The following is a 56,388-nucleotide window of genomic DNA, read 5'->3' as shown; positions in this document are numbered from 1 at the left end:
GCGGCAGCGGTAGATAGACTGCTCCCATCTCGCGGGCCAGATTTTCGGCATCTGGACGCGGACGCGGCGACATATCCACTACCAGCGCCTTCAGTTCAGCGACACGGAAGGCACGGGCCGAAGCGAGCGCATCCTCTGTCGCCTGAGCGCGACCGCCGATGCCATCGCGATTCACGTTCGCGCGGCCATCGGTGAGCAGGATCACGACAGCCGTGCCCCCGCGACGGGTCACCCCGTCGGCGAGCGCAAGCGCGGCATCAATGCCCGAGGCCAGCGGAGTACCCCCCCCACCGGGCAGGCTGGCCAGTCCGCGCTTGGCACGCACCAGCGAGCGCGTCGGCGGTAGCAGGATCTCGGCACTTGGTCCTCGGAAGGCGATCATGGCGACCCGATCGCGACGCACATAGCAATCGGCCAGCAGCAGCTCGACCGCGCCCTTGGCCTCGGCGAGGCGATGCAGCGCCGCTGAGCCGGAGGCATCGACGACGAAGATGGTGGTGGTCTCCGAGCGCTGGCGATAGCGGGTGATGCGGAAGTCATCGCGCCGCACCTCGACCAGTACCTCAGCAGCGCCCCCCTTCTCGGCCCGCTCCTGACGCCGCAGCCGCTGCCAGGGTGCCGCCACCCGGAGTGTATCAATCAGGTTGAGGCGCGCCCCGGCACCAGGCTCGCCGCGACGGGTACCGGCTGGGCGCCCGCGCAGCGAGCCGCTCTGGATGGCGCCGGACTTGCCGCTAGACTTCGAGCGTTGACGCATCGCACCCATCTGCAACATCGCCAACAGATTCGGCGGGATCGCCGCCTGCGCGGCCTCCAGCACCTGCTCCTCAAGCGGCTTATCCAACTCCTGCTGCGGCGTCTGATCTTGATCCTTCTGCTCGTCCTGATTGTCTTCTGGGGGTGGTGGCGGCTCCTCTGCCTGCTGCTCCTCATCTGGCTGCTCGGGCATCGGGAGACGCGTCGCACGCGGTGCCAGCACCAGTCGGGCGGCAGCGCTCACATCGGCGGATTCGACGTGGTCGCGCCCGGCGAGCGCCGCCGAGGCACGGGCAACCCGAAAGGCAGCGAGCGATGAGCGCAGCGAGTCGACGCCGAGTGCGAGCGCGGTGCCACAGATAGCCTCGATCGCCTCGTCATCCATGCGCACGCCGGCCAGCCGCTGCCGGGCCGATGCGATCTGGCTCATGTCGATGTCAGAGGGGATCGCCTCGTTGTAGCGGATATCGCCCAGATCGAGCAGAAAGGCGAATCGATCCAACAGCGTATGCGGAACCTGTTCTTCTTCGTTGGCACCCTCGTCGAGGGCAACAACGCCGATCCGTGCCATGGTGCGCGCGGTGATGCCGTCGCGCTCGACTTGGATCTCGCCGTTATCCAGCGCCGCGCTCAGATAGGCAGCGGTCGAGCGGCTAACGCGCTCGGCCATCGCCAACTGCACCACTCCGCCATCGGCCTCGGCCAGCAGCCCACGCTCAGCCACCGGGCGCCCGGCGTGCAGGGTCGCGGCGAGATCGAGCCCGCCGAGCAGACGACCATCGGCCACATGGAGTGGGATGCGGCGAAAGGGAACCGCCGGCGGCAGCAGCTCACGCAGCAGCTCTGACCAGATCTCACGCACGGGCCCTGGTAATGCACGCACCGCGATACCGCCGCTGCCGGCCGGATCGACCGCGAATAGCGCCGCCGCAAGACAGGCATCATCCCAGCGCGTGCTGTGATCGGGCAGTGCCGTCGAATGCTCGTCGCTCATTGAACTGAACGCACTGAATCAAGGCAAGCCTTAGCAAGCACATCCAGTCCGCCTAGTGGGTCCGGCATGGATACGTAGAAGCGTACTGAAATCTCTGCGCTCATCTGCGTCATCTGGGGCTCAAATACTCTGTTACGGCTCAGGCCATGCGGGCCACGCGCGCCTTGAGACGCTGGCTGCAGGCTGCTCACTCCCCAAACAATTCCTCGATCGCGCGCTCAACGCGAGTGGTCGAGCCCGCGTCGTCGAGCACATTCCGACGCAGCCGATGGCGCAAGGCCGGGGGGGCGACCCGCTTCAGATGCTCGTCGGTGACAACATCGTCGCCCTCGAGTGCGGCGAAGGCGCGCGCCGCGCGAATCAGTGTTAGCTCGCCGCGCAGGCCGTCAGTGCCGAGCTTCATACAAAGCTCAGAGGCTCGCTCGAGCGCAGCATCCGGCACCTCGACATTCGGCAGACGCTCTTTGGCATTCATGATCTGGCGCCGCACCTTGCCATCCTTGCGCTTGTACTTCTCGATGAAGGCCGCCGGATCGCGCTCGAACTCGTCGCGCAGCCGCACCACCTGGACGCGCGATTTTAGATCCTGCGGGGTGCTGATCTCGACCGAGAGACCGAAGCGGTCGAGCAGCTGCGGGCGCAGCTCACCCTCTTCCGGGTTACCGCTGCCGACCAGCACGAACTTGGCCGGATGGCGCACACTCAGCCCCTCGCGCTCGACCACATTCTCGCCACTGGCCGCGACATCGAGCAGCGAATCGACCAGATGGTCCTCGAGCAGGTTGACTTCATCAATATAGAGGAAGCCGCGGTGCGCACGCGCCAACAAGCCCGGCTCGAAGGCCTTTTCACCGCGCGTCAGGGCCTTCTCTAAATCCAGCGCACCGATGACGCGGTCTTCGGTCGCTCCCAGCGGCAGATCGACCACCGGCACCTGTGCCTTGCGCACCTTGATCTTACCGCTCGCCTTGCGCTCGCGGCACTGTTCGCAGAGGCCTGATTCCGGCGCATCTGGATCACAATTATAGGTGCAGCGATCGACCACTCGCATCGAGGGCAGCAGCGCGGCCAGAGCGCGAATCGCCGTCGACTTGCCGGTGCCGCGATCGCCAAACGCGAGCACGCCGCCGATGCTCTGATCGGTTGCCGCGATCAGGATCGCGAGCTTCATCTCTTCTTGGGCGACAATGGCAGAAAAGGGAAAGGCAAGCGGCATAGTCGTGTGAACCTTGTCGGCGGGCCTTATCGGTGGCCCTTGCAGGAGGCTAGAATCGCAGCGCGCGCGACTGCCGCAAGACCCTAGCGTTGCGAGTTCTTTTCGGTCAAGGTCAACCGTCCATTTGCTTGCGCTGGCTCAGCGCAGCCGCGTCCGGAGACCATTGCAAAAGACGCTGAGGTGATCCGAGCCAGCTCCAGCCGAGTATTTCGCGTCCAGCGCGGTCGTCAAGGCGGGATGCCGTCGATCCTAAAAAGCGCATTTTAACCGCAGATGACGCAAATTAACGCAGAGATTTTAAGGCACTGACACGGCTGCTCATCACTGATTCACCTGTTAGCTGACCTTGCCAAATCTGTTAGAGCCTTGTTCTATAATATTTTATCTGCGTTATCTACGTTATCTGCGGTTTATCGGTTGATGGATAGTTTCCAGGGCGGTGACCTTGACCTGAGCACGCTGATTGAGCGCCGACGGGCACTGGGCGATGCCGATGCGCTTCGGATTGGCAACCAGCGTTACTCCTACGCTGAGCTGGCAACGCTCGTCGAGCAACGCGTGGCGATATTGATTAGCGCTGGCGTGGCGGCTGGCGAGCTGGTGCTCTGTCCGACCATGCCAGTGCTAGATTCAGTCCTGATGCAATGGGCGCTGGCTCGAGTTGGCGCAGCCATGCTGCCTGTGCGCACCGATCTGCCCCACTCGCGGCCTGAGTCGCTGATCGAGGCGAGCGGTGCTGAATGCTGGTGGCAGCCCGCCGATCCGGATGCCAATACGGATGCCAATAACCGACCAGCGGGCGCGCTGATCCGCAGCGGATCAGCGCATGTACCTGCAACGACTTCTTCCGCTGCAGCGACACATTCACCGCCAGCGCCAGCGCTCTTGATCGAGACCAGCGGCAGCAGCGCGGAGCCCAAGCTCGTGATGTTGAGCGCGGCGGCGATCATCGCCTCCTGCCGGGCGGTCAATGCGCGACTCGATCTCAAGCCCGGCGATCGCTGGCTCTGCGTACTGCCGCGCCAGCATGTGGGCGGGCTGGCGATCGGCTATCGCTGCGCACTCGCGGGCGCCGAGCTGGTGGTGCAGGTGGTGCAGTCGCGCTTCGAGGCGGAGCAGGTACAAACGGCGCTTTGGGATGCGCGCATCACCCACCTCTCGCTCGTCCCGGCGATGTTGGAGCGCCTGCTCGGCGTTGATCCAGCGCCACCGCCCTGGCTCAGGGTCGTGCTGCTCGGTGGACAGGGCCTCGACAGCAACCTGGCCCGGCGCGCCGTTGAACAGGGCTGGCCGCTCTACCTTGGCTATGGCATGACCGAGACCTTCTCCCAGGTCGCCGGTGGCTGGATAGGCGCCGATGGCTTGCCGCAGCGGGGCCTGATGCCACTCGACGGCGTCGAGCTCGACTGCCCGAGCTGCGATCCAATCCAGCACCAGGCGCCGAGCGATGCCGCGAACGTCGCACCACAGCAGGCGCCGAGCCAGGCCTCACAACAAGCCCAGCCGCTGCGCATCCGCGGCCCAATGCTGATGCTCGGCTACGCCAATCCGACACGCAGGCCCGGCGCTGGTCTCGACAACGGCTGGCTAGAGACCTCAGACCTCGCCTGCCGACTGCCAGGCGGCGGCATCCAGATTCTAGGGCGTGCCGATGATGTGGTGCTGATTGCCGGCATCAATGTGCTGCCCGCCGAGATCGAGCACGAGCTGGCCCAGCTCGATCAGATCACTGAGATCGCCATCATCGGCGTGCCTGATCCGACCTGGGGGCATCGACTGGTCGCACTCTATGTCGGCGAGCTTGAGCCGGCACAGCTCGAAGCCTGGTGCCGCGGCAACCTGCCCTCGCATCGTCGACCGCGGACGTTTGCGCGTCTTGAGTCTCTCCCCACACTCAGCTCAGGCAAGCCTGACCGGCGAGCGCTCATCGCCCGTGCCAAGGCCCTCGGCGAGCTCAAGGCTGAGGCAGCTCCCGCACATCGGGCATTCTCAGGCCATCGCGAAAATCACTGAGCACCTGATCGATGGCCGCTGCGCTCAGAAAACCGACATAGCGGTAGAAACATGACAGCATGATGGCATGATGGCATGATGGCATGCCTGCTGAAGCAGCCTTAGCACGGGTGCCGACGGTCGTATCATCATTGGAAAGGAAGTCCTGGCAGGGTTTGGTGGTCGGAATCGTTCTCAACGCATGGACAGCTTCGCTTCACCGCTGTCATAACGATACTGGGTGATCGACCCGTCCTGGATCTTCTCGACAGCGTCCTTGATCGCATACATCGGCACCAGAAACCACTCACGCGGTACCACCGGATTCCCAAACCGGTCCTTGATCTCGATATCGAGCCGTGCCGGAGCAAAGATGCGATGAATCAGATGCTCAAGCTTGGCGCGGTTGATGTTGTACAGTTGGTAAGTCGCGACAATCTCGACATCAGCCATCAGAAAGGTCGGATCAAGCTTCGCTCCGGCAATCCGCTTCTCCACCTCCATGCTGGTGACACCGATCTTGTGGATCAGCTCGCGGTTCTCGGCAATCTGCGGGAGATCGGACTGGCTTCGTAACACGTAGATGATGCCACTGGCCTGATCGCCGTCTTCGGTTTCCTGCCGAAACAGTGGTCCCGCATCCGGCTCCGTGATCCGCCGTCCGGCCTCATCCTTGGTGAGCGCACGTTGGAGCGAGCGCATCAACATGTTGCTCTCGGTGCCGTTGTCGAAGATCACCCGCAGTCGCGCATCCCGATCACCATAGTCCTGAGTAAAGACCTCTCCCATCTCGGCGACATAGGCTTTCTGACCGCCTAAGATAAAAAACCGGCCCGTTTCGATCTCAGCCTTCTTACCGAACGGTCTTGCGGTTCGAAGACCAACATCTAAATCCTGTTGTACCTGCTCAAACAGCGGTTTGAAGCGGGCAAAGTCGTCGCAAGGTTCACGGTTGGCAATCTCTTCAGCGACCTTCTTCTCCGCCGTCGATCGGACATGGCGTAGCTCCGTGATCGCCGGAGCTTCGTCATCGACACCGAGCTGAGCCAGTAAGGCGGCATCGTCCAACGCATCCGCCTGCGGACTCTCCGATTCACTGACCTGAGCCTTCAACAGCCCTTGATGATCGAGTGGTTCCAGTAAGGTCCGGCACTCTTCAAGGCTCATCAAACGCTCAAGCCGAACCGCATACAGCCGCTCGAAGATGTCTCGATCCTCCCCGTGCTGCGGAATGCGTCCCTGTTCCTCATAAAAGCGTTGAATATCCTCAAAGCCAGCGATGATGCGTTCTTCGCGTGGCGTATGGACGGTTTGCTGCTCGGGTTCGCTCTCAACACCGAGGGCATCCAGCAGTTCCCGATCGGATAACTCAGACACGTTCAGCCTCCTTGGTCTTGCGCTGCAGGAAGGCGACACCTTCCGCCATCCGGCGCTCCCAGGGGTCCGGTGAGTTCATCGAAGGTAAGCGACCGCGTTCCTGTTTGAACTTCAACGCCCGTTTCGTCAGATCGCGGGCCTCGTCCAGGGAGAGTGCGACCTTCTTCGCGGTGATGATCGCCTGAACGGTCTTCAGACTCTCCTCATTCATCACCTTGGCCAAGATGGCGTAGGCTTCCTGGAAGGGATTGATCTGGTCGATCAGATCGATATCGAGATTCCGCACATCGGTGACGTACTTGCGCACGCCCTGGATAAAGGCGGTATTCGGACTCTCCCCCGGCTGTTTCTCATCCGTGATCGCTTGACCGGCGGCAAGCTGCTTGGCCTGCTGTGTCAGGTTCAGGGCCGCGATGGCATGTTGGCGTACCGCTTCCCGATCCTGCTCCTCCAGCTCGGGATACTTGTTCTGAATGATCTTGCCCATGCGAACCTGCGTCAGTTCCTCCGGTACCAGTTCCTCATCAAACAGCCCGCGTTCGATCGTGGTCTTGTCCTGCACAAAGGCGGCAATCAGCTCGTTTAAGTCTTCCTGACAGACACGCTCGCCTTCCTTGCTGGTGGGCTTCGTCAACCCTTTGATCTCAATCTGGAACTGTCCGGTTTCCTCGTTGACGCCGACATTGGTCTTGGTCGGATCATAGCCGTCCTTGCCGTAGTCATAACCCTCTTCGGGACCACTGCTCGGTGTCTTTGGGACGAAGTTGAAGCGGGGAGCGAGCACTTGCTCCATCAGCAGACTGGCGGCAATCGCCTTCAGCGTATCGTTGACCGCTTCCGTCACGACTTGCGCGGATGCATCCGGTTCGGCAATCAGATTGGTGAAGCGGGCTCGGGTCTTACCGGGAGCGTCACGGGTGGCGCGTCCGATGATCTGCACCACTTCGGTGAGACTGGCCCGGTAACCCACCGTCAGGGCATGTTCACACCAGATCCAGTCAAAGCCCTCCTTCGCCATGCCGAGGGCAATAATGATGTCGACATGATCGCGGTTGTTCTTCTGGCGCGGGTCTTTGAGGGCGACAGCGACGCGATCCCGTTTGTTGGGGTCATCATCGACCAGATCAGCAATCCGCAACACCCGACCGTCAGGGGTCTTGATCAGCTGAAAGCCGGTGTCGGGATCAATGCCCTGCCAGTCCCCGAGTTCTTCAAGGATGTGCTCGACCTCGCGGATCTTGTCCTTGGTACTCTCACGGGAGTTGACGCTTGGAATGTGAACGATGGTCTTCTCGGTCGGGTTCAGTACCTTCAAAATGTCGTCGGCATAGGCGCCGCTATAGAAGTAGTAACCGATATCCAGCTGCTTCAGGTGCTCGTAGCCGTTGAGCTGCTCGTAGTAGGTGTAGGTGACGGTATCGAACTTCGCCTCATCCTCCGGCAACAACACCGCTTCGGCATCACCCCGGAAGTAAGAGCCGGTCATGGCGACGATGTGCACCCGGTCACGGGCGATGAACTGCGCCAGATGCGCTCCGAGTTTGTTATCCGGATTGGCTGAAACATGGTGAAATTCATCGACCGCAATCAACCGGTCATCAAAGGGTTCGATGCCGAACTGATCGACCGCGAAGCGAAAGGTGGCATGGGTGCAGACCAGTAGCTGATCGTCACTGTCCAGAAACGCCTTCACCGACTTAACCTTGCCGCCCTCCTCACCGGGGGCGTTACAAAGGTTCCACTTCGGCGGGATCTGCCAGTCGGCAAAGAACCCGAACGTGGACAGCGGTTCGTTGTTGAAGCTCGCACCGATGGTCTTCTCCGGAACGACGATAATCGCTTGCTTCAGACCTTGGTTAGCGAGTTTGTCGAGGGCGATGAACATCAGTGCCCGACTCTTTCCCGAGGCGGGGGGTGACTTGATCAGCAGGTACTGTTCGCCGCGTTTTTCGTAAGCCCGTTCCTGCATCGGGCGCATGCCCAGCTCGTTGGAGCGGGTGGAGCTTCCGTTGCGAGCATAGGATACAGAGACAGACGGGACGATCTTCGACTGTGCGGTCATCGTGACTCCAGGGTCTGATCAGCGCCAAAGATTGGTATCGACGAAGACCTTAGCGGGCATTCGCATCCTCTCGGCTTAGCGGTTGAAAATCATTTACGACTAGCGGGGTGTTGATCCATTGGGCAAACGAGCATTCAGCGAGGGGTTTGGGTTCATACTCATCATGCTGTCGGCGTTGGGCAAGAAAGCGGGCGAAGTCGAGTACTTCGGCCTGTTTCTCTTGTGGGAGTTGTTCTAAGGTTTCGATCAGTTCCGCATGGATCATGGTCTTGCTCTCAGTGACGATTATTAGGAACAATCCCTACTTTCAACTTGGACGGCTTAATCCGGGAACGATTCGACTGGGGTTGTCGTCAGGATCATGAGGCTGATTGACCTTGCGATTTGGTCGCGTGAGTTTTTGGCTTTTCAGCGCTTGTCATCTTGGTGTACATCTCGAACAGCTTTTCTAGTCTCTCGGTGTCGTTCTTGAAACGACGACCGATGTAGATACGCTCCAGCACTTCGTCGTTGCGATCATGGGCTGCTCGTAGGTCATCGGGCATCTTGTCTGGATCGTAGAGGTCTGCGATGGTGGCTGGGAAGTGGGCTTCTCGGGCGAGAAGAATATTCTCGGCACAGCGGGTAAGATCGTCTTTATTCTTTTGTGTGAGCGTGGGTACAGGGAAGGTGTTCCAACCGAGGGTGTTGGAGTAACGGAAATCCAGCTTAATTTTTCCGCATACTGTAGCCACCCAAACTAAATGCATCCTGGATGAGTAAATCGCAAAGTCCCTCATTGAGAAATCATAAACGGCTATTGCACTATCTCCAACAACCGTACCTCCATCAACAAAAACGGATGGCAAATAAGGGCGGTTTTCAGAACTGTGGCGGGGAATAAGAAGAGCGCGGCCATTACGATGTCGACGTTCGCCAAATGCATGTGGCGTAGAAGCTAACGCATTTGTTCCCGGTCGCTGGCTTGAAAGTCGGTGGGCACGGACAGCATCAACTCTTCGGCCTATTTGTGGAATTTCCTTGGCGTTCTCAGCCTCATCATCTGCGATCCAAAGACAATACCTCATCTCGCCTTGAATACTATCATGAGACCCTAAAAATTTTCGACAGTAAGCTTTGGCATTGGGGTGTTCAGATATTAGTCGTCGATACTCTTCAACCGACATTAGAAGTTCACCACCATCATTAGGCATTGAGCCGTTGCTCATAGGCGTTAGCTCGAACAAGAGCTTCCTTGAGCTTGCGACTACAGTGTCATAGCCTGGAACTAAGTATGGCCCGATAAAACTAATTTCTTTTACCTGATTTTTTTCAAAAAGTTTTTTTGGTGATCGAGACTTTGCTCCCACACCGATAACGGAAACAATGACTGCCGCCTTTTTGGATGCTAAATTATTCCAAAGAAACGAGGGTACAGCAAAGCGTATTTCGAGTTCATTACCGAGAATGGCTGGCCAAAAAAGAGCAACTTGTCGGCCCTGGCAAATACTATTTGTTGTAACGAAAGCAAACACACTATTACTGTATAAAATATAGTGGCGCGCCATGATAAACCACCCTGCGACGTAGTCAGCAGATTTAGTGGATTTAATTGCGCCGTTAAAGGCGTTTACTAGATCGTCTTTTTGCTCTTTAGATTGATCCTGACTCCCCAAATAAGGGGGATTACCACAAATATAAGTCTCCCCTCCCTCATTCTCAAAATCAATCTCTGCTTGATCGAGTGGCGTATTAAACAGATCATCCCCATGAAGCTTCACACCGGCCCCTGTCGGCGGACAGATACTCAACCAGTCGATCCGCAACGCATTTCCGCAGGTAATCCAGTTCATCGCCTCTAGGGGCAGGAATTCAGCCAGAGCAAGCTGTTGACCGCGATAGAGCACATCGCACTGATACTCGGCAATGATCAAGGCAAGACGGGCGATCTCGGCGGGAAAATCCCGAATCTCGATACCCCGAAAGTTGGTCAGCGGTATCTCTGACTTTCTGCCAACCTCCTCACGGCGGCGGTTGATCTCCGCTTCGATCGCACGTAGCTCCTTGTAGGCAATCACCAGAAAGTTACCCGAGCCACACGCGGGATCAAAGACGCGAATCTTGGCGATCCGGTTGCGCAAGTTGAGGAGCTTTCGAGGGTTATCTCCGGCCTCCTCTAGCTTCTCGCGCAGTTCGTCCAGAAACAGCGGATTCAGCACCTTGAGGATGTTGGGAACACTGGTGTAGTGCATGCCCAAGGCCCCGCGTTCTTCATCTTCGGCAACCGCCTGAATCATCGAACCGAAGATGTCCGGGTTGATCTTCTGCCAGTCGAGATGACCGATGTGGATCAGGTAGGTGCGGGCAATCTTGCTGAACCGGGGTACTTCAACGCTGTGTGAGAACAGACCACCGTTGACATAAGGAAGCGCATCGGCCCAACGCGGTACCTTCTCGGCCTGCCGCTGGGCTGCCGGAATGTTCATCGTCCGGAACAGCTCACTGATGATCTCATGCGTGTTGGATGAGTCCCGATCACTCATCCTCTCGATGATCTTGGTGAACAATCCCTTCTCGGCAAAGATATCGGTATCTTCCGCGAAGAAGCAGAAAATCAGCCGCGCCATGAAGTGATTGATCTCGACCCGACGCTCAGCGGTACCCCAGTCCGGATTGTCCTTGAGCAGTTCGACGTACAGACGGTTCAGGCGACCGGTGGCCTTGATGTCGAAGGCACTTTCACGAATCTGTTGAACAGTTGTGATACCGGCCAGTGGCAGGAAGAAGCCGAAGTGCTCGGCAAAGTCCGGATAGTTGCAGGCGATCGTCTCGCCAGCATTCAGATCCTCGGCCTGTAGCTCGATACCGTCTGTCGCCAGTACGAACTTGGCCTTGGCCTTGGTCGTCGCCGGACTCTCCTTCAGTGCCACCAAGGTCTCTGTGACGTCACCGACCGGACAGGTCTTGATGTGGATATTGCTGGTTTGCAGCACACCGCCGAGATCGGACTTGTTCGAGGCGCCTGACCGTAAGCGTTTGATCGTCGTTGCCTTGTTCCCGAAGGCTTCGAGAAAGGCGAAGGGAAACTCATCCGCATCAAAGGGCTGTTGGGCCAGTGTGGAAACGGCCTCTTCGATATCAACAGCGTTCATTCATCATCCTCGCAGCATCCCGACGCCATGCCATTTCGTTCACCGATGCGACGATTGTCCTTCAGCGGGTCATCAGGCGGAGAGGGCGCTGACGAGGGATGTCGGCAGCGCTTGGCTCTTGCCGGTGCGCGGGTCGATGGCGACGTGGATGCTAAGTGCCGTTGCCACCTCATGCGTGCCAATGAAAAACGCATAGGCCAAGCTGAAACGTCGCTCGCCAAGCTCCTTCAGCTCAATGACGACATCGACCTGATCGCCATGCCGCAGCGGTCGCCGAAAATCGGCCTCGACATGCACCAACGGCAGGCCAATCTGGCGCCCACGAATCAGGCCATCGACGGGCCAGCCGATCCTGGCCATCATCGCCTCATAGGCATCATGGGCATGGCGGAACAGATGCGCGAAGAACAGCACGCCGGCCGCATCGGTGTCGTGGAGCGCAACGCGGAAGTGATGCTCGATCATGGGTACCGGTCCTGTTTTGCCAAGTTGCCTAGCGCCGTCTCACTCGTGTTGGCCTCCGTGGATGCGCCTTGAACTGCTGCGGCCTCTTAGTCGTTGCCCGAGGCCGGCAGCTCGGCCTCATAGGCGGCCCAGGCGACGTGCGATTCGCTGAGCTGGACGCGCATCGCGGTCAGCCCCTTGGCCGATTCACCGAGATCGCCGGCGCTGATGCGGGCGGCGAAGCGCTCGAAGATCGCGCGGGCGAGAAATTCGGTGGTCGTATTCTGGCCCTTGAACGCGGGGTGCTCATCGAGATTTTGGTAGTCGAGCGCGCCGAGCACCTCGCGCAGGACCATCGAGGCCTTGCCGATATCGACCACCAGCCCATCCGCATCCAGCTCCGTGCGGCGGAGCTCGCAGTCGACTACATAGGTGGCGCCATGCAGTTGTTGCGCGGGGCCGAAGATCTCGCCGCGAAAGCTGTGGGCGATCATGATGTGGTCGCGAACGCAGAGGCTATACATAATGGGCCAGCCGGTTGATCTGAGGTGTGAATACGCAGTGCCAGAAGAACATGACCGGGCACCTGGAGTGAACAGTTTCGGGGGCAATCATGGTCTGCTGGGCGCCAGCGGATGGCAGATTGGCCGGGCATTGGCTTTAGGGATAACGGATACGGTGCATCAGGGTTGCGCCTGGGGCTTTGGCCAGCCTGGCCATCACCCGCGGCAGGTCGGCAAAGGCATCTTCGCCGGTGATTAACAGATCCAGCACGGGGTCGGTCAGCAGCGACAGGGCGAGCTGCAGGCGCCGCCGATGATTCCAGCGCGCGCGTTGTTCCAGCGGCAGGCTGCCAACCTGTGAGGAGCGCAGGGTTAGTCGGCGCTGATGGAAGGCCTCGCCCAAGGGCAGGCTGACCTGCTGGCTGCCAAACCAGCTCAGCTCCAGAACGGTCGCCTCAGCACCGGCAAGCCTGAGCGCCGTGATCAAGCCGTCGGCGGTACCACTGGCATGCATCACCAGGTCCGCATCCGGTCGGGCTGCTGCGGGATCACTAAACCTTACCCCCAAGGCCGCCGCCGTCTCGGCGCGCTGCGGATAGATGTCGACGAGCTCCACCTCGCAGCCCGGTATCCTGCTCGCAAGCCAAGCACAGAGGCAGCCAACCGCCCCGCCACCCACCACCGCAATCCGATCGCCGAGACGCGGCTGCGCGTCCCAGAGCCCATTGAGCGCCGTCTCCATCTGCGCGGCGAGGATCGCCCGCTCCGCTGGCAGCCCTGCCGGCAATGGATGCACCGCGATGGCCGGCACGCGATAGCGATCTTGATGCGGGTATAAACAAAAGACCCGTTGGCCGATCAGTTCGGCATCCTTGGCAGTCTCGGTGGCCTCGACGCGGCCGACACTGATATAGCCGTACTTGACCGGCGCCGGAAACTGGCCGACCTGGAACGGGGCGCGCATGCGCTGGTACTCGCTCTCTGGGATCTCACCGCGAAACACCAGTCCTTCAGTGCCACGGCTGATGCCGCTAAAGAGCGTGCACACCTCGACCTCGCCTGCTCCAAGCCGCGCGAGTGTCTCGCTTCGCAGTGCCCCCTGCCCCGGCTGAACGAGCCAGAACGCTTGCGCTTCATCAGTCATGGTCATGCCTTGGCATCCCTCCTCTTAGGCTACGGCTGAAAACGGCATATCAATGGCTCTGTGTGGCTCTAGATGAGCGCCTCTGGTGCAATGCTGCCAAAGATTCGATACCGCCCGAAAGTGCCCAAGCTCCAATATCCCAAGCTCCAATATCGATAATGGCGTGGGTCATCAGCATGTATCGAGACCTCAACAGCGTTGCACTAGGTATTCACCCGCACCGCGTAGACATCCCCTGAATTCGCTGCTTCTGGCAACCCCTTGATCCAGCCGCCGATCTCTTCGGCACTCAGCCATTGGGCATGTATCAGCGACGCGCTTGCACCTAATGCGGCGTTATAGCGATAGCGACCGAGCCGCTCGCATTCCTCGAGCGCCTGCAGCGCAACCTGGCGCTGAATGGTCGTCAACTCGAATGAAAGCGCCGCCAAGGGACAACTCAGCCCTTGCAGGACGCTGGCCTCGTAACCCTCAACGTCGATCTTGCAGAATCGTGGCTCTCCGTAACGCGCGATCAGCGCATCCAGCGTCGTCACGGGCACTTTGACCCTGCCCTCCCAGCGCTGGCCTTGCCATGCCTGCCCGCCTTGGGCTGCGCTAATGAAGATGCGCGAGAGCGAGCTGACGCTTGGGTTGGCAAGATTGAGATACATCTCAGCCTCAGCCCTGTCGGCACCCACTGCAAGCTGTTCAAGCACTACTTGCCGGTCACGGCCATGCAGTATCCGCAATGCCCGCGCTAGCGAAGGCTGTGGCTCGACAGCGACCACTCGCGCCTCCAGCCGACGCAGGCTCGCGATACAATCACCAACGTGAGCGCCAATATCGAAGACGAGATCCCCTGGTCGCACGAACTGGTCCAGTAACCGATCGCGCCAGGCACCATCCGCGCTGCGGTAACGCTGGGCCAAAGAGCGGACAACCCCCCACTCACGTCGTATTGCGTTCCTTACCCTGGACACAAGCGGCTCATCTTCCGGGGTGGCATTGGGCGATCAGCGTTCGCTCTAAGTCTTCGTTCCATCGATATCCTTGTTACTGTTTGGCCGGTGCAGCGTTGTATGAAGCTTCGCTACTACATCTTACTACTGCTGCTCGCTTTCGGGCTGGTGCCCTTGATCATCGCTGTGCTGATCAACCTGCCGCTGGTGATCGATCGTACCGCGATGTTCTACCAGAAGGCTTATCTACAGAATCTGCGTGCGGATTTTCGCGATCTCGACCAACATCTCGCCAGCCGCCACGAGATGATCCGGCTCCTAGCCAAGCTGCCTGAGCCCGGCATCATCCTCGGCGAGGCGAGCGATGAAGAGGCCATCGACCTGGCGCGGGCGCGCTATACCGGCTGGATCAACCAGATGCTCAGCGACCAAGCCGACTTGATCGAGATCCTCTTCGTCGATGGCGATGGCAATGAGCGCTTTTGGCTCGCGCGCGACGCATCGACCCGCGAATGGCGACCGACCGAGTACCCACCCGACCCACCGAGCCGAGGCTTCACCAGTGCCGGTCTGAAGCTGAAATCTGGCGAGGTGATCGTCAGCCGGATTCGGGTCAACTCGTTCGCAGCCAGTGAAGATCCTCGGCAACTGATGACGCTCCAGCTTGCAAGCCCGGTCGGTCAGCATGCCGAGGACAAGACCAAACCACCCGGCCTGCTCATGATGACCATCGATGTCGGTGGGTTGGCCAATTTTTACAACGAAACCCTCTGGGTCACCAACGACGGGCGCTATCTACGTCCAGGCGAGCCGTTCAGCGAAGAAGCCCTGGCATTCGCCGATTTTCCCGGCCTAAAAGCAATCTTCGATGAAGAAAAACTTGCCCTTTGGAAAGAGGATTTCGGACCACCAATGCTCTGGGTGCCAATGTTCCTGACCGAGAATGCCCAGCCACTCTGGGTCGGGCGCCCGGTCGATCCCTCGCCTATCGCCAATTTTCGCAACGCCTTGGTCGGGCGGGTGCTGAGTATCGTACTCGTGCTGATCTTGGTGGTGCTGATCATCGCACGCTGGCTAGCATCGCGTGCCGAACGCTTCGGCAAGCAGTTGACCAGCGGCGTTCGCGGCATTCTGCGCGAAGAGCAGACCCCTCGATTCCGCTGGCAGGGTCCCAGCGAAGTACGAGAGCTTGGCGAGCAGCTCAATGCCCTTGCGCAGAGTCATGCCGAGCATCTCAGCGCGGAGCGCCAGCATATGCGACAGCTGGAGCAATCGAATCGATACAAGTCGGAGTTTCTGGCGAACGTCAGCCACGAGCTACGCACCCCCTTGAACTCGATCTTGTTGCTCTCCAAGCTGCTCGCGGCGCAAGAATCCGGGCTCGACGACGACCAAAGGCGCCAGGCCAAGGTGATCAACGAGGCCGGACGTGACCTGCTCGCGATGATCGATAATGTCCTCGACATCTCGCGGATCGAAGCTGGCGCGGTGACCGTTCATCTCGAATGGGTCCTCACCAGACCGATGATCGATGAGCTGGTTGTGATGCTGGCACCGATCTTCGCCGAAAAAGGCATCAAACTGTGCGTCGAGCTCAGTGCCGCAGCGCCTGACCATGTCTACAGCGATCAAGCCAAGATTCGCCAAATCCTGAAGAACTTCCTCTCCAACGCGGCAAAGTTCACCGAAGCCGGACAGGTGACGATCGCCGTGCGGCCCGGAGAGGGGTGCTATCCCCTCGCGATCTCAGTAACCGATACCGGTATCGGCATTCCTGTCGGCAAGGAGGAGATCATCTTTGAAGCCTTCAGACAGGCCGACGGCTCCACACGCCGCCGCTATGGGGGCACGGGGCTCGGGCTATCCATCAGCAAGGAGCTCGCACAGCTACTCGGTGGCCAGATCACCGTCACCAGCACACCAGGGCTTGGGTCCAGCTTCACGCTTCATTTGCCCCTTGTACGCGATCCAAGCAGTCTGCATGCGGTCGAGGTGATCGAGGCGGAGGCATCACCGCCCAACACCGCGGCGGCCAAAATACAGCAATCCTCATCCAGCAGATCCAGTGCCGGTGTCGATGCGCTCGGCATCCTAGAGCAAGATGCAGGCGCCAAGCCCCCCTCTGCTGCGGCTGACACCGATTACTGCAACCAATGGGTCTTGCTGGTCGAGCGCGATGTGCAGAGCCTGCTCGCTGTCACTGAAGCGCTTGAGGCACTCGGTCTCCAGGTGCAGACGGCTGCGGATGAGGAAGAAGCGCTTGAAACCCTTTCCGAAGAGCACGACTGCTCCCTGCTGCTGCTTGCGGCCTATCTTAAAGCTGACGACGCCTGTGCTACGATCGCACGAATACGGCAAAGGGTTAGGCTGACCGAGCTGCCGATCGCTGTGCTCGGCGATTTGGATACCACCGCGCAGGGACGCTGTCTCGAGGCAGGAGCGTGCTGTTTCCTGAACAAGCCGATCGACCCAACTGCCTTGGCGCATCTCATCCAGGCCTCATTACGCCCAAATGCGCTTGAGGCTACCGAGGAGACGGCATGATGGGCGGATTCGACTACAAATTGCTGATCGTCGACGATCACGCACCCAACCTCTTCACGTTGCGCAAGCTGATCGAAAAGCATCTGCAAGCGACTGTCCTCGAAGCCTCCTCTGGTCGCGAGGCGATTGATTTGACGCTCAGCCATCATGACATCGATCTGATCATTCTCGATGTGCAGATGCCGGAGATGGACGGCTTTCAAACCGCATCACTGCTCAAGCGCCGCCGACGCTCGCGTGACATCCCGATCATCTTTCTCACCGCCGCCTTCAAGGCCGAGGAATTCCAACAGCGCGGGTTTGCGATTGGCGCTGTCGACTACTTGCTCAAGCCCATCGATGACAACCTACTGATCAACAAGATCAGCACCTACTTCAGACTGATCGAGAAGGAGCGCTCGCTCAACCAGAAACTCGAGCTCAAGGTCGCCGAGCGCACCGCCGAGCTCGCCGAGGCACGGCAGTATCTGGCCAACATCATCACCCACATGGGTGAGGCCCTGCTCGTGCTCACCCCCGAGGGCGAGATCAAGATCACCAACCCAGCCGCCTGCCGGATGCTCGGCTACAGCGAGTCAGATCTGCTGGGACTCTCCATCGGCGACGTCTTCGAGGAAGAGGGCGACGAGGAGGCCGGTGCCTTCATGGGCACCTGGCTCGAGGCCTTGATTCGCACCGGCGCGCTAGCCAAGATCGATGCGCGCTTCATCGCCAGCAACGGCCGTCGCGTCCCCATCTTGTTCTCGCGCACCGCAATAAAAGATACTGATGGAGCAATAACGGATATCATCTGCATCGCGAAGGACATGAGCGGCTATGTCCGCATCGATAACGACAACGTCAGGGAAGCGCTGACGACCACCCATCTTGACAGGACGACGGAGGCTGACCATGACCGATGACCTGCCAGCCGAACATTCTGACCTCGAAGATACCACCCTGACCGCCATGGCCTTGAAAGCGATGGCGCATCCGCTGCGCTGGAAGATCCTCTGTTCGCTCGGCCAGAACGAACTCTCGGTCGGGGAGATCGTCGAGCGCACGGGGACCTCGCAGAGCAACATCTCCCAGCACCTTGAGCAGTTGCGTAACAAGAACATTGTCATCGCGCGCAAAGAGGCCAACCGCATCTTCTATCGCATCCGCAACGACCAACTGTTGGAGCTGATCGGTATCATGCGCGATGTGCTCTGCCCAGCGAACCTCGACGATCGCTATCCACGTTGAAGACGCGCACGGGGGTGTGAGGGTGAAGAGCGAAGGATGAAAGTGAAGATGAAGATGAAGATGAAAGGTGAACATTGAAGGGTGACGCGAGGAGGAGACCGACGCTGATGTTAGACGAGAACAACTGGTTTACCGAGGTTGCTGAGGCTGCTGGGAGCGCCTTTTCGCTGCGCGTGAAGTGCCGACTGCATCATGAGGAGAGCCCATTTCAGACCATCGAGGTCTATGAGACCGAAACCTTCGGCAACCTGATGGTGATCGACGGCTTCACGATGCTCTCGACGCGCGAGAACTTCCTCTACCATGAGATGCTCTCACACCCGGTACTCTTCACCCATCCCGCGCCGAGGCGGGTAGCCATCATCGGCGGCGGCGACTGTGGCACCCTGCGTGAGGTCCTACGCCACTCTGAGATCGAGTCGGCGGTTCAAATCGACATTGATGAGCGCGTAACTCGTGTCGCCGAACAGTTCTTCCCTGAGCTCACCGAGTCCAACGCCGACCCGCGTGCAACCTTGTTGTTCGAGGACGGGATTCGCTGGATGCGGGAGGCGCCCGAGCATTCGCTGGATGTGATCATTATCGATAGCACCGACCCGGTCGGTCCCGCCGAGGGATTATTCACCACGGCCTTCTATCGTGATTGCCACCGCGCGCTAGCGCCCGGTGGGCTGCTGGTGCAGCAGAGTGAATCGCCCCTCTACCACATGGAGATCATCCGTGGTATCTACGCGGACACTCAGGCCGCTGGCTTCCAAGATCATGCCACCCTGTTCTTTCCTCAGGCGATTTATCCATCGGGCTGGTGGAGCGCCACACTGGTGAGTCGAGATCAGCCCGTTCCCGACTTCCGCGCCACGGCGGCCTCCAAGCTGCCGTTCCCAACGCAGTATTACACCGCTGAGATCCATCGCGCCGCGCTGGCACAGCCGGCCTTCTTCAAACGGGCGCTCGCAAGCACCCAAGGCGAATAGCCTGCTTGCTACTTATCTGTCCCGGCCCATGAGCTAGACTCCTGGCTTCTGATCGATCAAGCGCCTCCTGTTGCGACCTCTCTCCGACACCCAGACACCAAAACGGGGCCCGAAGGCCCCGCTGCAAGGCAGATACGCGGTTAGCGCAATCCGTCAGATTCCAGCGCCACCGCGGGAGCCAACGAATTCAGGATAGGCCTCGAGGCCGCACTCGCCGACATCGACACCTTCGTACTCTTCCTCTTCGCTCACGCGGATACCCATCACCAGCTTGATCAAGAGCCAGACGATGATGGAGGTCGTAAAGACCCAAGCGAAGATCGATGCCAGGCCAATCAACTGCGGCAAGATACCGACATCGCCATTGGTAATCGGCACCGCTAGGAGGCCCCACATGCCGACCACGCCGTGGACAGAGATGGCGCCAACCGGATCATCGATCCGCAGCTTGTCCAAGGCGATGATCGAGAACACCACGATGACACCACCAACACCGCCAATCAGGGTTGCCGCCAGCGGTGTCGGCGTCAGTGGCTCTGCGGTAATCGCAACCAGACCAGCCAGCGCACCGTTGAGTGCCATGGTCAGATCCGCCTTACCGAAGATCAGCCGCGCGGTAATCAGCGCAAAGACGAGTCCTCCAGCCGCCGCCATATTGGTGTTGACGAAGACTGCGGCGACCGCATTAGCGTCCGCAATATTGGAGACGACAAGCTGGGAGCCGCCGTTGAAGCCGAACCAGCCGAGCCAGAGGATGAAGGTGCCAAGCGTGGCGAGTGGAAGATTGGCGCCAGGGATGGCGTTGATCGAGCCATCTTTTCCATACTTGCCCTTACGAGCACCGAGCAACAGTACCCCAGCCAGGGCTGCGGAGGCACCGCAGAGGTGGACGATACCGGAACCGGCAAAGTCACTAAAACCAAGGCCGTCAAGCCAGCCGCCGCCCCACTTCCAGTAGCCCTGAACCGGGTAGATGAAACCGGTCAAGATAATGGCAAAGAGCAAGAAGGCCCAAAGCTTCATGCGCTCAGCAACAGCACCCGAGACGATCGACATCGCGGTGGCGACGAAGACGACCTGGAAGAAAAAGTCGGCCATTGCTGAATAGTAGGTCTCGCCATCACTGGCCAGCACGTCCGCGACTTCATTGTCGCCGCCAAACATGAAGGTCCAGTTGATGTCCGGGATGATGCCGTTGCCACCGTTCGGGTACATGATGCCGTAACCGATGATCATGTACATAATGCAGGCGATCGCGAACAGCGAGACGTTCTTGGTCAGGATCTCGGCAGTGTTCTTGGCGCGCACCAGACCGGCTTCGAGCATCGAGAAGCCAGCGGCCATCCACATGACCAAGGCGCCCGAAACCAGGAAGTAGAACGTATCTAGCGCATAGGCAAGTTGTATAGTCGGTTCTTCCACTGTTGGATTCCTCCGTTGCCGAGTTAGAGTGCGTCCGGGCCGGTCTCACCGGTACGGATACGGATGACTTGATCGACATCGCTGACGAAGATCTTGCCATCGCCAATCTTGCCGGTTCGAGCGGCGTTACTGATCGCCTCAATCACTTGGTCGACCAGGCTGTCGTCGATGGCGATCTCGACCTTGATCTTGGGCAGGAAGTCAACGACGTACTCGGCGCCGCGATAGAGCTCGGTATGGCCTTTTTGACGGCCGAATCCCTTGACCTCGATGACCGTGATGCCCGAGACGCCGATATCGGCCAGCGCCTCGCGCACGTCATCGAGCTTGAAGGGTTTGATGATGGCAGCAACCAGCTTCATGAATGTGCTCCGTTGGATGGGTGGCGGCTGGCCCGCTGTCGGCCAGCCGCGTTAGACGATCGCAGATCGGCCATGGCCGTTAAGCGCTTGTGCACTGAAGCTCAAGCAAATGGCGAGCCAATCGATCAGAATTCCTTGTTCCAGCCAACCCAGAACTTCGGATCGGTGTCGTAGCCCACATCCTGCTTGCCGTTGTTCTGGTCCCAATTCAGACTGAAGGTGCCAAAATCTCCAGCATCGCGAGAGATCGAAGCACCAAAATTCCAGTAGTTAGCAGTCTCGGTCAGCTCAAACGTATTACCGGCAGCGTCCGTATAGTAGCCAACGGGAATGTCGTCATGGCGGAACTGGTAGTAACCGGCGCGCAAGCTGAAGCCGAAATCGTAAGGCAGCGCAAAATCGGCGCCACCGAAGTAATACAGGTCACCATCGTCAAATAAACCGTCGTCGTTCTCACCGTAGACGGTATAGGCAATGCCGAGTGTGAACCACTTAAAGGTGCCGCTGAGCGTCAGTTCGGCGAAATCCGAGTCGCGCCCATCAGGATAGGCGTAGTAGATCGCACCGATGTCGTAGCTGAAATCATCATTCACGGCGCCACCGAAGCCGGTGTAGAGATCCAGCTCGTAGTTTGGATCAGAGGTCCCCCAATCGATATTGGATACCCAGGTGCCCGCGTAGAAGCCGCTCTCGTGACCGACATCCAAACCGCCCTGCACGGCCGCTTGATCACCGGTCTGGGTGACACCACGCCAAACGTAGTTGGAAACAGCGCCAATGTTCGCGCTGAACGACCAAGGAGCCTGAGCGGCAGCCGGCGCGGAGACAAGAAGCGAAGCGGATAGCAGGGCGCCAGAAGCAGCCATCATTCCCAAGCGCTGTGTGTTCATGGTCAAGTTACCTCAGTTCATGTCGTAGACGGGCGAGACGACCGCCCTGCGTGGTGATCGTGCCGATCGCAAAATCACAGTCTGGCAGCACCATGCAGCTTGTATGCCACAATGCTTATGTGCCCAAAAGACAACGCATTTGATCAGCATGTCGCAGAATTACAACCGATTTGACGCACTTTCTGAGTGCATCGAGCCCGGTCGCCGCAGGAGCGCACGCACCATTTTAGGGCGTGCATAGTCTGAACTGAGGGCGCGCCACGGTTCAGACGGTAGTCAGGCCTTCGCCCTATAATGCTCTGCATGACTCCCTCACAATGCAGGTGATCCCCATGCTTGACCCAAAACAGATTGACGACCTCGCCCGCCGCTTAGCTGAACATGCACCGAAGGGATTTCAGGTGTTGCAGGAAGACCTCGGCCGCAGCTTTCGTGCAACGCTCGAAGCGGGGCTGGCGCGGCTCGATTTGGTGACACGCGAGGAATTTGATGTCCAGGCTGCCGTGCTCGCACGCTCGCGGGCCAAACTGGCGGCGCTGGAGCAACGTGTCGCCGCGCTTGAGGCACCTGCTGCTGCCCCGGCGGGCGACCCCGATGGGCCGAGTGCCTAGACGCCACAGCCGTCGATAGCGCCCCCTTGGCTCTCTCTATCCTTCACAGCCGTGCCCGGGTCGGTATCCAGGCGCCGGCAGTCACCGTCGAGGTCCATGCCGGCGTTGGCTTGCCGTCGCTATCGATCGTTGGCCTGCCCGAGCTGGCGGTGCGCGAGAGTAAGGATCGGGTGCGCGGTGCATTGGCCAACAGCCGATTCGACTTTCCAGCCGGCAGAGTCACCATCAACCTCGCGCCTGCGGATCTTCCGAAAGAGGGCGGACGCTTCGATCTTCCAATCGCACTCGGTATCCTGGGTGCCTCTGGACAGATTGCGGCAGAACCCTTGGCGCGCCACGAATTCCTAGGCGAGCTGGCATTAAGTGGTGAGCTGCGTCCAATCGACGCCGTTCTACCCGCCGCACTGGCGGCACGCGCTGCCGGCCGCGCGCTGATCCTGCCCCGCCTCAATGCCGCGGAAGCGGCATTGGTGAGCGGCCTCGAGATCTTCCCCGCCGACTGCTTGCTCGATGTGTGCGAGCATCTCAACGGGCGCAAAGCGCTGAGCGTCCATCAGCAGGTCGAGCGCTCTGCAACACCAGCCTTGGCACTTGACCTGGCCGAGGTGCGGGGTCAGCCGCAGGCGAAGCGCGCCTTGGAGATCGCCGCTACTGGTGCACACAGTCTGTTGCTGCTCGGCCCACCAGGCACCGGTAAATCGATGCTGGCGTCGCGGCTGCCGGGGATTTTGCCCGGCCTCACCGAAGCAGAAGCGGTTGAAGTCGCGGCGGTGCACTCAGTCAGCCGCCATGCATCCACGACCCCACTGGCCTGGCGACAGCGCCCATTCCGCTCGCCGCATCACACCGCTTCCGCCATCGCCTTGGTCGGCGGCGGCGCGAATCCGCGTCCGGGCGAGATCTCGCTGGCGCACCATGGGGTGCTATTTCTGGATGAGCTGCCGGAATTCGATCGGCGTGTACTCGAGGTGCTGCGCGAACCGCTCGAGTCAGGCCAGATCCTGATCTCGCGCGCGGCCCGCAGCGCTGAACTTCCCGCCCGATTCCAATTGATCGCGGCGATGAATCCCTGCCCCTGTGGCTACCTTGGCGATCCAAGCGGCCGCTGTCGTTGTACCCACGAGCAGGTCAGCCGCTACCGTGCACGCCTATCCGGGCCCCTCCTTGACCGGATCGACCTGCATGTTGAAGTTCCGAGGTTACCCGCCGAGCAATTACAACGGACGGAACCCACAGCAGTGGAATCCAGCGCAACCGTGAAGCTGCGGGTCGAGGCCGCCCGCTCGCTCGCCATCACCCGTGCAGGGAAACCGAACAGTGCGCTGCAGCCAGGGGAGATCGAGCGCGATTGCCGGCTTAGCAAAGAGGGACGCCGGCTCATGGAGCAGGCCATGCAGCAGCTCGCCCTCTCCGCACGCGCCTACCATCGCATCCTCAAGGTCGCGCGCACCATCGCCGATCTTGCCCAGCGTGAACAGATCGGGATCGCCGATCTAGGTGAGGCCATCGGCTACCGCAAACTAGACCGGGAGTCCCCGCAGGCGCTCAATCTGCCACCGGCAAGGTCTCAACGAGGGGCCTGATCATGCTCGAACTGCGTGGTCTCAGCCTACGCCGCGGCACCAAGCTGTTGCTTGAAGATGCTGATCTGCGTGTCCATCCAGGGCAAAAGTTGGGTCTCGTCGGCGCGAACGGCTGCGGCAAGTCAAGCCTGCTCGCCCTGCTTCGGCAGGAGCTTGCAGCCGATGCAGGTTGTGTCTCGATCCCCGGAGGCTGGGAGGTCGCACATGTGGCACAGCACACCCCATCCGGAACCCGTGAGGCGATCGAGTTCGTCATCGATGGGGACAGAGAGCTTAGACAGCTGCAGACGGACCTCGCCGAAGCCGAGGCCGCTGAGGATGGCCTGCGCCAAGGCGAGCTGCTCGGACAGCTGGAGTCGGTCGGCGCCTGGGAGGCTGAAAGCCGCGCAGCACAGTTGATGCATGGACTCGGATTCGCGGTCGGCGAAGAGCGCCGGCCGCTCGATGCCTGGTCCGGGGGCTGGCGCATGCGCCTAGCACTGGCTCGGGCACTCATGTGCCGTTCTGATCTGCTGCTGCTCGACGAGCCAACCAACCACCTCGACCTCGATGCGGTGATCTGGCTCGAAGGCTGGCTGCGTGCTTACAGTGGGACGCTGGTCTTGATCTCGCACGATCGCGATGTGCTCGATGCCGTGGCCACCAGTATCTGCCATCTCGAACGGCAAAAGCTCTGGACCTACAGCGGCGGCTACTCGGCGTTCGAGCGCCAACGTGCTGAGCAGTTGGCTCAGCAACAAGCCGCATTCGTGCGCCAGCAGCGCGAAGTGGCCCATGTGCGCTCCTTCATCGACCGCTTCCGCGCCAAGGCGACCAAGGCCCGGCAGGCGCAGAGCCGATTAAAGGCGCTCGAGCGTCTTGAGCTGATTGCCCCAGCGCATGTGGATACCCCGTTCCGATTCCGCTTTCGCAATGCGGAGACACAACCCAATCCTCTGCTGCGGCTGGAGGAGGTCGCTGTCGGTTATGGTGCCGCTGCACCTATCCTCAATGCCGTGACCCTGTCGCTTCAACCTGGTGACCGCATTGCCCTACTTGGCCCAAACGGCGCTGGCAAATCGACCTTGATCAAGGCCCTCGCCGGTGAGCATCCGGTGCTCAAGGGCAGCCGCACCGAGGCCCAAGGTCTGCGCATCGGCTACTTCGCCCAGCACCAGATGGACCAGCTAGACCCGGAGGCCTCGCCGCTGCGGCATCTCGCCCGGCTCGACCCAGCAGCAGCGGAGCAGCAGCTGCGTGATTTCCTCGGCGGCTTCGGCTTCAGCGGTGATCAAGCCACTGACCCTGTCGCACCCTTCTCTGGCGGAGAGAAGGCACGGCTAGCTCTGGCACTGGTCGTCTATCAACGACCTCACCTGCTGTTGCTAGACGAACCGACCAACCACCTTGACCTCGACATGCGACATGCGCTGAGCGAGGCCCTGCAAGACTATGAAGGCGCCCTGGTCTTGGTCTCGCATGACCGGCACCTGCTTCGCATCACCTGCGATCACCTGCTGCTCGTAGATGAGGGTAGTGTCAGCCTCTTTGATGGCGACCTCGACGACTACCCGAGTTGGATCAGCCAGCGCGCCGCACAACGTCGGCAGGCGACTAACGCCAGCTTCATCAGCAACAGCGACAACCAGTCATCGACAACAGCCCTTGGGATCGCCTCGAAGAAGCAGCTGCGTCGACGCGAAGCCGAGGAGCGAGCAAAGCTGCAACCCTTGCGCCACGAGCTTAAGCGACTCGAGCAGCGCCTCGAGACCCTCAGCGAGCAAGCGCAGCAGCTTGAGCAGCAGTTGGCAGAGCCAGCCCTTTATGAAGCGGACGCCAAGCCTAGGTTGTTGACTCTGTTGGATGAGAAGCGTCGCGTCGATGTCCAACTGGCCGCTGTCGAACAAGCATGGCTCGAGCGCGGAGAAGCGCTCGAGCAGCTCCAGGCTCAGCCATCCTGATGTCCGCTGCAGGTCCGCTACCAATACCCAAGGCGATGCCACAGCCTCGGCGGCTCCGCATCCCTCCTCCCTTGCGCGGGCTATTGCTCGGCCTTGGCATTGCGCTCAGCCTCTATCTGGTTTCACCCTATTTCACCCTGTGGCGACTGAACCTCACCAGCGTCAACGGACCCACCTCGGCACTCAGCGCCTTAGTCGATCTCGATGCGGTGCGCCATCAGATCCAATGGCGACTCAACAAGGATCACCATAGCACCATCGGCGAGGTCTCCGACGACTTCATCGAGTGGATACAGCACAGCCTCAAAAGTAACGGGTCGGAGGCATTAACGGGCGCGGTCACGCTCCCTTGGCTGCGCCAACTCCTGCTCAGTCACGCCATCGATCGCAAGGGCTTCTGGCCCGCGCTCAGCTATGCGTGCTTCGTCTCGCCGACCCGCTTCCGGGTACAAATTGGTCATCCACCAGAATCCCCAGGCCCAGCACAGGCGACACAGCCTGTCCCCTTGCACTTGCAGCTCGGGCGAACCTGGCTCAGTTGGCGCGTGATCGCCGTCTACTACTGAGCAGCCGTTGTCGTACACTGCCCTGACTGACCGATCGACCCCGACCCCTTTGAAAAGAATACCGCGGACGCCTGTTAAGTCGTTCTCAGCAAGCCACAACGCGCGTTATCTTAGGGTCTTTCACCTTCCCCAGCACCGCGTCGCTCACCCCTCTAGCGCAGGATTTCCATCATGTCTCCATTCAAAGACCTGACCGATAGCACACCTAACGAACGTCTGTTCAAGCTCGAGCCGCTCGGCATGGACGCTGAGAGTATTGGCCACGACTTCCAGCATTATTACGCCCACACCTTGGGCCGCGACCGCGATTGCCGCTCTGCCTACTACCCATACAAGGCCTTGGCGGTGACCCTGAGAGATCGGCTCATGGAGCGCTGGAAGCGCACCCGCCACGCTCATGACCAGGCGAATTGCAAGCGCACCTACTATCTCTCGCTCGAGTTCTTGATGGGGCGCTCACTGAGCAATGCCCTGCTCAATCTCGGCATCACCGATGAAGCACGCCAAGCGCTCTACGAGATGGGCCTGGTCTACGAGGAGATCGAATCCGCCGAGATGGACGCCGGCCTTGGCAACGGCGGCTTAGGACGCCTCGCGGCCTGTTTTCTGGATAGCTGCGCAACGCTGCAACTGCCGGTGAAAGGTTATGGACTCAGATACGACTTCGGGATGTTTCGGCAGTTGATCGACAACGGCCGTCAGCTCGAGGAGCCCGACCACTGGCTGCGAGACGGCAATCCCTGGGAGCTGGAACGCCCCGAGTACACTCAGCGCATCCCCTTTGGCGGCCATACCGAGACCCATCAAGACGATCAAGGTCGCATGGTACAGCGCTGGGTGAACACGCACGACGTACTCGCCGTGCCTTATGACATTCCGATCCCTGGCTACCAGAACGACACCATCAACACGCTGCGTCTTTGGTCCGCCGCTGCAACCGACGCCTTTGACCTGGGTGAATTCAACGCCGGCAGCTACCCGGAATCGGTCGCTGCCAAGAACGATGCCGAGCACATCACCATGGTGCTCTACCCGAACGACGCCAGTGAGAATGGCAAGGAGCTACGGCTGCGCCAGCAATACTTCCTCGCCTGCGCCAGCATCAAGGACGTGATCCGCGAATGGCAGCGGCTGCACGGCGAGGACTTCAGCGAGTTCGCGGACAAGAACTGCTTCCAGCTCAACGATACCCATCCGGCGGTTTCGGTGCCAGAGCTGATGCGCCAGCTCATGGACCTCCATCACATGGAATGGGATCAGGCCTGGGAGATCACCACCCGCACCATGGCCTACACCAACCATACGCTACTGCCAGAGGCCCTGGAGCGCTGGCCAGTGCGCCTGTTCCAGCAACTGCTGCCGCGCATCCTCGAGATCATCTACGAGATCAACGCCCGTTTCCTGTCCGAGGTCGCCTCACGCTGGCCGGGCGATATGGATCGACAGCGTCGTATGTCGTTGATTGAAGAGAGCGATGACCCACAAGTGCGCATGGCCTTCCTCGCCATCGTCGGCAGCTTCTCGGTCAACGGTGTCGCCGCGCTGCATTCCGAGCTGCTCAAACAGGGGCTGTTTCGCGACTGGTTCGAGCTCTGGCCGACAAAATTCAACAATAAGACCAATGGGGTCACCCCTCGCCGCTGGCTCGCGATGTGCAATCCAGGGCTACGCGAGCTCCTCAATGAGACCATCGGCAAGGACTGGGTCCGTGATCTCTCGCTGCTCGAAAAGCTCGCTCCCAAGGCTGAGGACGCGGACTTTCGTGAGCGTTTCGACAAGATCAAACGCGACAATAAGGTCCGGCTTGCGGAGATGGTCAGCTCAACCTGCCGGATCGAGTTTCCGGTCGAGTTCATGTTCGACGTCCAGGTCAAGCGCATCCACGAGTACAAGCGCCAACTGCTCAACATCCTGCACGTCATCCACCTGTATAACCGCATCAAACATGGTGACGGCAACATTGGCGCGCCACGCTGTGTCTTAATCGGCGGCAAGGCGGCGCCCGGTTACGAGATCGCAAAGCTGATCATCAAGCTGATCAACAACGTCGCCAAGGTCGTCAATGCCGACCGCCAGGTCACCGAGCAGCTGCGCGTTGCCTTCATCCCGGACTATCGCGTCTCAGTGATGGAGGTCTTGGCACCCGGAACCGACCTCTCGGAGCAGATCTCGACCGCGGGCAAGGAGGCATCCGGGACTGGCAACATGAAATTCATGATGAACGGTGCTGTCACCATCGGCACCCTCGATGGCGCCAACATCGAGATCCGCGAGCGGGTCGGCGATGAGCACTTTTTCCTCTTTGGGCTCACCGCCGAAGAGGTCGCCCACACCCGTGCCCACTATGACCCCAATGGCATCATTGCCCATGACGATGCCCTGCGCGAGGTGATGGCCCTGCTGGAATGCGGCCACTTCAACCAATTCGAGCCTGGCATCTTCGACCCGATCATCCAGGGCATTCGCAACCCCGATGATCCCTGGCTCACGGCGGCCGACTTCGACAGCTATCGACAGGCGCAGCAACAGGCCGCAGAGGCCTACATGGATCGCCCGCGCTGGCTGCGGATGAGCATCCTGAACACTGCGCACAGCGGTCATTTTTCCTCCGATCGCACCATCGCCCAGTACAACGAGGAGGTCTGGAAACTGACCCCGATCGCGCCAACGGCGCATGGCCAAAGGTGATCGGCGTGACGATCATCACCAGGTCCAGCCCGCTCATACTGCTGAATCCGCAGCCAATAGCAAGAGCGCACTGGCACCGACCTGCGGACCGTTGCCTTGGTCGAAACCCTGGAACGGCTCATCTCGGTCTTATGGTCGCTCGACCTGATCACCGGACAACACTGACCCAAGAGCCCAGATTCCACCAGATGTTCGTATCCGTGGGTCAGGGCGAATGTCTACAGACTTAGCGCAACGTCGGGGTTGGTGTTGACCTTAACCGAGCCAAGCCTCAGCCCAGTCATTGGCCATCCCTAGCGAGCAAGGAAGCTCGCAACCCTCAGTGCAGCTGTGCTTATTTTCGACGGACGTACCCTGATGCCGTGATGGACTGCGCAAGACTCCAGCAGGTATGTCAAGGCATTCCGCTCATTGAGCAACCTGCTTATGGTCGATCGATCAGCCAAAAAACCAGGTTGCTTATTATTGATGATTTAAATATCTCATTCGTGGTAGTAATAAGCTCCGTGCATAACCAAGGATACTGACCAAAAAACCTTTATATTGAGTAAGTTATACACATCATAAGGCTGTGATCTAACGCCTAGATAGTCGTTGATGAGCTGTGGATAAAAGAGCCTCTAGAATTGATCGACAGGTTGTCCACAGGTAGGGCCTCCTGCTTCTGAACAGGATGTACGGGATGCTGCTGAACCCCGTTTTAGCTGTGCAGGTTCAAATTTTGTTGGTGTTGGATCTGGCAGGAACCGCTAGCGTCGGCGATATTTCAAAGCATCCCAGACGCGTTGTTCGCCAAGGTCCAGTCCGCGTTCAGACCCGGTGAATACGGACTCGGTGAGCGGGTTCGGTGAAGTGGCGGCAGGGGATGCGAGCCAGGAGAGTGTGTCGCGACCTGGAGACGCGGACAGAGGGTGCAGCTATTCACCCGCTTCTGGAGCTAGCCGGAAGTAACAGAACAGGGTGACGGCTTGCTGAGTCAACTGCTCGTACTCTTCGCCGAGTGATCTCGCCCGGTCGAAGAATTCCCGTTGAAATACGCTGATGGAGAGGTCTTCCCAGCCGCTTTGAAAGAGACTGTCGTCCGCCGCAGAAGCGATCTGGAGTGCCTGTGTTCGTTTGCCGCGAACAAGTCCCATGAAACCGCCGATAGAGGCGTCGACAGTCAGGGATGTGCCGTCGAACCGACCCGAGGAGGCAAGGTGCCTTTTCATCAGGGAGCGGAATCGCTCTAGTCGGAGATATTGGGACATTGTTGTTACAGCCCCTTATTGTAGCCCCTTGTTGCAGACTGTCGAGTAGTGTTATAGATTTTTATCTTACACCTACTGAATTATTAGCCCAAACTCATAAGGATTGATAAACAGGCCGATGACTGGGCGACGCCGTTTCTGACCCTGCTGATGCCCTCCAAGCAAGCCGACACGCAGGTGGACGAAATCACCGATTGGCCCGGCGAGCTGATCTGCGCTGAAGTCCGCTATGACCAAGGCGGGGGATGGGGAGAAGGGTGGCGACGGCATCGCCTGCTGGTTCATCGACACCGATTACGACGACGAAAGCTTCTTCGTCCGCCACGCCTACTTCCTCGGCGCCAACGACCCTTACAAGGCGCTCAAGACCACCCTCAAATAAGTTGGTGCCCGGAGCCGGACTCGAACCGGCACGGCTTGCGCCGAGGGATTTTAAGTCCCTTGTGTCTACCAATTTCACCATCCGGGCGTCTGACTGTTGTGCTGCGATCGCCGCTACGGCTTTGATGGGGGGCGGCCTAGGTGCATTATGCCGTTTTAGTACCCTATCGGCGAGTCCGACGACAGGTGGTCGCTTGTTGTGCCTGGTTGGGAACCTGATTAGGAACCTGGTTGGGCAACATAGCGCTGGTCACGGGTTTTGAGCAAGGCCGCCGGTGGCCCCATATCCCTAGCTTGGCTAAGACACTGAGCGAACAACGGAGAATCGCGCTATGCGCAGCCCTTTTTTACAGCGCCTCCCCGATCTGCCGGAGGTGCTGCCTGTGTTTCCGCTGAGCGGCGCCGTCGTGCTGCCGGGCGTGCAGTTGCCCCTCAACATCTTCGAACCGCGCTATCTATCGATGGTCCAAGCTGCCTTGGCGAGCGATCATCTCATCGGTATGGTGCAGCCTCGTGGTCAGACCTCAGATGAGTCGTTCGCGATCCATCGTGTTGGCTGCGCTGGGCGCATCACCTCCTATAGCGAGACCAGCGACGGGAGGATCATACTGGTCTTGACCGGGCTGTGCCGGTTCAAGGTCATCGAAGAATTGCCGATGCAAGAGGGTTTTCGGCGTGTCAGGCCGGATTGGCAAGCGTTCGCGCTCGACCTTGAGGATGATGAGGCCCATCTCGCTGAGCGGGAGCAGTTCATGGGCTCGCTAAGAGCCTTCTGTGATCAGCGCAGCGTCGAGATCCCCTGGGATGACATCAGCGGCCTGGCCGATGCGGACTTGGTCAATCTCCTCTGCGCCCACCTCCCACTGGATGCCGAGGATAAACAGGCGCTGCTGGAGACGGTGCCGCTGGGTGAGCGGGCGACCTTGATGCGCGGGCTGATGGATATGTCGGCCCATGCCTCTCGGCTGGGTACCGAGCATCGCCATTAGGTGGTCGCGATCTGCGCGGCCCTTGAAATTCGCCCAGACAAAGGGCACTAGCAGGGCATCAGCATTCTCGACATGAGGAATCGACAGATGGCAGTCACATTAACCGACGCGGCCGCGAGCCACGTCAACAAGATGCTTCAACAACGCGGCCATGGCGTTGGGCTTCGGATCGGTACCAAGAAGAGCGGTTGTACCGGCTTTGCCTACGTTGTGGACTACGCTGACGATTGCGGCGATCGTGACCATATCTTCGAAAGTTACGGGGTAAAGGTCGTTGTCGACGAGGCCAGCCTGCCACGCCTTGATGGCATGGAGGTGGATTTCGTTAAATCGAGCCTGCTCAACGAGGGCTTCGAGTTTCGCAATCCCAATATCAAGGATGCGTGTGGCTGCGGTGAGTCGTTCAGCGTTTGATCCTAACCAGCGGAAAACAGGTTCATGGCCGACGAATCCATTCAAGAGATCATCGACACCTTTGACTTGCTGGGCGACTGGGATCAGCGCTATCAGTACTTGGTCGAGATTGGTGAGCGGCTCCCGGTCATGGACCCTGCCGACAAAACGGATGCCAACCGGGTGATGGAGTGCATGAGTACCGTGCACGTGGTTGCCAAGCCTGAATCGGGTGTGATCCAGTTCGGCGGCGATTGCGACACCGCGATCATCAAGGGGGTAGTTGCACTGCTGGTTGGGCTCTTCTCAGGGAAGACGGCTTCTGAGATCGCGTCGCTTGATGTCGATGCCCTCTTTGAGGGACTGCAGCTGGAGGAGCATTTGAGTCCGAATCGGCATGTCGGCGTCTATGCGATCGTCAATAAGATGAAGGGCCAAGCTGCGCGCCATCCGCTTTGATCCCCCACTTTGATCTTAGAGATCGCTCCACATCCGCACGAGGTTGGCATAGCTGCGGTCGACGAGGGCGGTATGGACCGATTCAGGCGCCTCTTTCAGTAAGACCTCACGCGCCTGATTCAGCTCGTATAGTAACTCGCGTTGCGCGGGATCGCGGATATAGCTCTGAATCCAGGTCAGCGCAACGAGACGCTCACCGCGCGTCACCTCTGCAACCTGGTGCAGACTTGAAGAGGGGTAGATCACAGCATCGCCGGCAGGAAGCTTGACGCGCCGATCGCCAAAGGGGGTGCGCATCACCAAGTCACCGCCCTCGTAGCGATCGGGCTCATTGAGGAAGAGCGTCATCGAGACATCGCTACGGAAGCGTGGTCCGGTACTGCCCATGATGGGATCATCGACATGATCGCCATAGGTCATACCTGGGCGATAGCGAGCGAAGATCGGGTCCGCAACCCGATGCGGCAGGGCACCGAAGCGAAAACGCTCGTTGTGACCGAGGCTCGCCATGAGGATGCGCACCAGTAACTGCATGCGTTCAGGTTCTTGGCGCATCTCCTCGTTGTGCTTGACCCTGGAAGCGGCGAAGCCCGCACTCAGCTTGCCATCAACGAATTCGGCATCAGCGAGCAGTTCGTGGATCTTCTGAATCTGGGCGGAATTTAAGAGACTGGGAATGGTGAGCAGCATAATAATGAAGATAGAATCCGTCGCACCACAGCGACCATGCAGAGAAGTTGGAGGGCCGCATGATCCTCAAGGCCATCATTGATGAGCAAGTTTACACCCTGAACGTCCCTGACCCGGTACTGGAGCGGGGCAGTGACTTCTTCGATCAGCTCGACCGAGACATGGACCAAGGCTGGCAGATGAGCCGTGAATGGGTGGAGGCCCCCGATCGGCTGCAGCGTTGCCAGATCATTGCTGACAAGCTTCTGACCGCTCTCGAGAAAGAGAACGAAAAGTTGGGCATGCTGATGGCCGGCTATATTCTGAGCAGGCTGCCTGAAGTGGAGACTGTCGAGCTCGATATCCAAGGCGAGGTTCAGAACAACCAGTTCCGATTTCGGGAATCGGCAACCCCAAGCGATACAAGCGATCAGAAACCCGCCGTGGACGAACCGGCAAGCGTCACTGCGGGAGCAGATGCCGCAATGGCTGCAGCCGCGACGTCAGGCCTTGCCGGCGGTCTGAGCAAGATGCAGGCGATGGCTCAAGCGGGCCAAGATGTGACCCAAGTCTTCAAGGTCGGCAAGGCCTATCGGTTCTCAGTCCTCGATCCTGCCAGCGGAAGCTGGCAGGATTCACCGATGATGGCCACCGAGGCCGAGGCCGAGCGGTTGCGTCAGCAGGCCTTTAAGGCTCGCTACGAGGCCTTGCAGAGACCCTGAGCCAAGGGCGTGTGCATGGATGCCCTGATCGAACTGGGTTGGCAGGGCTGGCTCAGCCTTGGGTTGGTCGGTTGCTCCTTCGTCTTCTTCCTCCGTACTCGCATCGCACCGGATGTAATTACCTCAGGCGCCCTGACCCTGCTATTGGTCAGCGGCGTGTTGACTCCAACCGAAGCCCTCGCCGGTTTCGCCAACCCGGGCATGCTGACGGTGGCCGTGCTTTACATGGTGGTCTCTGGGCTCAAGGAGACGGGGGCGGTTGGTTGGATCGGGCAAAGCCTGCTCGGCCGCCCGCAAGACGAGCAGGATGCGCGGCTCAGGCTCATGCTGCCGACGGCCGGGCTCAGCGCCTTCCTCAACAATACCGCGGTGGTCGCGATCTTCATCCCAGCCGTTGCCGATTGGGCAAAGCGGCATCGCTTGTCGCTCTCTGGGCTCCTGATCCCGCTTAGCTTTGCCAGCATCGTTGGCGGTACCTGTACCCTCATCGGCACCAGCACCAATCTCGTCGTCAATGGACTCTACAGTCAGCAGGTCGATGGCCCAGGATTCGGACTGTTCGATCTGGCGTGGATTGGCCTGCCCTTGGTGTGCGTGACCTTGGTGTTCATCCTCGTGACGGCACGCTGGCTGCTGCCCGAGCGCGCGACGGCCACTGAGCGTTTTGAAGATGTACGCCGCTATACCACGGAGATGCTGGTCAGCACCGAGAGCCCGCTGGCCGGCAAGAGCATCGAGGCCGCCGGGCTGCGCCAACTGCCGGGACTCTTTCTCGTCGAGATCGAACGCCGCGGGCAGCTCATGCCGGCGGTCTCGCCGCAGGTGCAGCTCGCAGTCGGAGATCGACTCGTGTTTGCAGGCATCCTTGACGCGGTCGTCGAGCTGCACCGCATCCGCGGCCTAGTGCCAGCGACCAATCAGGTCTACAAGCTTGGGGGTCCGCGCCAAGATCGCTGTTTCGTCGAGGCTGTGCTCTCGAACAAATGTCCGCTGGTGGGTATGAGTGTGCGCAAGGGTCGGTTCCGTGGCTACTACAATGCCGTGATTCTGGCACTCTCGCGCAACGGCGAGCGCGTACACCGAAAGATTGGCGACATCATCCTTGAGGCCGGCGACACCCTGCTGCTCGAGACGCGCCCTGATTTCGTGCTGCAGCAACGCAACTCCAAAGATTTTCTGGTCGTAAGCCAATTTGGCGATGAACATCCGCTCTGTCACGATCGCGCGCCGGTCGCGATTGCCATCGTCGTGGCCATGGTTGCGGTCGTTGCCGTCGAACTGCTTAGCATGCTGGAGTCCGCATTGCTCGCGGCTGGCGCGATGATCCTGACCCGCTGTACACCAGACCGCGTGGCACGGCGTGCACCCGACTGGCAGGTGCTGATCCTGATTGCGACCTCCTTTGGCATCGGTGCCGCGTTGGAAAAGACCGGGGCCGCTGCCCTGCTGGCAGGGTCTCTGATCGAGCTTGCCGGCGGCATCCCATGGCTTGCCCTTGGGCTGCTGTTTCTTGCTGCCGCCTTGCTGACGGCGATGGCGACCAACAACGTCGCGGCGGTGCTGCTATTCCCGGTTGTTATCGATAGCGCGCGCCTGATGGAGGTCAGTGTCCTTCCCTTTTTGGTGACGCTGATGGTCGGGGCCTCGGCCAGCTTCTCGACCCCGATCGGCTACCAGACCAACCTGATGATCTTTAACGTCGGAGGCTATCGTTTTGCCGATTTCATGCGCATCGGCATCCCGCTGACGGCACTGATCGGTGTGGTGACGGTCGGCCTGGTCCCCTTCATCTGGCCGTTTTGATCATCCGTGGAGCGCTTGTGTCCATTCATGTTGACACTTTTTTCATTTTTTTGTGTCAAGTGGACTACACACACCCTGAAAAGGGTTTACACTTAAGCGGAAGCTTGTCACTTCCGATGGTTCCGCGTCGCGATACGATGCTGTCGGGTCATAGCGCGGCGTCTAGTTGAGGTCTGCCCTGTACCTTGACGGTTGTGACCGTCGGTCCCCTTCACCACAGGTCCAGTTGGAGGACTCGTCGTGTCCGAAGCCACCGCCGTTTCCAGTCCCGCGCCCGCCAAGCCAAAGGTTAAGCGCAAACGTTATCAATCTCCCCTGCTGCTCGCCCTGTTGCCGCAGATCGTCCTCTTCGTGAGCGCGGTTGTGCTGTTTTGGCTTAGCCAGAACGACATGGCCGGCACGATCGAGTATTGGGAATATTTCATCCCGGTCATCGCCTTGATCTCCCTGGTTTCAGGTTGGAGCCAATCCTATCTATCGAACGAGGTCCGCGCCTGGTACCTGATCAAGCAAGTGGTGCACTGGGGCGCCCTCTTCGCCCTGCTCTACGTGGCCAATACCCAGGGCTTGCGCGCCGGAATGGATGCCCAGCAGTACACCACCGTCGTGATCTACTTGATTGCCTTCGCGACGCTTCTCGCCGCGATCCATCTCGACTTCAAGCTGTTCTTCTTCAGCCTGTTCCTCGTCTTCTGTGCCTATCTGTTGGCCGTGCCGGCCGACAATGCCATGCTGCTGTACATTGGTGACACCTTTGGCATCGATGGTGCTCAGAGCAAGACGCTCTCGATCAGCATTGGTGTCGCCGTCGTTGGCTTTATTGCCAGCACCTTTGTGCTGCTTTCGATGCGGGGGGCTCTGCTGACTAAGCGCATCGGCGCCAAGCGCAAAGAGGGCTAAATCCTGTCTGTGCACGGCTCCGGGGTGGTTGTCCTGGCGCCGTGTAGACGCTCTCTCTCGCGATAGACTCGGCGCCTATCCGTCGTTCATGGAACGGCGCATCGACTAGGAACGCGCTGATGACCTCTAGATCCTATCGACTCAGTCCAGCAACGCCTCGCCATCGCCGCCTCGCGAGCACCCTGGTGGCAGGACTGCTCTCGCTGGTGATCCTCGATACGGGCGTCGCTGCCGAAACCCCTTGGTCTCAAATCAAGACCACTGCTGCAGGCCGCGCTGAGTCCATTGGTGGGCCATCAAACGGTTGCGTTCGCGGGGCCTTGCTGTTGCCGCCTAGTGGAGAGGGTTTCGTGAGTATCCGCCGGCATCGCAACCGCTATTACGGTCACCCTAAGACCATCGCGCTGGTCGAGGAGCTCGGTGCAGCCGTCGCGAAGTACAGCGGAGGTCGATTGATGATGGTCGGCGACCTGGCTCAGCCGCGTGGTGGCCGCATGGCCTCTTCGCATGTCAGCCATCAGAACGGGCTCGATGTCGATATCTGGCTGACACTGGCGGATTCACCCCGCCAGGCCTGGCAAGAGACCCCCGAAGCCAAGGACCCGCCGAGCATGCTGGGGCGGCATGGCTTGCAGCCCAACGCGCGTTGGGGCGCGGATCAGTTGTTCTTGATCAAACGCGCCGCGGAACATCCAGACGTTGACCGTATCCTTGTGAACCCAGGCATTAAGCGTGCGCTTTGCCGCAGTGAGGGCGATGCGCCCTGGCTACGCAAGCTCCGTCCCTGGTGGGGGCACGATGCGCACATGCATGTGCGGCTGGCCTGTCCAACAGACAGCCCGAACTGCAAACAGCAGTCACCAATCCCCATGGGTAGTGGCTGCGGCTCGGAATTAGCCTGGTGGTTCAGTCAGGAAGCACGCTCGCCAAACCGAGGATCATCGTCTAAGCCGAAGCCTAAACCCAAGCCTCCGGCGGCATGCGAGGTTGTCCTTCGCGCCCCTTGAGCGACGAAGCGAGGGTTTAGACGTCAGTCGCTAACGCGCGGCGGAGACTGGACTCCATGTCGACCTCGGTCACCGGTAGCGGCAGGGTGGCAAAGAGCGGGAATCGCGCGATCAGGCTGTCCAGCTTGTGACGATGTTCGGGTTGATAGATCGCGATGACCCGGACCTGTGGATGCCGCTGTAGTCGGGCCATCAGGGTCTCGAGATTGCTAGTACGGTCGCGAAAATCGGATTGGAAGTTGTATTCGGCAACGATGACGTCGGGTATCTGGCGTTTCAGTGCCGCTTGTGCCTTGCGCTGCGAGCTAACGAGCTCAACGTCAAAACCCAGCTGACGATAGAGCGGGCTGAAGTTCGGGTAGCCACCCAGCTCAAGGATGGCAAGAAGGCGTGGCGATTGGCTCAGCGCTGCGTTCGACATCTGTGGCTAGTCCCATCCTTAGGCGAAGACCACCCAGGTGGTGGCGATATATTTAAGTCCGGCTTGCAGTTCGGCCGCACGATGCTCGTGGGTCCAGAACGGCGGAAACAGCACGAGCTTGCCGCGCTCTGGTCGGACACTCAACTGTTGGAAGCGGAAATCAGTCTCGCCGCCCGGGCCAGGCACATCATTCAGATACCAGAGTGCGACCAACTGGCGCTGGCTGAGCTCATGGCTACCGCCATCGATATGCCAGTGATAATACTCACCGGCCCGATAGCGCTGGACCTGATAGCCGATATCCTTGAAAGGCCCCTTGAAATAGGGAAAGGCCTCGCGAAGCTCGAGCATGGCGGCGCCGAGTGAGCGAAAGAACATCCGATCAACGTCTTTCCAGTCTGCTTTGTTACTGACGACTAGATCAGTCGTCTTCTTGACCGAGGCATCTTCCTCGCGCAGTTGGCCAACGCGGCCGGCATATTGCTGTGCCGGGTTGGCTTCAAAACGCGAGATGACCTCATCGCAAAAGGCCGGCGGTAAGGCCGCGCTGCGCTCAAAGATAAAGCTACCAGGGCTGAGCTCGCGCAGTGAACGCAGTGCCGCGGCGCCAACCTCGGTTGGCAGCGGCCCTGTGAACGGCGTCTGACTGCTCATGGCCGATCATCCACCAGCTTGCCCTCTTTCTCGACCGGCATCAGGTCAGCGCGACTGACGCCAAGCCAAACGGCTGCGGCGGTCGCGATATAGATGGTTGAGTAGGTACCCACCAGAACGCCGATGATCAAGGCCAGTGAAAAGCCAGCGATAGCGGCGCCCCCGAAGACATAGAGGGCCACCAACACCAGCAAGGTGGTCCCTGATGTGATGATGGTGCGCGATAGAGTCTGATTGACCGACCGGTTGCTGATCTCGATCACGGTCCCCTTGCGCATTTTGCGGAAATTTTCGCGAATGCGATCGAAGATGACGATGGTATCGTTGAGCGAGTAGCCAATGACCGCGAGCACCGCCGCGAGCACCGTCAGATCGAAGGGGATGGAGAAGATCGAGAACATGCCGATCGTAAAGAGGACATCATGCATGAGCGCGGATACGGCGCCCACCGCGAAACGCCACTCGAATCGAAGCGCCACATAGACCAAGATGCCGATCAGCGCGAACAGGACCGCCAAGCCGCCCTGCTCTCGCAGCTCTTCGCCGACTTGCGGCCCGACGAATTCGACTCGACGCAACTCGATCGCCGTTTCGGTCTCTGCGCTCAGGAGGCGAAATAGACGATCACTGAGCTCAGAGCTGGCCTCCTCGCCTGCTTGCGGCGCGATCCGGATCAGGATGTCCCGATTCGAGCCGAAGTACTGGACGGTCGCCTCCTCGATGCCCTGCTCGGTCAGCGTGGTGGTGATGTCGGCCACCTCAACCGGTTGCTCGTAACCAAGCTCGATCACCGTACCGCCAGTGAAGTCGAGGCCAAAGTTGAAGCCGCGGAATAGGATCGAGAGTAGACAGACCATCATCAAAGCCCCAGAGACGATCGCCGCGATACGTCGCTTACCGAGGAAGTCGATGTTGGAGTCTTTAAGGATCTGGGCATGCGCCATGAGGAGTGCTCCGGTTTAGATGGCCAGTTAGATCGCGAGTTGCTTGACGCGGCGGCCACCGTAGATCAGATTGATCAAGGCCCGAGACCCGAGAATGGCGGTGAACATCGAGGTCAGGATGCCGATGAATAGGGTTACCGCGAAGCCCTTGACCGGCCCGGTGCCGAAGCTGAACAGCACGATGGCCGCAATCAAGGTGGTCACATTGGCATCGACGATGGTCGAGAGTGCCTTGTCATAGCCGGCATGGATGCTCGCCTGGGGCGTACTGCCGTTGCGAATCTCCTCGCGGATACGCTCAAAGATCAGGACGTTGGCGTCGACCGCCATGCCCACCGTCAGCACGATCCCGGCAATACCCGGCATGGTCAAGGTTGCCTGCAGCAATGACAGCACGGCGATGATCAGCACCAGATTGACGATCAACACCAGGTTGGCAACCAGGCCAAAGACGCGATAGTAGAGCGCCATGAAAATCACGATTAGTGCAAGGCCGATCAGCACTGAGCGAAAGCCTTGGTCGATATTGTCCTGACCAAGGCTGGGGCCGATGGTGCGTTCCTCGACGATCTCAATCGGTGCCGCTAGCGCGCCAGCGCGCAGCAACAAGGCGAGGGTGTGGGCTTCTTCGGAACTATCGAGGCCGGTGGTCTGGAAGCGTCGACCGAACGGCTCGAGGATATTGGCGACACTGATCACCTCCTCGCTTCGCAGGCGTTCCTTCACCGGCTCTCCGTCAAGGATGCGGGTGACGGTTCGGGATTCGATGAAGACCACGGCCATCGGCTTGCCGACATTCTCGGTGGTCACCCGACGCATCTGACGCGCGCCTTGGCCGTCCAGGCTCACACTCACCATTGGCGAGCCGCTCTGCTGATCGAAGCCAGCCGCAGCACTGGTGATTTGGTCGCCGGTGACGATGACGCGACGCTTCAGCAGGATCGGCTGGCCATTACGCTCATAGTAGAGTGCGGCGCCGACGGGAACCCGGCCATCCAAGGCATCCTGAACAGGATGCTCGGTATCGACCAGACGATATTCGAGGGTTGCGGTCGCCCCCAGCAGATCCTTGAGTCGAGCCGGGTCTTGGGCGCCGGGAAGCTGGACGATGATGCGGCGTTCGCCCTGGCGCTGAATGATCGGCTCGGCGACGCCGAGCGCATTGACGCGATTGCGCAGCGTAGTGATGTTTTGCTCGAGCGCAAAGCCCTTGATCTCTTCTTGCTTCGCCGGCGGGAGAACGCCGTAGAGGTAAAAATCCCCACCTTGGCTGCCTGAAGTGACCTCGAGATCCTGAAACTCGCGTCGAATCCGCTTGGCGGCCTCATCACGGGTCGCTTCTTCCCGAAAGCGGACCTCGATGCGGCCGTCTTCGTGCCCGACGGTCAGATAGCGGATGCGATCGTTGCGCAACTGCGTGCGGATCTCACCGGTATAGCGCTCCAGCGCCTGCGTGACCGCTGCATCCATGTCAACATCGATCAACACATGGATACCACCTCGTAAATCCAATCCCAAGAACATCGGTTGCAGCCCGAGCGCCTCGACCCAGCCCGGCAGGTCTGGGGATTGCGTCAGCGCATGCTGGTAGCGGTCGCCCAGGGTGCGGTCGAGTATCGCCTGGCCACGCAGCTGGTCGCTCGGTCGCTCGAAGCGAATGAGGGCTCGACCACCTTCGCGTGCATCGATCGCCTTGACCGGCACGCCGGCATTCTCCATCGCCGCTGCGATTTGGGCGCGAGTTGCTTCGCTGACATCCCCCTTTTCAGCCTTGACCTCGATTGCTGGGTCCTGCGGAAACAGGTTGGGCAACGCCAAGACGAAGCCGAAAAGGATGACGGCCAGGATCAGCAAATTCTTCCAGAGTGGATACTGATTCATGTGGAAGTGTCTTCCAGTGGCGGAATGTTGCGGCGAACATTTGCAGCGAGCTGGGCGCCGAGCCTGCAGCGCAGGCCCGCGCGTGCGAAGGGCGGACGCCCCTTAGAGAGGCCGATCAAGAGTGGCCCCTCAGCGAGCCGATGTGCTCAAAGATCTTTCAATGATCCCTTCGGCAGCACAGCTTCGACTGCTTGGCGGCGGACCTTAATAACGACGTTATCAGCCACCTCGACCTGGGCAAAGTTATCGCCGAGCTCGGTAATCCGCCCGGCCACACCGCCCATGGTGATGACCTCATCGCCCTTACCTAGCCCTTCTACAAGGCGTTTATGCTCCTTTTGGCGTTTGATCTGCGGCCGGATCATCAAGAAATACAAAATGATGATCAGACCGATCGGGAACAGCAGCCCGAGCAAGGGGTCGCCAGCAGGAGCGCCTTCGGCCTGGGCCAAGGCGTCAGAGATGAAAAAGCTCATCGGGGGGTTCCTCATAGGAGGCGCAGCATGCGCGATTCAGCGGTGAACTAGCCGGGTATTATGGCATATCCTCATCGACAGAGAACCGGGCCGCGAAGGCGTCAAAACGCCCTTCGGCGATTGCCTCTCGCAGTGCGCGCATCAAGTCTTGATAGAAGGCGAGGTTGTGGATGCTGTTGAGCCTGGCGCCTAGGATTTCGTTACAGCGCTCGAGATGATGCAGATAGGCGCGGCTGTAATGCTGGCAGGTGTAGCAGCCACAGCCTGGATCGAGCGGCCTGTCGTCGCTTTTATAACGCGCGTTGCGAATTCGCAATACACCACCCCGCACGAACAGATGCCCATTGCGTGCGTTGCGCGTTGGCATCACACAGTCAAAGAGATCGATCCCCCGCGCGACCGCCTCGACAATATCCTTTGGCTTGCCAACGCCCATCAGATAGTGCGGATAGGCCGCTGGCAGTGCTGTTGCCAGATGATCGAGCACTGTTAACCGCTCCTCCCGCGGCTCGCCGACCGAGAGTCCACCGATCGCATAACCATCGAAGCCGATTCCTTCTAGCCCGGCGAGCGAGGCCGAGCGAAGCAGGGGTGACATACCGCCTTGGATGATGCCGAACAAGGCCGCTGGATTATCCGCATGGGCTTGCTTGGAGCGTGCCGCCCAGCGCAGCGAGCGCTCCATCGAGCGGCGCACCTCGTCATCGCTCGCCGGGTAAGGCGTGCACTCGTCGAAGATCATGACGATGTCGGCGCCGAGCGCCCGCTGCACCGCCATCGACTCCTCCGGTCCTAGGAAGACCGGGCTGCCGTCAACCGGCGAGCGGAAATGCACGCCTTGCTCACTGATCTTGCGCAGCTCGCCGAGGCTAAAGACCTGAAAGCCACCGGAGTCGGTCAAGATTGGCCCGTCCCAGTGCATGAACCGATGCAGGCCTCCAATCTGTTCGATGATCCCGGTGCCGGGTCGCAGCATCAGATGGAAGGTGTTGCCAAGGATGATCTCGGCACCGATCTTGCGCAATTCCTCGGGGGTCATCCCTTTGACGGTGCCATAGGTGCCGACCGGCATGAAGGCGGGGGTCTCGATGCTGCCGCGAGGTAGGCTCAGGCGACCGCGTCGGGCCAGGCCGTCATTGGCTAGGAGCTGGAAATTCAGATTCATGGTCGGGCCTCGGGCTTGGCTGCGCTGAGGCCGAGCCAGGCTTCGAGCCCGTGGAGATCCACGACCTCGCACAACGGCGGCTCAAGCTCGCTCGGCCAAGGCCTGCCCGATCGATTGATCCAAACGGTCGCCAGACCGAAGGCCCGTGCGGCTTGCACATCCAGCATTGGATCATCACCGATATGTAGGGTCTGCGCCGGTGTCGCTTCAGCCCACCCCATCGCCAGCGCGAAGATCGCCGGGTCCGGCTTGGCGGCGCCCGCTTCGGCAGCGGTCAGACAACGATCGAAGATTCCGCGCAGCGGTGTGTGCTGGACCTCAGCGTTACCGTTGGTCACCGCGACTAATCGGCAATGCTGACGCAAGCGCGTCAGCACTGGGATGACATCCGCATAGGGCTCGACGCGGTTCCGCGCCTGGCGAAAAGCGGCCATTGCGCCCTGCGCCCATTCGCTGGCCTGGTGCTCGGAATAGTCCATCTCCATCAACAGGCCTCGCAAGGCCGCATCCCGCAGTGCGGTGACATCATGCGCTAGGTCAGGTCGCGCGCGCATCAGCTCCCGACGATGTGCGCGCAGGCTTTCAACAGTATGAGACTCGGCGAGCCGCGGTACCTGCGTGGCAAGCCAGGCATAGTGGGCTGCCTCAGCCGCCTGAATGACAGGTGCGCAGGGCCAGAGGGTGTCATCGAGGTCGATGGTGATCAGGCGGAGGTGCTGCCATGCGGACATATCAATCAGGTTTGGGGTCTCTTGTTGGGGGGATGCGCTTGATGCTGCTGGCGCGCGAACGTCTTGGGCCTGAGCCGATCCGCCCAAACCTCGAATGGGTCCCACCGCACGCCTTTTTTGGTGCTGCATGATCCCGCAATCATACCGACCGAGGCCATCCTCATGTTCCTGTTCCGCAAGAAAACCGAGCTCCCCACTGCCCAGGAAGCCCTCCCCGGACGCCAGACCCCGATGTTGGTCACCCACCGACACATCGTGCTTGATCATCCACTGCAGCCGCCGTTTCCTGAGGGAATGCAGCAGGTGCTGTTCGGCATGGGCTGCTTTTGGGGGGCCGAGAAGGCGTTCTGGAGCCTGCCCGGCGTCTACACGACTGCTGTCGGCTACGCTGGAGGCTTGACCCCAAATCCGACCTATGAAGAGGTCTGCTCCGGTTATACCGGCCATAACGAGGTGGTCTTGGTGGTCTATGATCCTGCGAAGATCGACTTCGAGCAGCTGCTGCTCACCTTTTGGGAAGGTCATGATCCAACCCAGGGCATGCGCCAAGGTCATGATGTCGGTACTCAGTACCGTTCTGGCATCTACGGCGTCGACTCCAAGCAGTTGGAGGCTGCCCGCAACAGCCTGAGCCAGTATCAACGAGCGTTAGAACAGGCTGGAAAGCGCGCCGACATCACCACGGAGATCCTCTCCGCGCCAACCTTCTATTACGCCGAAGCCTACCACCAGCAGTATCTGGCCAAGAATCCTGGCGGCTACTGTGGTCATGGCGGTTGCGGGGTGCGCTATCCAGTCGCGGTTATCGGCGAGGTCGCTTGATCGAGTACATGTCGCACAAATGCCAACTGGTTCACGTTTCTAGCGTTAGCGTCGACTAGACTAGAGTGCAGTTGGTAGCAATGCAGCGGTCGGGCTTGACAGGCAGATTAGTATTTAAGAAACTAGCAATGCACTTGGGGTTCGCAGTCTCCAGGTGCACTCCTCCATCCTCCTTTGGTGGTAATCTTTAGAGCGCGGCGCCAGCCGCGCTTTTTTTTGCCCGAATGCTTTTCGGACGCTCTTGCAGCGCTACCTCGGCCTCATCCGAAGCGCGTTTTCGCCTTTTTTCAAGCATCTAGCACTGCTTGGTCAAAAACATCGCATCGCCGTAGCTGAAGAAGCGATAGCGTTGCATGATGGCATGTTGGTAAGCTGACATGATGGCCTGATGGCCTGCAAAGGCCGAGACCAGCATCAGCAAGGTCGAGCCCGGCAGGTGAAAGTTGGTGATCATCGCGTCGACGACGCGAAACGCATAAGGCGGACGGATGAATAGGCGGCTCTCCCCGCGATAGGGCGCTAAGCATCCTGTAGGCTCTGCTGCCGCTGCGGTCTCGAGACTGCGGACCGTCGTGGTGCCAACGGCAATGATGCGCCCACCGGCGGCGCGGGTGGTCTCGATCTGCTCAACGGCCCTCTCAGACACCTCGAGCCATTCAGCATGCATGCGATGCCGGTCGAGGTCTTCCTCGCGGACGGGCTGAAAGGTCCCAGCACCGACATGCAGGGTCACGCGCGCGGTCGCCAGCCCTGCCCGAGCCAACTGTTTGAGCATCGCCTCGTCAAAATGCAATCCTGCTGTCGGTGCCGCGACCGCCCCCTCACGCTCGGCATAGACCGTCTGATAGCGCTCGCTGTCGGCCACATCATCGGCGCGTCGGATATAGGGTGGCAACGGCATGTGACCATGGCGCCGCATCAGTCCTGCAAGTGTCGTATCAAGCGCCCGTAGCCGAAATAAGCCATCCTCGGCGGCCAGCATCAGCAACCGCTCGCCGTCGGCCAAGCGCAGTTCACTGCCCGCAGCCGGTGTCCTGCTCGCGCGCAGATGGGCGAGCGCCTCATGCTCGTCCACCATGCGCTCGATCAGCACCTCGACCCGGCCGCCGGTCGGCTTCTGTGCGAACAGTCGCGCCGGGATTACCCGCGTATCGTTGAACACCAAAAGATCACCAGGGCGAAGCAGACTCGGCAGATCTTGAAAACAGAGGTCGTCGAGGCGGCCGCTGGGGCCATCAAGCGCGAGCAGACGACTGGCGCTGCGTTCTGCAAGTGGACGCTGAGCGATGAGCTCATCCGGGAGATCAAAATGAAAATCGGAGCGGCGCATGAACCCTGTGCAACAACCTCAAGAGATGACTGTACCCTTAGGCATACTCAGACTATAATAATAAGTTCGCTGCCGGGGTGGCGGAATTGGTAGACGCAGTGGACTCAAAATCCACCGGTGGTAACACCTTACGAGTTCGAGTCTCGTCCCCGGTACCAACCTTCGATACAGTCATCCATGCGCCTAGGCATCGACCGCCTCCTCGCCGACGGCCACCTGCGGCGACCCCTTGTCGGGCGGCGCATCGCCCTGCTCGGCCATCCTGCTTCCGTCAACCACGTCGGGCGCCACAGCCTCGACGCGCTCATGTCGTTAAGCGGCTTGAAGATCACCGCTGCCTTTGGACCTCAGCATGGCATGCGTGGCGAGAAGCAGGACAATATGATCGAGTCCGATGACTATATCGACCCGATCCACCACATCCCGGTGTTCAGTCTCTACGGAAAGGTGCGCTATCCAACCGATGCGATGCTCGACCAGTTCGACCTGCTGTTGGTCGATCTGCAGGACATTGGTACACGCATCTATACCTATGTGACCACCCTTGCCTATGTGCTCGAGGCCTGCGCCAAGCGCGGCAAGGCAGTCTGGATACTCGACCGACCCAACCCCGTTGGTCGCCCTGTCGAAGGTAGCCTGCTTGAAGACGACTGGCAGAGCTTCGTCGGTGTCGCGCCGCTGCCGATGCGCCATGGGCTCAGCTTTGGCGAACTGGGGCACTGGCTGATCGCCAACAAAGGTCTCGACCTCGAGCTCGAGGTCATCAGGATGGACGGCTATCAGCCCGATGAGGCCCCCGGTTACGGCTGGCCCCGCGACGAACTGCCTTGGGTCAACCCAAGCCCCAATGCCTCCAGCCTCAACATGGCGCGTTGCTTCCCAGGCACCGTTCTGCTCGAGGGGACCAGCCTCTCGGAAGGACGCGGCACCACTACCCCGTTGGAGATCCTGGGCGCCCCAGCACTGGATAGCTGCCGACTCATGCAGCGCATGGAGACGCTCGCCGCAGACTGGATGCAAGGCGCCCTGATTCGCTGCTGCGCTTTCGAGCCCTGCTTTCACAAGCACCAAGGAACACTTTGCCAAGGGCTCCAGATCCACACCGACAGCGTCCATTATGACCATCTCCGCTTCCGTCCTTACCGGCTGATCGCACTCTTCCTCAAGGCCTTACGCATCGAATATTCAGATTACCCAATCTGGCGTGACTTCCCCTACGAATACGAGACCGAACGCCTCGCCATTGACCTGCTGAGCGGCGGCACCAGATTGCGCGAATGGGTCGACGATGCCACTACCGAACCTGCGGACCTCGATGAACCGCTCGTCCGCGACGAGCAACAATGGATCGAAGAGCGCTCGCCTTTCTTGCTGTACTAGCGGTGTATTGATGATCACCCAAACCTGTATGGGCGAAAGCCGACCAAGCGCCGCGCCATCTTGACAAACGATTCAGCGATTTCGTCGAACCGAAGAAAAAAATAGCCCGGTGCATCTTGACTTCGCTGCACCAAAGAAGTTTAATATTCGGCTTCGCCTCGCCTTCTCCGGCATGGCATGCCCTTCGAGCCCAGGTAGCTCAGTTGGTAGAGCAGGGGACTGAAAATCCCCGTGTCGGCAGTTCGATTCTGTCCCTGGGCACCACTTTTCAAGCACTTACACTCGCATCAAGGCGCATCAGTCGCCTAGATGAGCCCCTTTCGCGTCCCTTAGTGGTACCGTATTTGGTACCGCGCCAATCCAGCGCTGCTTTTACCGTCGTTGGCGTTGCAACGAGGTTGCTGTGAAAAACATCAGAAAAGAGCGCGGGCGATAACCTGTATCCCTGTTGCAATCGCTGTTGCAAATTATTCGGCAGTCTTTGATAGGCTTTGCCGATCGTTCGCCGACGGTTGTAGCCGGGATATCAGCGGTTGCAGCCGGGTTAGCCGTATCCATCAAAGCCCTCTGGGGTGTTGCAAAATATTCGCATTCGCAAAAAACCATGTATTACTCGCGAACGAAACCCCAGTGCGCTGTACCCCCGGCGCGGGCCAATTTCGGAACCTACCCCCCCGTAGGACTCAATGCACAGCAGCCCAGCTGCCCCCCTGCTTCACCTCGGGCAGGGTCACCACGTCGGCAGCCTCGGGGAACACATCGAGGAATCCCTGCACCATCGCATCCTGCAGGGCTTCGGCGGCCGTCTCGGCATGGTCGAGGGGCACCTGCAGGGTGATCTCATCATGCACGGTATGGTAGAGCGCAGCATCGGTGCCGGTTAGAGCTCTTGGCAAGCGGCGCAGTGCGGACATCAGCACCTCAGCTGCACTGCCCTGTACCGGAATGTTCTGTGCTTCCCCCCTTAGATACCCCTCGCCTTGTACGTCGAAATCTCGCACCAGTCCTAAGCGGGTGCGCACCTGTCGAAACTGTTGGGCTTGGGCCACCTGCTGCCGTTTCCACTGTTCCAGCTGCGGGTAAGCCAGCTGAAACCGCAGCAGGGCCTGCTTAGCCTCATGGCTGCTCATCGCTACCCCATAGTCCACCTGAGCGGTGCGGGCCAGCCCGGCAGGGCCTTGCCCAAACAGGTTGCCAAAGTTCACGGCCTTGGCGGCTTGGCGCTGCTCGGGTGTCACCTGCTCGGGATCAACCCCGGCGATCGCGGCGGCGGTGCTGCGGTGCAGATCGCCACGGTTGCGGTACACGTCCAGCATGGCCTGATCCTGAGACAGCAGCGCGGCCACCACCAGTTCGATCTGCGAATAGTCGGCACTCACCAGCACCATGCCAGGGGGGGCGGTGAACAGCTCTCGAAAGGTGCCTTGCTTCGGGGCCTGTTGGGTATTGGGCTTGCTCGCGGTAGCCCGGCCTGAGCGGGTAAAGCCAAGGCTAAATTCCGGGTGCAGCTGATCGGTGACGGGGTGCCGGTGCTTTTCGTAGCTGCTGCCGTAGGTGCTCAGTAGCTTACTCACGGCCTTGTAGCGCAGCAGCGGCTGCACCATCGGCAGGTGGGCGAACAGGGCTAGGCTGTCGGCATCGGTCTTGAGGCGGCCTGTTTTCTCGGTCTTGGGCCAGCGTTTCAGGCTGTCGGCATCGAGGCGCTGCTGCAGCCAGTTGCCCAGCTGCGGGCCACTGTTGGGCGAGACTTCAGGGCCTAGGTGTTCTCGCAGCTCAGCTTGCAGCCGTTCCTGTTCCTGCTGCCAGGTGGCTTGCAGCGCGGCATGCCCGGCCCAGTCGAAGCACTGCCCCTGCAGCTGCAGCCCAGCCAGTACCGGCAGCACATCGCACCAGAGGGCATACAGGCGGCGCTGATCGTTGCGTTGCACCTTGGGCAGCAGCTCGCGGGCAATGCGTACGGTTGCCAGGGCATCGAGGGCAGCATAGTGCAGCTGGCGCTCGGACAGCTCCGCCGTGCCCCAGTCGCTCACCTGCTCGGTCTTGTCCATGTCCAGCGCCAGCACATCGGCGGAGACTTCGGCCAGCTTGCGCAGCCGGTGCGATAGCAGCCGATCTAGCAGCATGCCATCGTGCAAGCGTGGCACGGCCAGCCCGGCATGCGTTAGGTGGCGATACTCGAAGCTGCCGTTAAAGGTGGCCCATGGGGCAGCACTGAGCGGGGCTAGGGCATCGAGGGGCACCTGCTGCAGATCAAACAGGGCCACCCGGCCATCCAGGGCGGCGACCTGCACCAGGCGTATCTCGGCAGTCTGTGGATCGAGGGCAGCATGGGGGCGATCTCGATAGGCGGCTGCAGCGTAGGTCTCGATATCAACGCCTAGCACGGGTTCTGCGGCCAGCTGGGCAGCGCGGCGGGCGGCTTCGGCGGGATCGGTTACATAGCGGATCAGGGCAGGATCAAGCATCGGAGCTTCGCCTTATTAAAATGCATTTTGTATATGTCATTCGTAGTGATAATAAGCGGCGTGGATAACCCGGCGAATGCCATAAAAGCGTTTGAATGACAGCGGGTTATTGATCTCATAACCGCATGGGGTTGCAGGCGTCCAACCTGTTGGCGATCTGTGGATAAGAACGGGCAGATTTCGATCGACAGGTTATGCACAGGCTGATACCGGCAGTGCGCACCTGGTTATGCAGGGGCAGGCTTAGTGGGTACGCAAGGGGTGGCTGCCAGGCTGCCATGGCGGACAGGCGGCAGCCATTGGCAGCCAGCGAGGCGAGAATTGGCAGCCATGTCAGCCAGGCAGCCACCCCTTGCGTTGAGGCTAGGCATCATCCGGGCGCAGCTCATAGCCCGTGCCATGCACCCGCACATAGCCCCGGCGCAGCAGCTCAGCCATCAGTTCACGCGCCAGCTGAGACTGCCCCCGGATCATGCGCGGCCCCTTGCGGTACATCTCTCGAAGTTGAAAGACACTTTCCCCCGTCTCAGCCCGGCGCTGCAGCATCCAATCATGCAGCTGTTTCGGCAGGGCCACCTCACGGCGGTGCTCCACCAGCTTGGCGCTGATCCGTTGCCATTCGCCTAGGTGCCAGTCCATCAGGCGGGCGGCCCTGTCGATATGCCCCTGCTGCACCTGCCCGGCCCCTTCCAGGGCGGCCTGCACCCCGGCCAAGCGCAGCACCTGCTCGGGAGCCTTGTTCGCCACTTCGCGGATATCCCGATACTCGCCTAGCAGCGCAGCTTCATAGCGGTTATGTACCCCGATCCAGTTCTCGAAAGCAGCGTCATCGAGGGGCAGGGCCTGGGGCTGCAGTTCCCCTGTTATCAGGTTGATCTCGGGGGCACGCGCCAGCAGGGCATCCAGGGCCTGCTCGAAACGGTGCAGCCGAGCATCCGCGGTGCGGCGGCGATAGGGCCTGCTGCCGATGGTCGAGGGCGGAAAGGCGGGCAGACAGCGGCTGAGGAACCCCTGCCCGGACAGGGTGCGGCTGTCAAACAGGGCGGCGGCCACCTCGGGCTGCAGCATCATGCTCAGTGACAGGCGGCGGCCATAGAGCGCGGTGGCTTCATCGAGACTCGCCTTGGCCTCAGCATGGAAGCTGCCCGACCAGAGCCCGGACAAGACCGCAGCGGTTGCCGTGTCGCGGCCTTCGCGCATGCTGTAGCCCCCGAGCCAGGCGGCAGCATCGCTGTTGGTCAGGGTCAGGGCGGGCCAGTGGGCATCCAAGGTCTTAATCAGCCCCTCGGTGGTGCAGCTGGTCAGCAGCCATGCAGGCTTGCGTGGGCGCGGCCCCGGATCGGGGGCATCCTTGCCGATCTTGGCGGACTTCCAGGCTTCGAGGGCAGTCTGATAGCGCACCAAGGCTTCACGCATGCGTAGATAGATCAGCCGAAAGGCTTGTTCGTCGGTGCTGGTCTTGCGCTCACCCGGCAGGGCCACCAGCACCAGCCAGAGACTGAGCGGGATGGTGCGGCCATCGCAGACCACGTTGAAGCGTTCCTGCACCACGGCAGCACTCGCGGCCCAACAGGATTGCGCGGCCAGTGCCAGGGGCACCTGCTGGCGCTCGGTCAGGGCCTGCACGGCAGGTTGCAGGATTGGCCCTAGGGCATCGAGGGGGTAGGCTTGCGCGGCAGCGGTTGCGGGATCGGTGCCGGTCTCGAATTCCAGCAGCTCGGGCCAGTCCATGCCTGCAGCCCATGCGGACGAGGCGTTGCTGGTGCCGGTAGCCTGCTCGGCAGTCTGCCCCCCAAAGGTCAGCCCGGCGCAGTCATGGGCAGGGGCGGGGCGTGTCGATCGCGATAGGGGTACCTGCTCAGCCGTCATGCCCCCGAATGTTAGGCCCAGATCAGCGGTGCCTTGCATGCCAAGCTGCCACCATGCTTGCAAGCATGCAGCCAGATCATGCCCCAGCAGCTCGGCACAGCGCGGCCAGCCGGTGATCGGTTGCCCGGACTGAGCCCGGTCGAGGGTATCTTGCACGGCCCTTGCCCGGTCGCGGCGCTCGGGATCATCGGCCACCTGCAGCAGGGCCACCAGCAGCTGTTCAATCTCAGCTCGGGGCCAGCTTGCATGCCAGCAGGCACCTGCCAGGGCGGCGGTCAGATCGTGGCGGCTTCCTTCAAACTCCGGCCAATGCCGCACCAGCCATAGCACCAGCTCGCGGGTAACAGTTTCGCGGCCAGCTGCCCGGCTTCGGGCCAGTCGAGATCAACGTCCACCAGATCAGCGGACGGGGCACCAAGCAAAGCCCCGAGATTGCACTGCCCGGCAAATTGGCGGGGTACGTCATCCATCGAGGGCATGGCGGTCTGCTGCCAGGCGTTCGCAGTCGGGGCCTTGCCCCTGTGCTTCACCCGCAGCGGCACAATGCCCAGCTGCACCAGATCGGCGGCAGCTTGGGCGATCGGTGGCAGGGGTGCGGTGGTTTCGATAGCGAGGGCTTGCTGGTGCATATCAGCGGCCCCCTGGGCAGCACGGGGCTACCCTGTCTAAAATGACAGCGTTCACGGGAATACCTCTCAGCAGCCAACCCCCGGTGCTCGCGGGGGCGGCTAGCGTCAGTCTCGATTACCAGTCAATCGGCAGTTCAGCTTGGGCAGGCGTTGCGGCCTGCTCGGGCTGTTGCTGCTGCGGTGCGGTTGCGGCTTGGGCTTGCTCGGCTTGCTGGGGTGCAGTAGGGGCAGGCTCAGGGGCTGCCGGTGCCGGTACAGCAGGCGGGGGCGGCACAGGTGCCGGTATCGAGGGCGGTGCAGCCTGGGGCGGCTGAGGGGTTACTGCAGGGGCTTGCGGTGCCGGTGCCGCATGGGCGAAGGGATCAACGGCAGCTGCTGGCGCTTGCGCGGCCCCGATCGGTACCCTAACCCGAATCGCGGGCACCACTTGACCCTGAAACATCACGTTTTCAGGGTACAGCTCAATCTCGCGGCCAGCCCATGCCGTTGTCTCGGTGCCGAAACTGGCGGCGATCAACAAGCCGTTTGTTTTGTTCAGGATCAGCTTTTTCGGCACCCCTCGGAATTGCAGGGCGGGCTTGATCTCGCCCTGCCCTAGTTGCTCGGGGGCACAGTTGGCAATCGTTACCCGGCGCACTTGGCCCTGCAGATCGGCGGCCTTGAGATAGTTGCTCGGGAATAGGCTGTTGATATCCATGTCAGCACCCCTCCCGCAGGAACAGCACCCGATCACCCGTTGCCGTGTCTACCGGCTCGCTGTCGAGGGTGACGGTCGAGGGGCCTTGCACCACTTGGGCGACATTGGCCCCTGCTGCCAGGATCACGTAATGCGCGGGCACATGTGCCAGCAGATCGCGTAGCTGCACTACGGTCAGCGGCCCCGATGTTGTCAGGGTAGTCATTGCTGCACCCCCTGATTTTCCAGCCAGTCGATAAACCCGGCTTCGTTGACTAGCAGCTTGCGGCCAAGGCGGCGCACATGGGGCTGCAGCCCGTTCTGATCGGCGCGGCGGACGTAATGCCTAATGGCATGGGCTGTTAAGGTTGGGTGCTGCGGATCAGCCGCGTTTAGGCGTGCAGCAAGGGCGGAAATGCTGCGCCATGGGGAGGGCAGCTCGGGCAGTTCATGCTGCACTCGGGCAGCTTCGAGGGGCGAAGGCATGGTAATGCTACCTCATGGTTCATGCGCGGCGCGGGGTTGCGTCGCGTTACATGGGTAGCCTAGCGGTGCGTTGAATAGAGAGATATACAGGGGATACGTATCAGGTGCAGGTGATACGTATCCGGTGCAGGGGTACGTATCTAATCCTTTACTTCATACAACCACGGTTCGATTGTGCTTGGGGCACGGTGCATTATGGGGCCTAATTGCCTTGCGGCTTCAGCTTTCGATAGCTCCCCTTTCCCTTCGCGACGCCACTGCTGCCGCTTTTCCAGATACCATTGCTGCGCATATTGCACGCGCGGGGCCTTTCCCTCTAGCCCCCATCTAGCGAATACCGGGTTAGCTTTTTTTAGCTCTCCCTTCTCAATTAAGCCCAACACATAGGCGGCTTCGGCCAAGATTCGCCACGGCATCGCGTGGTCTCCCCAGCCCCCGCAATTCTCCCGCACCTGCTCTAGCTGTTCCTCTAATAGCGTGCGCAGCTCGGGCGGGGCGGTAGCGGCCTTGGGCGTTAGCTGATCCACCATGGCCTGCATGGTGCGGCAGGCGTTGCTGTCAGAGTGATACCGCTTCCGCTCTAAGCGGTGGTTCTCAGCTTGCAGCAGGGCCTTGATCTGCTCGGGCTTGGGGTTAAGCGGATCAATGATGCTCATCCTTCACCCCCTGCCAGCTCAAGGCGACGCTCAATCCGTTCCAGGCGATCAGCCAGCTTATCGAGGGTCAGCTGCTGGCGGGCGTCGGTTTCATCGCCATAGGCCACCTCACGTTTGACCAGCCCCATGGTGCCTTCGAGGGCGGTCATGCGGTGCTTCAGCTCGGACACATCATCAGCAATCTGATCCACCCGGCCCCGGATATGGCGAAGGTGCTCTAGGATCAGGCTGTCGAGGGTGCTGCTCATCCTTCACCCCCTGCCGTGCCCAGCAGCTCATCAGCCATGCCCCGTACCAATGCATGCGTATGCTGCTCGCTCAGGTGGGCATAGCGTTTCGTCGTGTTCGCGGACTTGTGGCCTAGGACGTTGCCGATTTCCAGCAGGCTTGCCCCCTTGCGGGCTAGGAAACTGGCGCAGCTGTGGCGTAGATCGTGCCACCTGAAATGCTCGATACCGGCGCGGCGCAGTGCGGTTTCCCATGGGGTGCGCAGCTGTACGGGCTGCTTGTCCGATACCCGGCTTGGAAACAGCAGCCCGTCATCGTTCAACGGTGTCACCTTGCCCTGCTGGCGCTGTTTCTTGCGGGCCTGCAGCAGCGGCAGCACCTGAGCGGCGATCGGTAGGCTCCGAATCCCTCCCTTGGTACTGGTTTCGTTGTCCACCCGCACCTGCACCACCCCGGCCTGCAGATCAATATCCTTCCAGCGCAGATTCAGAATCTCGCCTTGCCGTGCCCCAGTGGTGATCGACAGCAGCACGGCCAGCAGCAGAGCGGGGCTTTCGGACTCATGGCAGGCGGTCAGCAGGCGCTGCAGCTCATCCTCGGATAGGTATCGAGTACCGGCGTTGTGCTCACTGCCCTTTGCCACTTGCTGCAGCGGCGAGACTTGCAGCCAGTGCCACTGCTTGACGCAAGCGGTCAGCACGGCCCCGAGGGTGGCAAGGTGCCGGTTGACGGTCGCGGGACTTCGATAGCGGGGCGGCCCTGCTTTCTCGGCAGACTTGGCCTTGCTCGGGATTGGGGTAGTCGCCAGCAGATCGCGGTGCTCGGCAATCTTCGCGGCGGTCAGCTCGGATAGGCGAAGGTGGCCTAGGTGCGGCTGCCAGTAATCCAGGTGCTGCGCGTACTTGCGGGCAGTCTCGGGGCGCAGCTTGGGCAGGAATTCAGCGCGGTACTTGGTGACCGCTTCGGACAGGGTATGTCTGTGGGCTTCGGTGGTCAGCCCGGCATCGTTGCGCTGCTGCTCCACTTCGCAGGCGCGTGCCCACTTGACGGCATCCGAACGGTTCTTGAAACACTTGGACAGCTCGGGGGCGTTGTCGCGGCGTACCCGTGCCTTGTAGACGGTACCCGTCGAGCGGTGTAGCTTGGTGATGGTTGCCATGTGCAGGTGCCTCTGCAGGTGGTGACGGGAACAGCCTAGGGGTACCGCCCTGGGCTGTTTCGTTTTGCGCGTCAGTCCGCACTGCGGCGCATGGCTCGATATTAGCGTAAATTGCAGTGCACTGGTACCGAAATTGGTACCGGGAAAGTGAAAAAGGCTTGAAAGGCTTGTTTATCAGGGGAGGAATGGGGACTGAAAATCCCCGTGTCGGCAGTTCGATTCTGTCCCTGGGCACCATCAAATCAGTGACTTATCGCCGCGATTGCCACTTCTCTCCTCGCGGGGTCCGTTCCAGGTCCGTTCAACCGCAAGGTTCGTCTGTTGAGATTTGGAATCCAACCTCCGTTCTGATAGGTGTAGGGTCTTCCTTGTCTCTGCGCCCATGGCAAGACCACCCGGCAGTTGCCCCTCGATCAAGCCCTTCGCGTGGACCCGGCATTCACCAAGTCGACAGCGGGCTGACGAACAAAGGGCCG

General features: G+C 60.3%; 52 protein-coding genes and 4 tRNA genes (1 of these 56 only partly in view). 23 read left to right on the top strand and 33 right to left on the bottom strand.

All coding sequences use genetic code 11. The annotated features are described in order from the left end of the window. Positions 1-1,750: the 5' portion of a magnesium chelatase subunit D gene (locus tag VBE63_RS02425; protein WP_323681397.1), read on the bottom strand. The gene continues 47 nt to the left of window position 1, outside the view; 1,750 of the gene's 1,797 nt are visible here — the first part of the coding sequence; the start codon lies at positions 1,748-1,750; its stop codon lies beyond the left edge, outside the window. A 187-nt stretch (positions 1,751-1,937) separates the two neighbouring features. Next, positions 1,938-2,966, bottom strand: a complete 1,029-nt coding sequence (gene bchI, locus VBE63_RS02420; protein WP_323681396.1) for a magnesium chelatase ATPase subunit I — start codon at positions 2,964-2,966, stop codon at positions 1,938-1,940. 420 nt (positions 2,967-3,386) lie between these two features. Here bchI and VBE63_RS02415 point away from each other — a divergent pair, with 420 nt between their 5' ends. After that, entirely contained in the window at positions 3,387-4,979 is a 1,593-nt protein-coding gene (locus VBE63_RS02415) for a class I adenylate-forming enzyme family protein (protein ID WP_323681395.1), read from the top strand. A gap of 174 nt (positions 4,980-5,153) precedes the next feature. Here the strand turns inward: VBE63_RS02415 and VBE63_RS02410 are convergent, their stop codons facing one another. The 8 genes from VBE63_RS02410 to VBE63_RS02375 all read right to left on the bottom strand — a co-directional run bounded on the left by VBE63_RS02410 (position 5,154) and on the right by VBE63_RS02375 (position 14,530). Further along, the gene (locus tag VBE63_RS02410) at positions 5,154-6,335 is read right to left on the bottom strand and encodes a GIY-YIG nuclease family protein (protein WP_323681394.1); all 1,182 of its coding nucleotides are present in this window, start codon (positions 6,333-6,335) and stop codon (positions 5,154-5,156) included. After that, a complete protein-coding gene (locus VBE63_RS02405; RefSeq protein WP_323681393.1) occupies positions 6,328-8,397 on the bottom strand; it encodes a DEAD/DEAH box helicase in 2,070 nt (689 codons plus the stop codon). Before VBE63_RS02405 ends, VBE63_RS02410 begins: the two co-directional genes overlap by 8 nt. A gap of 49 nt (positions 8,398-8,446) precedes the next feature. Beyond that, the gene (locus tag VBE63_RS02400) at positions 8,447-8,662 is read right to left on the bottom strand and encodes a DUF2281 domain-containing protein (protein WP_323681392.1); all 216 of its coding nucleotides are present in this window, start codon (positions 8,660-8,662) and stop codon (positions 8,447-8,449) included. A 94-nt stretch (positions 8,663-8,756) separates the two neighbouring features. After that, entirely contained in the window at positions 8,757-11,528 is a 2,772-nt protein-coding gene (locus VBE63_RS02395) for a class I SAM-dependent DNA methyltransferase (RefSeq protein ID WP_323681391.1), read from the bottom strand. Between the two features lie 72 nt (positions 11,529-11,600). Further along, positions 11,601-11,993, bottom strand: coding sequence for a thioesterase family protein (locus VBE63_RS02390; RefSeq protein ID WP_323681390.1), 393 nt, complete (start codon positions 11,991-11,993; stop codon positions 11,601-11,603). An 86-nt stretch (positions 11,994-12,079) separates the two neighbouring features. Further along, on the bottom strand, positions 12,080-12,496 hold the full coding sequence (locus VBE63_RS02385) for a 6-carboxytetrahydropterin synthase (RefSeq protein WP_323681389.1): 417 nt from the start codon (positions 12,494-12,496) through the stop codon (positions 12,080-12,082). 136 nt (positions 12,497-12,632) lie between these two features. Continuing rightward, positions 12,633-13,625 carry a zinc-binding alcohol dehydrogenase gene (locus tag VBE63_RS02380; RefSeq protein ID WP_323681388.1) on the bottom strand — a complete coding sequence of 331 codons (993 nt, stop codon included), beginning with the start codon at positions 13,623-13,625 and terminating at the stop codon, positions 12,633-12,635. A gap of 197 nt (positions 13,626-13,822) precedes the next feature. Next, on the bottom strand, positions 13,823-14,530 hold the full coding sequence (locus VBE63_RS02375; RefSeq protein ID WP_323681387.1) for an FkbM family methyltransferase: 708 nt from the start codon (positions 14,528-14,530) through the stop codon (positions 13,823-13,825). A gap of 150 nt (positions 14,531-14,680) precedes the next feature. Between VBE63_RS02375 and VBE63_RS02370 the strand changes: the two genes are divergently transcribed. The 4 genes from VBE63_RS02370 (at position 14,681) to speE (ending at position 19,305) form a co-directional block, all read left to right on the top strand. Then, positions 14,681-17,104 (top strand): hybrid sensor histidine kinase/response regulator, encoded by a 2,424-nt coding sequence (locus tag VBE63_RS02370; RefSeq protein ID WP_323681386.1) that lies wholly within the window; start codon positions 14,681-14,683, stop codon positions 17,102-17,104. Further along, positions 17,101-18,006 carry a response regulator gene (locus VBE63_RS02365; protein WP_323681385.1) on the top strand — a complete coding sequence of 302 codons (906 nt, stop codon included), beginning with the start codon at positions 17,101-17,103 and terminating at the stop codon, positions 18,004-18,006. The genes VBE63_RS02370 and VBE63_RS02365 overlap by 4 nt, the downstream gene beginning before the upstream one ends. Continuing rightward, positions 17,996-18,331, top strand: coding sequence for a metalloregulator ArsR/SmtB family transcription factor (locus tag VBE63_RS02360; protein ID WP_323681384.1), 336 nt, complete (start codon positions 17,996-17,998; stop codon positions 18,329-18,331). Before VBE63_RS02365 ends, VBE63_RS02360 begins: the two co-directional genes overlap by 11 nt. A 107-nt stretch (positions 18,332-18,438) precedes the next feature. Further along, the gene (gene speE / locus VBE63_RS02355) at positions 18,439-19,305 is read left to right on the top strand and encodes a polyamine aminopropyltransferase (RefSeq protein WP_323681383.1); all 867 of its coding nucleotides are present in this window, start codon (positions 18,439-18,441) and stop codon (positions 19,303-19,305) included. A gap of 153 nt (positions 19,306-19,458) precedes the next feature. Here speE and VBE63_RS02350 read toward each other — a convergent pair whose 3' ends face one another. From VBE63_RS02350 to VBE63_RS02340, 3 genes are all read right to left on the bottom strand, one after another. Further along, complete coding sequence (locus tag VBE63_RS02350; protein ID WP_323681382.1) at positions 19,459-20,727, bottom strand: ammonium transporter; 1,269 nt, start codon at positions 20,725-20,727, stop codon at positions 19,459-19,461. Between the two features lie 23 nt (positions 20,728-20,750). Then, complete coding sequence (locus VBE63_RS02345; RefSeq protein WP_200346057.1) at positions 20,751-21,089, bottom strand: P-II family nitrogen regulator; 339 nt, start codon at positions 21,087-21,089, stop codon at positions 20,751-20,753. A 125-nt stretch (positions 21,090-21,214) separates the two neighbouring features. Further along, positions 21,215-21,979 carry a TorF family putative porin gene (locus VBE63_RS02340; protein ID WP_323681381.1) on the bottom strand — a complete coding sequence of 255 codons (765 nt, stop codon included), beginning with the start codon at positions 21,977-21,979 and terminating at the stop codon, positions 21,215-21,217. A 332-nt stretch (positions 21,980-22,311) separates the two neighbouring features. Between VBE63_RS02340 and ubiK the strand changes: the two genes are divergently transcribed. The 5 genes from ubiK (at position 22,312) to VBE63_RS02315 (ending at position 29,367) form a co-directional block, all read left to right on the top strand. Continuing rightward, positions 22,312-22,590, top strand: coding sequence for a ubiquinone biosynthesis accessory factor UbiK (gene ubiK / locus VBE63_RS02335; RefSeq protein WP_323681380.1), 279 nt, complete (start codon positions 22,312-22,314; stop codon positions 22,588-22,590). 26 nt (positions 22,591-22,616) lie between these two features. After that, positions 22,617-24,173: a YifB family Mg chelatase-like AAA ATPase gene (locus tag VBE63_RS02330; protein WP_323681379.1), complete on the top strand. Its 1,557-nt coding sequence runs from the start codon at positions 22,617-22,619 to the stop codon at positions 24,171-24,173. A gap of 2 nt (positions 24,174-24,175) precedes the next feature. Then, positions 24,176-26,113 carry an ATP-binding cassette domain-containing protein gene (locus VBE63_RS02325; protein ID WP_323681377.1) on the top strand — a complete coding sequence of 646 codons (1,938 nt, stop codon included), beginning with the start codon at positions 24,176-24,178 and terminating at the stop codon, positions 26,111-26,113. Next, positions 26,113-26,679: a DUF2939 domain-containing protein gene (locus VBE63_RS02320; protein ID WP_323681376.1), complete on the top strand. Its 567-nt coding sequence runs from the start codon at positions 26,113-26,115 to the stop codon at positions 26,677-26,679. Before VBE63_RS02325 ends, VBE63_RS02320 begins: the two co-directional genes overlap by 1 nt. A gap of 171 nt (positions 26,680-26,850) precedes the next feature. Then, positions 26,851-29,367, top strand: a complete 2,517-nt coding sequence (locus VBE63_RS02315) for a glycogen/starch/alpha-glucan phosphorylase (protein WP_323681375.1) — start codon at positions 26,851-26,853, stop codon at positions 29,365-29,367. Positions 29,368-30,284: 917 nt separating this feature from the next. Here VBE63_RS02315 and VBE63_RS02310 read toward each other — a convergent pair. Then, a complete protein-coding gene (locus VBE63_RS02310) occupies positions 30,285-30,578 on the bottom strand; it encodes a hypothetical protein (RefSeq protein WP_323681374.1) in 294 nt (97 codons plus the stop codon). A 268-nt stretch (positions 30,579-30,846) separates the two neighbouring features. Between VBE63_RS02310 and VBE63_RS02305 the strand changes: the two genes are divergently transcribed. After that, the gene (locus VBE63_RS02305; RefSeq protein ID WP_323681373.1) at positions 30,847-30,999 is read left to right on the top strand and encodes a hypothetical protein; all 153 of its coding nucleotides are present in this window, start codon (positions 30,847-30,849) and stop codon (positions 30,997-30,999) included. Between the two features lie 2 nt (positions 31,000-31,001). Here VBE63_RS02305 and VBE63_RS02300 read toward each other — a convergent pair. Continuing rightward, a tRNA-Leu gene (locus VBE63_RS02300) sits at positions 31,002-31,086 on the bottom strand. Positions 31,087-31,330: 244 nt separating this feature from the next. On the opposite strand from VBE63_RS02300, the gene VBE63_RS02295 reads away from it, so the two are divergent. The 3 genes from VBE63_RS02295 (at position 31,331) to VBE63_RS02285 (ending at position 32,839) form a co-directional block, all read left to right on the top strand. Further along, positions 31,331-31,987, top strand: coding sequence for an LON peptidase substrate-binding domain-containing protein (locus VBE63_RS02295; protein ID WP_323681372.1), 657 nt, complete (start codon positions 31,331-31,333; stop codon positions 31,985-31,987). 87 nt (positions 31,988-32,074) lie between these two features. Then, positions 32,075-32,401, top strand: a complete 327-nt coding sequence (locus tag VBE63_RS02290; RefSeq protein ID WP_323681371.1) for an iron-sulfur cluster assembly accessory protein — start codon at positions 32,075-32,077, stop codon at positions 32,399-32,401. 24 nt (positions 32,402-32,425) lie between these two features. Beyond that, positions 32,426-32,839, top strand: coding sequence for a SufE family protein (locus VBE63_RS02285; RefSeq protein ID WP_323681370.1), 414 nt, complete (start codon positions 32,426-32,428; stop codon positions 32,837-32,839). Between the two features lie 15 nt (positions 32,840-32,854). On the opposite strand, the gene VBE63_RS02280 is transcribed toward VBE63_RS02285, so the two are convergent. Further along, positions 32,855-33,529 (bottom strand): Fe2+-dependent dioxygenase, encoded by a 675-nt coding sequence (locus VBE63_RS02280; protein ID WP_323681369.1) that lies wholly within the window; start codon positions 33,527-33,529, stop codon positions 32,855-32,857. Between the two features lie 59 nt (positions 33,530-33,588). Between VBE63_RS02280 and VBE63_RS02275 the strand changes: the two genes are divergently transcribed. From VBE63_RS02275 to mepA, 4 genes are all read left to right on the top strand, one after another. Continuing rightward, positions 33,589-34,230, top strand: a complete 642-nt coding sequence (locus VBE63_RS02275) for a hypothetical protein (protein ID WP_323681368.1) — start codon at positions 33,589-33,591, stop codon at positions 34,228-34,230. Positions 34,231-34,245: 15 nt separating this feature from the next. Further along, on the top strand, positions 34,246-36,033 hold the full coding sequence (locus tag VBE63_RS02270) for an SLC13 family permease (RefSeq protein WP_323681367.1): 1,788 nt from the start codon (positions 34,246-34,248) through the stop codon (positions 36,031-36,033). 240 nt (positions 36,034-36,273) lie between these two features. Then, positions 36,274-36,933, top strand: a complete 660-nt coding sequence (locus tag VBE63_RS02265) for a hypothetical protein (RefSeq protein ID WP_323681366.1) — start codon at positions 36,274-36,276, stop codon at positions 36,931-36,933. A gap of 119 nt (positions 36,934-37,052) precedes the next feature. Further along, the gene (mepA, locus tag VBE63_RS02260; RefSeq protein ID WP_323681365.1) at positions 37,053-37,940 is read left to right on the top strand and encodes a penicillin-insensitive murein endopeptidase; all 888 of its coding nucleotides are present in this window, start codon (positions 37,053-37,055) and stop codon (positions 37,938-37,940) included. A gap of 16 nt (positions 37,941-37,956) precedes the next feature. Here mepA and VBE63_RS02255 read toward each other — a convergent pair whose 3' ends face one another. The 7 genes from VBE63_RS02255 to VBE63_RS02225 all read right to left on the bottom strand — a co-directional run bounded on the left by VBE63_RS02255 (position 37,957) and on the right by VBE63_RS02225 (position 44,212). Further along, entirely contained in the window at positions 37,957-38,361 is a 405-nt protein-coding gene (locus VBE63_RS02255) for a hypothetical protein (protein ID WP_323681364.1), read from the bottom strand. Between the two features lie 18 nt (positions 38,362-38,379). Next, on the bottom strand, positions 38,380-39,015 hold the full coding sequence (locus VBE63_RS02250; RefSeq protein ID WP_323681363.1) for a 2OG-Fe(II) oxygenase: 636 nt from the start codon (positions 39,013-39,015) through the stop codon (positions 38,380-38,382). Next, entirely contained in the window at positions 39,012-39,959 is a 948-nt protein-coding gene (secF, locus tag VBE63_RS02245; protein ID WP_323681362.1) for a protein translocase subunit SecF, read from the bottom strand. The genes VBE63_RS02250 and secF overlap by 4 nt, the downstream gene beginning before the upstream one ends. A 27-nt stretch (positions 39,960-39,986) precedes the next feature. Beyond that, positions 39,987-41,840 carry a protein translocase subunit SecD gene (secD, locus tag VBE63_RS02240; RefSeq protein WP_323681361.1) on the bottom strand — a complete coding sequence of 618 codons (1,854 nt, stop codon included), beginning with the start codon at positions 41,838-41,840 and terminating at the stop codon, positions 39,987-39,989. 146 nt (positions 41,841-41,986) lie between these two features. After that, positions 41,987-42,316: a preprotein translocase subunit YajC gene (gene yajC / locus VBE63_RS02235; RefSeq protein WP_323681360.1), complete on the bottom strand. Its 330-nt coding sequence runs from the start codon at positions 42,314-42,316 to the stop codon at positions 41,987-41,989. 58 nt (positions 42,317-42,374) lie between these two features. Then, positions 42,375-43,475, bottom strand: coding sequence for a tRNA guanosine(34) transglycosylase Tgt (gene tgt / locus VBE63_RS02230; RefSeq protein WP_323681442.1), 1,101 nt, complete (start codon positions 43,473-43,475; stop codon positions 42,375-42,377). A 2-nt stretch (positions 43,476-43,477) separates the two neighbouring features. Next, the gene (locus tag VBE63_RS02225; protein WP_323681359.1) at positions 43,478-44,212 is read right to left on the bottom strand and encodes an HAD family hydrolase; all 735 of its coding nucleotides are present in this window, start codon (positions 44,210-44,212) and stop codon (positions 43,478-43,480) included. A gap of 162 nt (positions 44,213-44,374) precedes the next feature. Between VBE63_RS02225 and msrA the strand changes: the two genes are divergently transcribed. Continuing rightward, positions 44,375-45,034, top strand: coding sequence for a peptide-methionine (S)-S-oxide reductase MsrA (gene msrA / locus VBE63_RS02220; protein WP_323681358.1), 660 nt, complete (start codon positions 44,375-44,377; stop codon positions 45,032-45,034). Positions 45,035-45,329: 295 nt separating this feature from the next. On the opposite strand, the gene queA is transcribed toward msrA, so the two are convergent. Beyond that, on the bottom strand, positions 45,330-46,364 hold the full coding sequence (queA, locus tag VBE63_RS02215; protein WP_323681357.1) for a tRNA preQ1(34) S-adenosylmethionine ribosyltransferase-isomerase QueA: 1,035 nt from the start codon (positions 46,362-46,364) through the stop codon (positions 45,330-45,332). A 71-nt stretch (positions 46,365-46,435) separates the two neighbouring features. On the opposite strand from queA, the gene VBE63_RS02210 reads away from it, so the two are divergent. The 3 genes from VBE63_RS02210 (at position 46,436) to VBE63_RS02200 (ending at position 48,008) form a co-directional block, all read left to right on the top strand. Beyond that, positions 46,436-46,522: transfer RNA gene (locus tag VBE63_RS02210), tRNA-Leu, on the top strand. 19 nt (positions 46,523-46,541) lie between these two features. After that, entirely contained in the window at positions 46,542-47,744 is a 1,203-nt protein-coding gene (locus VBE63_RS02205; RefSeq protein ID WP_323681356.1) for a DUF1343 domain-containing protein, read from the top strand. A 188-nt stretch (positions 47,745-47,932) separates the two neighbouring features. After that, a tRNA-Phe gene (locus VBE63_RS02200) sits at positions 47,933-48,008 on the top strand. A gap of 419 nt (positions 48,009-48,427) precedes the next feature. On the opposite strand, the gene VBE63_RS02195 is transcribed toward VBE63_RS02200, so the two are convergent. The 9 genes from VBE63_RS02195 to VBE63_RS02155 all read right to left on the bottom strand — a co-directional run bounded on the left by VBE63_RS02195 (position 48,428) and on the right by VBE63_RS02155 (position 55,912). Continuing rightward, positions 48,428-50,209, bottom strand: coding sequence for a DNA polymerase (locus tag VBE63_RS02195; RefSeq protein WP_323681355.1), 1,782 nt, complete (start codon positions 50,207-50,209; stop codon positions 48,428-48,430). Between the two features lie 363 nt (positions 50,210-50,572). After that, entirely contained in the window at positions 50,573-52,288 is a 1,716-nt protein-coding gene (locus VBE63_RS02190) for a DUF3987 domain-containing protein (RefSeq protein WP_323681354.1), read from the bottom strand. Positions 52,289-52,353: 65 nt separating this feature from the next. Continuing rightward, positions 52,354-52,707 carry a bifunctional DNA primase/polymerase gene (locus VBE63_RS02185; protein ID WP_323681353.1) on the bottom strand — a complete coding sequence of 118 codons (354 nt, stop codon included), beginning with the start codon at positions 52,705-52,707 and terminating at the stop codon, positions 52,354-52,356. A gap of 115 nt (positions 52,708-52,822) precedes the next feature. Beyond that, positions 52,823-53,404 (bottom strand): hypothetical protein, encoded by a 582-nt coding sequence (locus VBE63_RS02180; protein ID WP_323681352.1) that lies wholly within the window; start codon positions 53,402-53,404, stop codon positions 52,823-52,825. A gap of 1 nt (position 53,405) precedes the next feature. Then, positions 53,406-53,609 (bottom strand): hypothetical protein, encoded by a 204-nt coding sequence (locus VBE63_RS02175; RefSeq protein ID WP_323681351.1) that lies wholly within the window; start codon positions 53,607-53,609, stop codon positions 53,406-53,408. Then, positions 53,606-53,869 (bottom strand): hypothetical protein, encoded by a 264-nt coding sequence (locus VBE63_RS02170; protein ID WP_323681350.1) that lies wholly within the window; start codon positions 53,867-53,869, stop codon positions 53,606-53,608. The genes VBE63_RS02175 and VBE63_RS02170 overlap by 4 nt, the downstream gene beginning before the upstream one ends. A 140-nt stretch (positions 53,870-54,009) precedes the next feature. Continuing rightward, positions 54,010-54,525 (bottom strand): hypothetical protein, encoded by a 516-nt coding sequence (locus tag VBE63_RS02165; protein WP_323681349.1) that lies wholly within the window; start codon positions 54,523-54,525, stop codon positions 54,010-54,012. Then, positions 54,522-54,773, bottom strand: coding sequence for a hypothetical protein (locus VBE63_RS02160; RefSeq protein WP_323681348.1), 252 nt, complete (start codon positions 54,771-54,773; stop codon positions 54,522-54,524). The genes VBE63_RS02165 and VBE63_RS02160 overlap by 4 nt, the downstream gene beginning before the upstream one ends. Beyond that, entirely contained in the window at positions 54,770-55,912 is a 1,143-nt protein-coding gene (locus VBE63_RS02155) for a site-specific integrase (protein ID WP_323681347.1), read from the bottom strand. Before VBE63_RS02155 ends, VBE63_RS02160 begins: the two co-directional genes overlap by 4 nt. A gap of 118 nt (positions 55,913-56,030) precedes the next feature. On the opposite strand from VBE63_RS02155, the gene VBE63_RS02150 reads away from it, so the two are divergent. Then, positions 56,031-56,149: transfer RNA gene (locus VBE63_RS02150), tRNA-OTHER, on the top strand. The last annotated feature ends 239 nt before the right edge of the window (positions 56,150-56,388 follow it).

Origin of the sequence: Lamprobacter sp. (assembly GCF_034860625.1) — a bacterium.
Taxonomy (GTDB): Bacteria; Pseudomonadota; Gammaproteobacteria; order Chromatiales; family Chromatiaceae; genus Lamprobacter.
This window is presented reverse-complemented; position numbering and strand designations above follow the sequence as displayed.

What these genes read in the sequence shown, in the direction of transcription:
- VBE63_RS02180 (WP_323681352.1), bottom strand. Translation starts at nt 53,404, where the DNA reads ATGGATATCAACAGCCTATTCCCGAGCAACTATCTCAAGGCCGCCGAT.
- VBE63_RS02365 (WP_323681385.1), top strand. Translation starts at nt 17,101, where the DNA reads ATGATGGGCGGATTCGACTACAAATTGCTGATCGTCGACGATCACGCA.
- VBE63_RS02205 (WP_323681356.1), top strand. Translation starts at nt 46,542, where the DNA reads ATGCGCCTAGGCATCGACCGCCTCCTCGCCGACGGCCACCTGCGGCGA.
- VBE63_RS02225 (WP_323681359.1), bottom strand. Translation starts at nt 44,212, where the DNA reads ATGTCCGCATGGCAGCACCTCCGCCTGATCACCATCGACCTCGATGAC.
- VBE63_RS02165 (WP_323681349.1), bottom strand. Translation starts at nt 54,525, where the DNA reads ATGAGCATCATTGATCCGCTTAACCCCAAGCCCGAGCAGATCAAGGCC.
- VBE63_RS02275 (WP_323681368.1), top strand. Translation starts at nt 33,589, where the DNA reads ATGATCCTCAAGGCCATCATTGATGAGCAAGTTTACACCCTGAACGTC.
- secD (WP_323681361.1), bottom strand. Translation starts at nt 41,840, where the DNA reads ATGAATCAGTATCCACTCTGGAAGAATTTGCTGATCCTGGCCGTCATC.
- VBE63_RS02295 (WP_323681372.1), top strand. Translation starts at nt 31,331, where the DNA reads ATGCGCAGCCCTTTTTTACAGCGCCTCCCCGATCTGCCGGAGGTGCTG.
- VBE63_RS02370 (WP_323681386.1), top strand. Translation starts at nt 14,681, where the DNA reads ATGAAGCTTCGCTACTACATCTTACTACTGCTGCTCGCTTTCGGGCTG.
- VBE63_RS02385 (WP_323681389.1), bottom strand. Translation starts at nt 12,496, where the DNA reads ATGTATAGCCTCTGCGTTCGCGACCACATCATGATCGCCCACAGCTTT.
- VBE63_RS02255 (WP_323681364.1), bottom strand. Translation starts at nt 38,361, where the DNA reads ATGTCGAACGCAGCGCTGAGCCAATCGCCACGCCTTCTTGCCATCCTT.
- VBE63_RS02310 (WP_323681374.1), bottom strand. Translation starts at nt 30,578, where the DNA reads ATGAAAAGGCACCTTGCCTCCTCGGGTCGGTTCGACGGCACATCCCTG.
- VBE63_RS02320 (WP_323681376.1), top strand. Translation starts at nt 26,113, where the DNA reads ATGTCCGCTGCAGGTCCGCTACCAATACCCAAGGCGATGCCACAGCCT.
- yajC (WP_323681360.1), bottom strand. Translation starts at nt 42,316, where the DNA reads ATGAGCTTTTTCATCTCTGACGCCTTGGCCCAGGCCGAAGGCGCTCCT.
- VBE63_RS02315 (WP_323681375.1), top strand. Translation starts at nt 26,851, where the DNA reads ATGTCTCCATTCAAAGACCTGACCGATAGCACACCTAACGAACGTCTG.
- VBE63_RS02415 (WP_323681395.1), top strand. Translation starts at nt 3,387, where the DNA reads ATGGATAGTTTCCAGGGCGGTGACCTTGACCTGAGCACGCTGATTGAG.
- VBE63_RS02400 (WP_323681392.1), bottom strand. Translation starts at nt 8,662, where the DNA reads ATGATCCATGCGGAACTGATCGAAACCTTAGAACAACTCCCACAAGAG.
- VBE63_RS02405 (WP_323681393.1), bottom strand. Translation starts at nt 8,397, where the DNA reads ATGACCGCACAGTCGAAGATCGTCCCGTCTGTCTCTGTATCCTATGCT.
- VBE63_RS02175 (WP_323681351.1), bottom strand. Translation starts at nt 53,609, where the DNA reads ATGACTACCCTGACAACATCGGGGCCGCTGACCGTAGTGCAGCTACGC.
- VBE63_RS02390 (WP_323681390.1), bottom strand. Translation starts at nt 11,993, where the DNA reads ATGATCGAGCATCACTTCCGCGTTGCGCTCCACGACACCGATGCGGCC.
- VBE63_RS02395 (WP_323681391.1), bottom strand. Translation starts at nt 11,528, where the DNA reads ATGAACGCTGTTGATATCGAAGAGGCCGTTTCCACACTGGCCCAACAG.
- VBE63_RS02270 (WP_323681367.1), top strand. Translation starts at nt 34,246, where the DNA reads ATGGATGCCCTGATCGAACTGGGTTGGCAGGGCTGGCTCAGCCTTGGG.
- VBE63_RS02285 (WP_323681370.1), top strand. Translation starts at nt 32,426, where the DNA reads ATGGCCGACGAATCCATTCAAGAGATCATCGACACCTTTGACTTGCTG.
- ubiK (WP_323681380.1), top strand. Translation starts at nt 22,312, where the DNA reads ATGCTTGACCCAAAACAGATTGACGACCTCGCCCGCCGCTTAGCTGAA.
- VBE63_RS02345 (WP_200346057.1), bottom strand. Translation starts at nt 21,089, where the DNA reads ATGAAGCTGGTTGCTGCCATCATCAAACCCTTCAAGCTCGATGACGTG.
- VBE63_RS02380 (WP_323681388.1), bottom strand. Translation starts at nt 13,625, where the DNA reads ATGACCATGACTGATGAAGCGCAAGCGTTCTGGCTCGTTCAGCCGGGG.
- VBE63_RS02195 (WP_323681355.1), bottom strand. Translation starts at nt 50,209, where the DNA reads ATGCTTGATCCTGCCCTGATCCGCTATGTAACCGATCCCGCCGAAGCC.
- VBE63_RS02360 (WP_323681384.1), top strand. Translation starts at nt 17,996, where the DNA reads ATGACCGATGACCTGCCAGCCGAACATTCTGACCTCGAAGATACCACC.
- VBE63_RS02160 (WP_323681348.1), bottom strand. Translation starts at nt 54,773, where the DNA reads ATGAGCAGCACCCTCGACAGCCTGATCCTAGAGCACCTTCGCCATATC.
- VBE63_RS02155 (WP_323681347.1), bottom strand. Translation starts at nt 55,912, where the DNA reads ATGGCAACCATCACCAAGCTACACCGCTCGACGGGTACCGTCTACAAG.
- VBE63_RS02290 (WP_323681371.1), top strand. Translation starts at nt 32,075, where the DNA reads ATGGCAGTCACATTAACCGACGCGGCCGCGAGCCACGTCAACAAGATG.
- secF (WP_323681362.1), bottom strand. Translation starts at nt 39,959, where the DNA reads ATGGCGCATGCCCAGATCCTTAAAGACTCCAACATCGACTTCCTCGGT.
- VBE63_RS02185 (WP_323681353.1), bottom strand. Translation starts at nt 52,707, where the DNA reads ATGCACCAGCAAGCCCTCGCTATCGAAACCACCGCACCCCTGCCACCG.
- VBE63_RS02170 (WP_323681350.1), bottom strand. Translation starts at nt 53,869, where the DNA reads ATGCCTTCGCCCCTCGAAGCTGCCCGAGTGCAGCATGAACTGCCCGAG.
- msrA (WP_323681358.1), top strand. Translation starts at nt 44,375, where the DNA reads ATGTTCCTGTTCCGCAAGAAAACCGAGCTCCCCACTGCCCAGGAAGCC.
- speE (WP_323681383.1), top strand. Translation starts at nt 18,439, where the DNA reads ATGTTAGACGAGAACAACTGGTTTACCGAGGTTGCTGAGGCTGCTGGG.
- VBE63_RS02325 (WP_323681377.1), top strand. Translation starts at nt 24,176, where the DNA reads ATGCTCGAACTGCGTGGTCTCAGCCTACGCCGCGGCACCAAGCTGTTG.
- queA (WP_323681357.1), bottom strand. Translation starts at nt 46,364, where the DNA reads ATGCGCCGCTCCGATTTTCATTTTGATCTCCCGGATGAGCTCATCGCT.
- VBE63_RS02280 (WP_323681369.1), bottom strand. Translation starts at nt 33,529, where the DNA reads ATGCTGCTCACCATTCCCAGTCTCTTAAATTCCGCCCAGATTCAGAAG.
- mepA (WP_323681365.1), top strand. Translation starts at nt 37,053, where the DNA reads ATGACCTCTAGATCCTATCGACTCAGTCCAGCAACGCCTCGCCATCGC.
- VBE63_RS02305 (WP_323681373.1), top strand. Translation starts at nt 30,847, where the DNA reads ATGACCAAGGCGGGGGATGGGGAGAAGGGTGGCGACGGCATCGCCTGC.
- VBE63_RS02340 (WP_323681381.1), bottom strand. Translation starts at nt 21,979, where the DNA reads ATGAACACACAGCGCTTGGGAATGATGGCTGCTTCTGGCGCCCTGCTA.
- bchI (WP_323681396.1), bottom strand. Translation starts at nt 2,966, where the DNA reads ATGCCGCTTGCCTTTCCCTTTTCTGCCATTGTCGCCCAAGAAGAGATG.
- VBE63_RS02250 (WP_323681363.1), bottom strand. Translation starts at nt 39,015, where the DNA reads ATGAGCAGTCAGACGCCGTTCACAGGGCCGCTGCCAACCGAGGTTGGC.